This window comes from Pseudomonas sp. BCRC 81390 (assembly GCF_030341915.1).
Taxonomy (GTDB): Bacteria; Pseudomonadota; Gammaproteobacteria; order Pseudomonadales; family Pseudomonadaceae; genus Aquipseudomonas.
This window is the reverse complement of sequence record NZ_JATAAG010000013.1, coordinates 305,526-347,549: the sequence shown is the minus strand read 5'-3', so window position 1 is coordinate 347,549 and position 42,024 is coordinate 305,526. Positions and strand designations below refer to the sequence as shown.

The 42,024-nt window shown below is 63.2% G+C and carries 38 protein-coding genes, 3 tRNA genes and 1 pseudogene; 28 read left to right on the top strand and 14 right to left on the bottom strand.

Features of this window, described 5'->3' with window-relative positions:
- From QSV36_RS08200 to QSV36_RS08185, 4 genes are all read left to right on the top strand, one after another.
- The coding region (locus QSV36_RS08200; protein WP_289131128.1) for a hypothetical protein at positions 1-452 on the top strand (452 nt) is incomplete at its 5' end.
- Between the two features lie 77 nt (positions 453-529).
- On the top strand, positions 530-1,375 hold the full coding sequence (locus tag QSV36_RS08195) for a DUF6502 family protein (protein ID WP_289131127.1): 846 nt from the start codon (positions 530-532) through the stop codon (positions 1,373-1,375).
- Positions 1,372-2,937, top strand: a complete 1,566-nt coding sequence (locus QSV36_RS08190; RefSeq protein ID WP_289131126.1) for a DUF5666 domain-containing protein — start codon at positions 1,372-1,374, stop codon at positions 2,935-2,937. The genes QSV36_RS08195 and QSV36_RS08190 overlap by 4 nt, the downstream gene beginning before the upstream one ends.
- Before the next feature lie 54 nt (positions 2,938-2,991).
- Positions 2,992-3,735 (top strand): hypothetical protein, encoded by a 744-nt coding sequence (locus tag QSV36_RS08185; RefSeq protein WP_289131125.1) that lies wholly within the window; start codon positions 2,992-2,994, stop codon positions 3,733-3,735.
- A gap of 74 nt (positions 3,736-3,809) precedes the next feature.
- Here the strand turns inward: QSV36_RS08185 and rimO are convergent, their stop codons facing one another.
- Positions 3,810-5,141: a 30S ribosomal protein S12 methylthiotransferase RimO gene (gene rimO, locus QSV36_RS08180; protein ID WP_289131124.1), complete on the bottom strand. Its 1,332-nt coding sequence runs from the start codon at positions 5,139-5,141 to the stop codon at positions 3,810-3,812.
- 235 nt (positions 5,142-5,376) lie between these two features.
- On the opposite strand from rimO, the gene QSV36_RS08175 reads away from it, so the two are divergent.
- Entirely contained in the window at positions 5,377-7,287 is a 1,911-nt protein-coding gene (locus QSV36_RS08175) for a potassium transporter Kup (protein WP_289131123.1), read from the top strand.
- A 204-nt stretch (positions 7,288-7,491) separates the two neighbouring features.
- On the opposite strand, the gene QSV36_RS08170 is transcribed toward QSV36_RS08175, so the two are convergent.
- The 4 genes from QSV36_RS08170 to QSV36_RS08155 all read right to left on the bottom strand — a co-directional run bounded on the left by QSV36_RS08170 (position 7,492) and on the right by QSV36_RS08155 (position 11,975).
- The gene (locus tag QSV36_RS08170) at positions 7,492-8,784 is read right to left on the bottom strand and encodes a virulence factor family protein (protein WP_289131122.1); all 1,293 of its coding nucleotides are present in this window, start codon (positions 8,782-8,784) and stop codon (positions 7,492-7,494) included.
- Positions 8,784-11,426, bottom strand: coding sequence for a bifunctional lysylphosphatidylglycerol flippase/synthetase MprF (gene mprF, locus QSV36_RS08165; RefSeq protein ID WP_289131121.1), 2,643 nt, complete (start codon positions 11,424-11,426; stop codon positions 8,784-8,786). The genes QSV36_RS08170 and mprF overlap by 1 nt, the downstream gene beginning before the upstream one ends.
- A 261-nt stretch (positions 11,427-11,687) precedes the next feature.
- Positions 11,688-11,764, bottom strand: a tRNA-Met gene (locus tag QSV36_RS08160).
- A 134-nt stretch (positions 11,765-11,898) separates the two neighbouring features.
- A tRNA-Met gene (locus QSV36_RS08155) sits at positions 11,899-11,975 on the bottom strand.
- Positions 11,976-12,195: 220 nt separating this feature from the next.
- Between QSV36_RS08155 and dinB the strand changes: the two genes are divergently transcribed.
- Positions 12,196-13,254, top strand: a complete 1,059-nt coding sequence (gene dinB / locus QSV36_RS08150) for a DNA polymerase IV (RefSeq protein WP_289131187.1) — start codon at positions 12,196-12,198, stop codon at positions 13,252-13,254.
- Positions 13,255-13,328: 74 nt separating this feature from the next.
- On the opposite strand, the gene QSV36_RS08145 is transcribed toward dinB, so the two are convergent.
- The 3 genes from QSV36_RS08145 to QSV36_RS08135 form a co-directional block, all read right to left on the bottom strand.
- Positions 13,329-14,282 carry a hypothetical protein gene (locus QSV36_RS08145; protein ID WP_289131120.1) on the bottom strand — a complete coding sequence of 318 codons (954 nt, stop codon included), beginning with the start codon at positions 14,280-14,282 and terminating at the stop codon, positions 13,329-13,331.
- A 20-nt stretch (positions 14,283-14,302) separates the two neighbouring features.
- On the bottom strand, positions 14,303-16,018 hold the full coding sequence (locus QSV36_RS08140; RefSeq protein ID WP_225778875.1) for a proline--tRNA ligase: 1,716 nt from the start codon (positions 16,016-16,018) through the stop codon (positions 14,303-14,305).
- A gap of 160 nt (positions 16,019-16,178) precedes the next feature.
- The gene (locus QSV36_RS08135) at positions 16,179-17,444 is read right to left on the bottom strand and encodes an OprD family porin (protein WP_289131119.1); all 1,266 of its coding nucleotides are present in this window, start codon (positions 17,442-17,444) and stop codon (positions 16,179-16,181) included.
- Positions 17,445-18,132: 688 nt separating this feature from the next.
- Between QSV36_RS08135 and QSV36_RS08130 the strand changes: the two genes are divergently transcribed.
- Both QSV36_RS08130 and QSV36_RS08125 read left to right on the top strand, forming a co-directional pair.
- Complete coding sequence (locus QSV36_RS08130) at positions 18,133-18,552, top strand: HIT domain-containing protein (RefSeq protein ID WP_289131118.1); 420 nt, start codon at positions 18,133-18,135, stop codon at positions 18,550-18,552.
- A 1-nt stretch (position 18,553) separates the two neighbouring features.
- Positions 18,554-18,760 (top strand): SlyX family protein, encoded by a 207-nt coding sequence (locus QSV36_RS08125; RefSeq protein WP_225778872.1) that lies wholly within the window; start codon positions 18,554-18,556, stop codon positions 18,758-18,760.
- A 77-nt stretch (positions 18,761-18,837) separates the two neighbouring features.
- On the opposite strand, the gene QSV36_RS08120 is transcribed toward QSV36_RS08125, so the two are convergent.
- A complete protein-coding gene (locus QSV36_RS08120; RefSeq protein ID WP_289131117.1) occupies positions 18,838-19,431 on the bottom strand; it encodes a cold-shock protein in 594 nt (197 codons plus the stop codon).
- A 274-nt stretch (positions 19,432-19,705) separates the two neighbouring features.
- On the opposite strand from QSV36_RS08120, the gene QSV36_RS08115 reads away from it, so the two are divergent.
- The 18 genes from QSV36_RS08115 (at position 19,706) to QSV36_RS08030 (ending at position 33,301) form a co-directional block, all read left to right on the top strand.
- Entirely contained in the window at positions 19,706-20,179 is a 474-nt protein-coding gene (locus QSV36_RS08115; RefSeq protein WP_170031573.1) for a Dps family protein, read from the top strand.
- 164 nt (positions 20,180-20,343) lie between these two features.
- On the top strand, positions 20,344-20,673 hold the full coding sequence (locus QSV36_RS08110; protein ID WP_289131116.1) for a ribbon-helix-helix domain-containing protein: 330 nt from the start codon (positions 20,344-20,346) through the stop codon (positions 20,671-20,673).
- Positions 20,674-20,765: 92 nt separating this feature from the next.
- Positions 20,766-20,987, top strand: a complete 222-nt coding sequence (locus QSV36_RS08105; RefSeq protein WP_289131115.1) for an FmdB family zinc ribbon protein — start codon at positions 20,766-20,768, stop codon at positions 20,985-20,987.
- Positions 20,988-21,080: 93 nt separating this feature from the next.
- On the top strand, positions 21,081-22,856 hold the full coding sequence (aspS, locus tag QSV36_RS08100) for an aspartate--tRNA ligase (RefSeq protein ID WP_061304906.1): 1,776 nt from the start codon (positions 21,081-21,083) through the stop codon (positions 22,854-22,856).
- 114 nt (positions 22,857-22,970) lie between these two features.
- Positions 22,971-23,717: a YebC/PmpR family DNA-binding transcriptional regulator gene (locus QSV36_RS08095; protein WP_289131114.1), complete on the top strand. Its 747-nt coding sequence runs from the start codon at positions 22,971-22,973 to the stop codon at positions 23,715-23,717.
- 138 nt (positions 23,718-23,855) lie between these two features.
- On the top strand, positions 23,856-24,380 hold the full coding sequence (gene ruvC, locus QSV36_RS08090) for a crossover junction endodeoxyribonuclease RuvC (RefSeq protein WP_004375291.1): 525 nt from the start codon (positions 23,856-23,858) through the stop codon (positions 24,378-24,380).
- A gap of 109 nt (positions 24,381-24,489) precedes the next feature.
- Positions 24,490-25,107, top strand: a complete 618-nt coding sequence (gene ruvA / locus QSV36_RS08085; protein WP_289131113.1) for a Holliday junction branch migration protein RuvA — start codon at positions 24,490-24,492, stop codon at positions 25,105-25,107.
- Positions 25,104-26,150: a Holliday junction branch migration DNA helicase RuvB gene (gene ruvB, locus QSV36_RS08080; RefSeq protein ID WP_170031562.1), complete on the top strand. Its 1,047-nt coding sequence runs from the start codon at positions 25,104-25,106 to the stop codon at positions 26,148-26,150. Before ruvA ends, ruvB begins: the two co-directional genes overlap by 4 nt.
- A 126-nt stretch (positions 26,151-26,276) precedes the next feature.
- A complete protein-coding gene (gene ybgC / locus QSV36_RS08075; protein ID WP_289131112.1) occupies positions 26,277-26,729 on the top strand; it encodes a tol-pal system-associated acyl-CoA thioesterase in 453 nt (150 codons plus the stop codon).
- A gap of 2 nt (positions 26,730-26,731) precedes the next feature.
- Positions 26,732-27,427 (top strand): protein TolQ, encoded by a 696-nt coding sequence (tolQ, locus tag QSV36_RS08070; RefSeq protein ID WP_114169711.1) that lies wholly within the window; start codon positions 26,732-26,734, stop codon positions 27,425-27,427.
- Between the two features lie 14 nt (positions 27,428-27,441).
- Positions 27,442-27,894 carry a protein TolR gene (gene tolR, locus QSV36_RS08065; protein WP_003254760.1) on the top strand — a complete coding sequence of 151 codons (453 nt, stop codon included), beginning with the start codon at positions 27,442-27,444 and terminating at the stop codon, positions 27,892-27,894.
- Positions 27,894-29,003: a cell envelope integrity protein TolA gene (gene tolA / locus QSV36_RS08060; RefSeq protein ID WP_225778867.1), complete on the top strand. Its 1,110-nt coding sequence runs from the start codon at positions 27,894-27,896 to the stop codon at positions 29,001-29,003. The genes tolR and tolA overlap by 1 nt, the downstream gene beginning before the upstream one ends.
- Before the next feature lie 26 nt (positions 29,004-29,029).
- On the top strand, positions 29,030-30,301 hold the full coding sequence (tolB, locus tag QSV36_RS08055) for a Tol-Pal system beta propeller repeat protein TolB (protein ID WP_189665511.1): 1,272 nt from the start codon (positions 29,030-29,032) through the stop codon (positions 30,299-30,301).
- A 53-nt stretch (positions 30,302-30,354) separates the two neighbouring features.
- Positions 30,355-30,855 (top strand): peptidoglycan-associated lipoprotein Pal, encoded by a 501-nt coding sequence (pal, locus tag QSV36_RS08050; protein ID WP_015271469.1) that lies wholly within the window; start codon positions 30,355-30,357, stop codon positions 30,853-30,855.
- A 6-nt stretch (positions 30,856-30,861) separates the two neighbouring features.
- Entirely contained in the window at positions 30,862-31,668 is an 807-nt protein-coding gene (gene ybgF / locus QSV36_RS08045) for a tol-pal system protein YbgF (RefSeq protein WP_225778866.1), read from the top strand.
- A 160-nt stretch (positions 31,669-31,828) separates the two neighbouring features.
- The gene (gene queE / locus QSV36_RS08040) at positions 31,829-32,476 is read left to right on the top strand and encodes a 7-carboxy-7-deazaguanine synthase QueE (RefSeq protein ID WP_289131111.1); all 648 of its coding nucleotides are present in this window, start codon (positions 31,829-31,831) and stop codon (positions 32,474-32,476) included.
- Positions 32,477-32,489: 13 nt separating this feature from the next.
- Positions 32,490-33,164 carry a 7-cyano-7-deazaguanine synthase QueC gene (gene queC / locus QSV36_RS08035; protein WP_289131110.1) on the top strand — a complete coding sequence of 225 codons (675 nt, stop codon included), beginning with the start codon at positions 32,490-32,492 and terminating at the stop codon, positions 33,162-33,164.
- 61 nt (positions 33,165-33,225) lie between these two features.
- A tRNA-Lys gene (locus QSV36_RS08030) sits at positions 33,226-33,301 on the top strand.
- Positions 33,302-33,442: 141 nt separating this feature from the next.
- On the opposite strand, the gene QSV36_RS08025 is transcribed toward QSV36_RS08030, so the two are convergent.
- The 5 genes and pseudogenes from QSV36_RS08025 to QSV36_RS08010 all read right to left on the bottom strand — a co-directional run bounded on the left by QSV36_RS08025 (position 33,443) and on the right by QSV36_RS08010 (position 38,821).
- Entirely contained in the window at positions 33,443-34,147 is a 705-nt protein-coding gene (locus tag QSV36_RS08025) for a CatB-related O-acetyltransferase (protein ID WP_289131109.1), read from the bottom strand.
- Between the two features lie 77 nt (positions 34,148-34,224).
- A complete protein-coding gene (locus tag QSV36_RS08020; protein WP_289131108.1) occupies positions 34,225-35,184 on the bottom strand; it encodes a cation diffusion facilitator family transporter in 960 nt (319 codons plus the stop codon).
- A 154-nt stretch (positions 35,185-35,338) separates the two neighbouring features.
- On the bottom strand, positions 35,339-36,094 hold the full coding sequence (locus QSV36_RS26025; protein WP_440808668.1) for a methyl-accepting chemotaxis protein: 756 nt from the start codon (positions 36,092-36,094) through the stop codon (positions 35,339-35,341).
- Positions 36,095-36,196: 102 nt separating this feature from the next.
- Positions 36,197-37,183, bottom strand: a pseudogene (locus tag QSV36_RS26020) (methyl-accepting chemotaxis protein); the annotation flags it as partial.
- 285 nt (positions 37,184-37,468) lie between these two features.
- The gene (locus tag QSV36_RS08010) at positions 37,469-38,821 is read right to left on the bottom strand and encodes an APC family permease (protein ID WP_289131106.1); all 1,353 of its coding nucleotides are present in this window, start codon (positions 38,819-38,821) and stop codon (positions 37,469-37,471) included.
- 442 nt (positions 38,822-39,263) lie between these two features.
- Between QSV36_RS08010 and QSV36_RS08005 the strand changes: the two genes are divergently transcribed.
- Both QSV36_RS08005 and nadA read left to right on the top strand, forming a co-directional pair.
- Complete coding sequence (locus tag QSV36_RS08005; RefSeq protein WP_289131105.1) at positions 39,264-40,772, top strand: YdgA family protein; 1,509 nt, start codon at positions 39,264-39,266, stop codon at positions 40,770-40,772.
- 214 nt (positions 40,773-40,986) lie between these two features.
- A partial coding sequence (nadA, locus tag QSV36_RS08000; RefSeq protein ID WP_289131104.1) for a quinolinate synthase NadA occupies positions 40,987-42,024 on the top strand: 1,038 nt, incomplete at its 3' end.

Genomic DNA, 42,024 nt, shown 5'->3' with positions numbered 1-42,024 from the left:
GTGGTGGCGGTGGCGGTGGCGGCCACGGCGGCGGTGGCGGAAGTGGTGGCGGCGGCGGCCACGGCGGCGGCGGTGGAAGCGGCGGCGGTAGTGGCAGCGGCGGTGGCCACGGCAGCGGCGGCGATGGCGGCGGGCATGCCGGCCACAGTGGCAGCGGCCACGGCGATGCCGGCCAGTCGAACTCGGGCCGCAGTGGCGACCATGCTGAGGCGGGTGACGATCATGGCAATCATGTTGGTGGTGAGCCCGGGGACGATCATGGCAATCACGTCGGCGGTGAGCCCGGTGATGATCATGGCAATCATGTCGGCGGGGAGCCTGGCGATGATGACGGTGATCACGTTGGCGGCGAACCTGGTGATGATCGCGGCGATCACGTGGGTGGCGAACCGGGCGATGACCGTGGCGTTGATGTCGGCGACCATGACGCAGATGACGACAGCAGGGGCTGAATGGCACTGATCTGAAGTGGCCCATACAAAACCCAGCGGACGGGTTTTGTATGTTCATCCGTCAAGGAATGCACGCAATGCAACCGACCACGTTACCCCCGTCGATGTTAAGCGCACTGCAGCGTGTGATGCGCCCGCTGGTGCGCCTGATGCTGCGCAAGGGGGTTACCTACAGCGTGTTCGCCGACCTGCTCAAGGAGGTGTTCGTCGACGTGGCCCATCGCGAATTCCGCCTGCACGGCACAGCACCCACCGACAGCCGCATCAGCCTGCTCACTGGCGTGCATCGCAAGGATGTACGGCGCTTGCGCAGCGAAGGCGACACGACGATGGCGAAGCTGCCGGAGAACATCACCTTCGGCGCCCAACTGGTCAATATGTGGGCCAACAGCAAGCCGTTCTGCTCGGCGCCTGGCCATGCGTTGCCACTGCCGCGCCTGGCAAGTGCCGGCGGCGAGCGTTCCTTCGATGCCCTGGTGGCAAAGATCAGCACCGACATCCGCGGGCGGGTGGTGCTGGACGAGTGGTTGCGCCTGGGCATCGTCCGCCTGGACGAGCATGACTGTGTCCACCTCGAGGCCCAGGCGTTCGTGCCGCAAAAGGGCTTTGAGGAAAAGACTGCGTATTTTGGCCACAACCTGCATGACCACGCTTGTGCAGCGGTGCACAACCTGAGTGGCGAAGGCCCGCCATTCTTTGAACGCAGTGTGCACTATGACGCCCTGAGCCCGGCCAGTGTCGAGCAACTGCGTGAAGTGGTGGCCCGCGATGGCATGCAGACGCTACTTGCCTTCAGTCGTCTCGCATCTGAGCTGGAAGGTGTCGACGTGCCGACTGTCGAGCAACGTCAGCGCATCACGGTCGGGCTTTATTTCTACACTGAAGCGACCGACCCCGAATTATCGAAGACCCCGGAACCATGACCTATTTCACGCGCTGCCTCAGTGTCGTCACGCTGGTCCTGGGTTGCGGGCTGAGCCTGCTGGCGCCTGCCGAGGTGGCTGCGGCACCGGTTTGTGTCAGCCATGACGAAGCAGGCATGGCGGGTGCGGCGGGCTTGCAGGCGCCGGGCGGTACTGGCGGTACCGGGGCCAGGACCGGCGGTGCCGGCGGTACGGGGGCGCGCAGCGAAAACGGTGGGGTGGGCGGTACCGGTGCGCCGATCCTGCGCCCGGGCGGTACCGGGGGGACCGGCATCGTCGGCACCATCACCGGGTTTGCCTCGATCTGCGTCAATGGCCTGGAGGTGCACTACGGTAAGGACGTACCCGTAAGTGAAAACGGTACGCCTGCCAGCAGTGCCCAACTGGCAATCGGGCAGGTGGTCGCGGTGGAGGCATTTGCCAGCAAGGGCCGCCTGCAAGCAGGACGCATCGCGATCCTGAATGTCTACGAAGGGCCGCTGACGGCGCTGCCCAGTGCTTCGGCCCCGCTGCGGGTCATGGGCCAGCCAGTGCGCCTTGCCAGCGGGGCGCGGGTGGCGGAAGGGTTGCGCCCGGGTGAGCCGGTCAGGGTCAGCGGGCTGCGCGATGCCAGGGGCGAAGTGCTGGCCAGCCGTATCGAACGGGCACCGGGGCTCAGGCAGGCCAGTGCCATTGGTGCGGTCGACCGTAGCGGCAGCCTGCAGGGCTTGAAGCTGGGAACGCGTGTGGCACCTGCGCGGGAAGTGTTGGTGCGCGGGCAGTGGACCGGGCGCCAGCTGGAGGTGGCGCAAAGCCGTCCGGAGCCGAGCCTGCCTTTTGCTGGCCGTGTGCAGAGGGTGGTGATCGAGGGGCTGGTGCAGCGTCAGCAGGCACAACAACTGGTGGTGGCAGGCATCCCGGTGACGCTGGGCCAGGACACTGTGCTCGTCGGCAAGCAGCCAGGAGCCTTCGCGCTCGACCAGCGCGTTCGGGTGAGTGGAGTATTCAACGGGCCGCATGAACTGCGGGCAAGCCGTGTCGAGCTGCAGGACGCGCGTGCCGACAACCCGGACAGGGGGCATGCGCAACCGCCTGGCGAGCACGGCAGCAGAGATTCGGGAGGCTCCGGCAACAGCGGCCATGGCAGTGGCGATGCGGACCGTGTCCGCGATGCCGGTGACGATCACGGTGGTCCGGGCGCGGTGGAGGGTTCCAGCGGGCATGACAGCAGCGTGGGCGTGGACAGGTCCGGCAGCTCAGCCCCGGTCGAGACCGTGCCGCGGCCCGAAAGCGGCAGTGGCCGATCTGGCCATGTAGAGAAGGTCGAGCTGGAAAGGGTCGAGAGGCTCGAGAAGGTAGAAAAGGCCGCGAAGCCGGAAAAAGTCGAGAAGGTGGAGCGGATCGAAAACGCCGGAAAAGCAGAAAGGCCCGAGAAAGTAGAAAAGGTCGAGAAGCCTGAAACGCTGGAGAAAGTGGAAAAAGTCGAAAAGGTGGAGAAGGTAGAGGTACTGGAAAAAGTCGAGAGGCCCGAAACACTGGAAACCAGCGGAAAAGTCGAGCATCCGGAGCGGTCCGGCCATTAGCCAACTAGGCTAGGTAGGTCCGACCACACATTCCGACGGGATGCCGAGGTGAAGATGAGGCCCGCACTTGCTCTTTTTGCCTGCATGCTCTCCACTGCGCCGGCCTTGGCCGATACCTTCAGCGCCGCGATCGGCATGGATTATTCCAGCGGCGACTATGGCACCGGGACCACCTCGGAAATCTGGTACGTGCCGGTTGTCGGCAAGTATGAAACCGGCCCCATGACCTACAAGGTCAGCGTACCCTGGTTGCGCATCACCAACCCCGAAGTAGGGCCGAATGGCGACCCCTTGCCCGGTGGCTGCCACGCTGTAGAAAGCGGGTTGGGCGATACGGTCGCCAGCGCCGGTTACGCCTTGCTCGACGGGGCTGACGGCGGCCTGCTGCTGGACCTGATCGGCAAGGTCAAGTTTCCCACGGCTGATGAAGACCAGTGCCTGGGCACGGGTGAGTACGACTACACGGGCCAGGTAGACGTTGCCAGGGCGTTCGGGCCGGTGACCGGCTTCGCGACCCTGGGCTGGAAGAAGTTCGGCGACCCGCCCGACAGCGATTTCGATGATCCTTTTTTTGCCAGCCTCGGCTTCGCCCTGCCTGTGGCCTTGCGCACTTCGGCGGGCGCCTCCTACGACTGGCGGCAGAAAGTCGTGTCGACGGGGGCGCAGATCCGGGAACTGACCCTGTTCCTGACCCACAAGCTCAACCAGGAGTGGAAGGTGCAACTCTACGCGGTCAAAGGTTTCTCTGATGCCAGCCCCGACGCAGAGGGCGGCCTGATGCTGTTTCACACGTTCTGACGAACAAGCCCCTGCGCCGGTAGTTTCCTTGTCAGGAAATGCCGGCGCAGGGGCCTTTCATGCTTCAGCCGGGGTCAGACGGGTTCAGCCCACATGTCGTACTCGTCGGCATCCACCACCCGGCAACGCACCTTGTCACCGGGCTTGAAGCCATGGTCGCCGTCGATGAACACGCTGCCGTCGATTTCCGGTGCATCGAAGAAGCTGCGACCCACAGAGCCCTGCTCTTCGACTTCGTCGATCAGCACGTCGATTTCCTTGCCGATACGCAGTTGCAAGCGGGCGGCACTGATGGCCTGCTGGTGCGCCATGAAACGGTCCCAACGCGCCTGCTTGACGTCGTCTGGCACTTCTTCCAGGCCCAGGTCGTTGGCCGGGGCGCCTTCCACCGGCGAGTACTGGAAGCAGCCGACGCGGTCCAGCTGGGCTTCGGTCAGCCAGTCAAGCAGGTATTGGAAGTCTTCCTCGGTCTCGCCCGGGAAGCCGACGATGAAGGTGGAACGGATCACCAGCTCCGGGCATTGCTCGCGCCAGTGCTTGATACGTGCCAGGGTGCGGTCCTCGAACGCCGGGCGCTTCATGGCCTTGAGCACTTTCGGGCTGGCATGCTGGAACGGGATGTCCAGGTACGGCAGGATCTTGCCGGCGGCCATCAGCGGGATCACGTCGTCGACGTTCGGGTACGGGTAGACATAATGCAGGCGTACCCAGGCGCCCAGGCTGCTCAGGGCTTCGCACAGCTCGAGCATGCGGGTCTTGACCGGGCGACCATTCCAGAAGTCGGTCTTGTACTTGACGTCGACGCCGTAGGCGCTGGTGTCCTGGGAAATCACCAGGATTTCCTTGACCCCGGCCTTGACCAGGCGCTCGGCCTCGCTCAGCACTTCGCCTACCGGGCGGCTGACCAGCTTGCCGCGCATCGACGGAATGATGCAGAAGCTGCAGCTGTGGTTGCAGCCTTCGGATATTTTCAGGTACGCATAGTGACGCGGGGTCAGTTTGACGCCTTGTGGCGGTACCAGGTCGATCAGCGGATTGTGGTCCTGGCGCGGCGGTACCACTTCGTGCACGGCATTGACCACCTGCTCGTACTGCTGCGGGCCGGTGACCGACAGCACGCTCGGGTGCACGTCACGGATGCTGCCTTCCTCGACGCCCATGCAGCCGGTGACGATGACCTTGCCATTTTCCTTGATCGCTTCGCCGATCACTTCCAGCGACTCGGCCTTGGCGCTGTCGATGAAGCCGCAGGTGTTGACCACCACCACGTCGGCGTCCTCATAGGTGGGCACGACTTCATAGCCTTCCATGCGCAGCTGAGTCAGGATGCGCTCGGAATCGACCAGGGCTTTCGGGCAACCCAGGCTTACGAAACCTACCTTGGGGGTGGCGGGCGTGGTGGACATGACTAACCTCGGTATTGAAATGCAGGTCGCCCGGCCGGAATCGGGGGCGATCTTGACGGGCGCTTTTGGCGCCTCTGATCAAAAAGTGCGCAATTCTAGCGAGCACTGCGTCGCTTGACCAGCAGAAATACGACGAACGCTGCGCTATGCTTCGCGCCATTGCGCCAGGTTGCAGGTCAGCCTGGGCAGGAATTGAGAATACCAAGGTCTACAAGGCCGTCTGCGGGAGTGGTCGATGGTTCAGGCAAGCAGTCACGCCGAAGGCGGGCACGAGGGGAAGCAGGGGGCGACGCGGTCGCTGAGCCTGCTGGTGGCAGCGGTCGGGGTGGTTTATGGCGATATCGGTACCAGCCCGTTATATACCCTCAAGGAAGTCTTCACCGGCGGTTACGGGGTACCGGTCAACCACGACGGCGTGCTCGGGATTCTGTCGCTGATCCTCTGGTCGTTGTTATGGGTGGTGTCGTTCAAGTACGTGATGTTCGTCCTGCGTGCCGACAACCAGGGCGAAGGCGGCACCATGGCGCTGACCGCACTGGCACGGCGAGCCACGGCGGCCTATCCGCGTTTGCAGACGCTGATGGTAGTGTGCGGGTTGATAGGCGCCTCGCTGTTCTACGGCGACAGCATGATCACCCCGGCGGTGTCGGTCCTGTCGGCAGTGGAGGGCATGGGCCTGGCATTCGAAGGCATCGACCACTGGGTGGTGCCGATTTCGCTGGTGATACTGGTAGCGCTGTTCCTGGTGCAGAAGCACGGCACCGACAAGATCGGCAAGCTGTTCGGCCCGATCATGGTCACCTGGTTCGTGGTGCTGGGCGCGCTGGGGGTGTATGGCATCTCGCAGAGCCCGGAAGTGCTCAAGGCATTCAACCCGATCTGGGCGGTGAACTTCTTCGTGGTACACCCTGGCATGGGCGTCGCCATTCTTGGTGCAGTGGTGCTGGCGCTGACCGGTGCCGAGGCGCTGTACGCCGACATGGGCCACTTTGGCCGCAAGCCGATTGCCCGCGCCTGGTTCGCCCTGGTGCTGCCAGCGCTGGTGCTCAACTACTTTGGCCAGGGCGCATTGCTGCTGCAGGACCCGGAGGCGGCACGCAACCCGTTCTACCTGCTGGCGCCTGGCTGGGCGCTGCTGCCGATGGTCGGCCTGGCGACCATGGCCACGGTGATCGCTTCGCAGGCGGTGATCTCGGGGGCGTTCTCGCTGACCCGCCAGGCCATCCAGCTGGGCTATATCCCGCGCATGCAGATCCAGCACACCTCCAGTGACGAACAGGGGCAGATCTACATCGGCGCGATCAACTGGACGCTGATGGTCGGCGTGGTTCTGCTGGTGCTCGGTTTCGAGTCATCCGGTGCCCTGGCGGCGGCCTACGGCGTGGCAGTGACCGGTACCATGCTGATGACCACCATCCTGGTTTCGGCGGTGATGCTGCTGCTATGGAAATGGCCGCCCGTGCTGGCGGTGCCGATTTTGGTGGGTTTCCTGCTGGTCGATGGGCTGTACTTTGCTGCCAACGTGCCGAAGATCGTTCAGGGTGGTGCCTTCCCGGTTCTGGCGGGGGGCGTGCTGTACCTGTTGATGAGCACCTGGAAGCGCGGCAAGCAGATCCTGGTGGAGCGTATCGACGAAGGTGCGCTGCCGCTGCAGCTGTTCATCAGCAGTATCCGTATCCAGCCGCCGCACCGGGTCGAAGGCACGGCGGTATTCCTCACGGCGCGCTCCGATGCCGTACCCCATGCGCTGTTGCACAACATGCTGCATAACCAGGTGCTGCACAGCCAGGTGGTGCTGTTGACGGTGGTCAACGAGGACCGGCCGCGGGTGCCGGAGCAGGAGCGCTTCGAGGTGGAGGCCTATGGTGAAGGGTTCTTCCGCGTGCTGCTGCACTTCGGCTTCATGGACGAACCGGATGTGCCGGCGGCGTTGCGCCTGTGCCACCTGGACGAACTGGACTTCACCCCGATGCGTACCACCTACTTCCTCAGCCGCGAGACGGTGATCGCATCGCGGCTGGAAGGCATGTCGCGTTGGCGCGGCAACCTGTTCGCGTTCCTGCTGAAGAATGCCAACGGTAACCTGCGCTTCTTCAACCTGCCGTTGAACCGGGTGATCGAGTTAGGGACCCAGGTCGAGATCTGATTTCCAGGGCAGGCGCGGGCACTCACACCTACCTGTAGGAGCGGATTTATCCGTGAAGCAGGCGACGCGTTGGCGGGCACCGGCTGTGCCGGTGATCGCGGCTGAAGCCGCTCCTACAGGAATAGCGTCAGCGGTAGGAGCGGATTTATCCGCGAAGCAGACGGCGCGGTGGCCGGCACCGGCTGTGCCGGTGGTCGGGGGCTATCAGTTCTGTGCCGCCACGCTCGACTTGCCCTGGCGCGTCTCGATCTCGTCGATCAGGCGCTTGGCCAGCGCCGGGTAGTTCTCGTCGAAGTGGTGCCCACCCGGCAGTTTCAGGCGCTCGCCGACCGCTGTCTTGTCGGTGCAGCCGCTCTCGTCGGTTTCCTCTACGCCATACACGCACACCACCTTGGACGCCGGCAACCTGGCCATTTCCGGCCCGGTCGGTGCTTCCTGGCCTTCCTTGCCAAGCCAGCCCTCGACTTCGATCTCGAAGCTGCCGCTGCGGGCAAAGGCCAGCAGCATCACCGCGTCGATGCGCTGCTGGTCTTCGACCGGCAGGCGGTTGTAGATCGCCGGCAACACGTCGGCGCCGAACGAATAGCCGGTCAGCACGAAGCGCTTGGTGCCCCATTTCTGCCGATAGTGCTGCATCAGCTCGGACAGGTCGGCGGCGCTTTGCTCCGGGGTCTTGTGCTGCCAGTAGTAGCGCAGCGTGTCGATGCCCACCACCGGGTAGCCCAGCTTGGCCATTTCCCCCGCCACGTCACGGTCCAGGTCACGCCAGCCGCCGTCACCCGAGAGGAACAGGGTGACCGTGTCGGTGGTCTGCCCGGCAGGCACCTCGACCACCGGGATGGCCAGGGCGTTGCCGTCGTGGCCGACCAGGGCCTGGGTCAGTTGTGCCTTGAGCACCTGCGGCAGGTGTATGTCGTAGTCGCTGATGCTGGTTTCGGCGTTGGCCTGGTCACGCACGAAGGCGGCGCTGGCGTCATCCGGGTTATCGTTCCAGGCGACATTCCAGTGGCCGTGGGCGGCCGATTTTGGCAGCGGGGCCTGGCAACCGGGTTGTTCGAGATTGAAGTCCACCGAAATCGCCCGGGCCTTGTCGTCGTTCTGGCTGGCCAGCCAGCGCCAGGCCTGGGCCGCGCCCGGACCGATACCGGCGACCAGGGTCGGCTGCTGGGGCAACTGGGCAAGGGCCTGGTTCATGGCCTGCTGTTGCTTGCTGCAATCATTGGCCGGCAGCAACACCTGCACCAGTTGCGCTTCGCCGGCCTTGGCCAGGTCCAGCAACTGCTTGTCGGTCAGTGCCTGGTCCTGCGGCACACCGATAACCACCCGGGCCTTGGGGTGTACGCCTGGTGTCACACGGGTGATCGCGGTGTCATTGATGCTCAGTTGCTCCAGGCGCGCCTCGGGGGCCGGGCGCGTCCACAGCCAGAATGCCAGCGCCCCTCCCAGGGCGGCCAGCAGCAGGGGAATCAGCAGGTACAGCCAAAAGCGTCGGGTCATCAACGTTTCACCAATCCAGTCAAGCCGCCTGCGATCAGGGCGGCGGTGTCGGCCAGTGCCACCAGCGGGTCGAGCCCGGCCGGCACGGCCATGTAGCGGGGTTCCCAGTCCGGTTGGAATTTGTCCTTGAAGCGTCGCAGCCCCTGGAAGTTGTACAACTGCTCACCTCGGCGGAACACCATCGAGCCCAGGCGCTGGGTCAGCGGCGCGCCGCGCCGCGGCTGCAGGCCGGAAAGCGGTACCATGCCCAGGCTGAAGCGGGCGTAGCCGTGGCTTTTGTAATGCAGGATCAGGCCGATCATCATGAATTCCATGGTCAGCTTCGGGGCCTCGGGGTGCGCGCGCATCAGGTCGAGGCTGGCCAGTTCCTTGCTGTGGGTTTCCAGCAGGTTGGCAAAGGCCACCGGGCGGCCCTGGAAGCGGATCAGGGCGATGCGGAAGTGCCGCAGGTACTCAGGGCTGAAGCGCCCCAGCGAGAAGCCTTTCTCGCGCACGTTCTTGCCGCCGAGCCAGGCATCGGAAATTTCCTTCAGCTCTGCCAGTGGGGCATGGCCGGGTTCGTGGATTTCCAGGCTCAAACCGTCACGGCCACCGCGGTTCCAGGTGTAGCGCAGGTCCTTCATCTCCTTGCCCTTGGCTTCCAGGTCGAAACGCTGCAGGTCGACCCTGGCTTCTTCGCCCAGTTTCAGCGCGGTCAGGCCGATGTCCATGTAGAACGGCAGGTTTTCGGCACGCACCTGGTAGAACACCGGTCGGGCGTGGTGCAGGTCGCACAGGTCACGGAATTGCCAGATCATCTCGGCGCGTTCCTGGGCCGGGCCGATCGGGTCATACAGCGCCACCAGGCTGCGGCCGCGACGTGCATACATGAGGAAGGCATTGTCGCCCGGGTGGAACAGCAGCGCCTTGTCGCCGGTCAGGGCCAGGCCGCCATCGGGCTGGTCAGAGGCCTGCAGAATGCGGTTGGCCCGTTGCAGTTCCTGTTCATCAGGCAGGTGAATCACAGGCGGTGCCGTGCGCAGCAGCCAGGTCAGCGCCACGGCCGCCAGCAGCAAGGCGCTGCCCATGGCGGCGCGCAGGCCACGCGGGGCGTCGGCATCAAGGGTGAACTGCCACCACAGCTGATGGCTGTAGGGCACATCCTGGTAGGCAAACAGCAGCAGCCATACCGATGCCCCGACCACACAGGCGCTGGCCACCAGGAACACTGGCGAGAACGGCAGCTCCAGCAAGCGGCTGGGGCGGTAGAAGGAGCGGCGGAACAGGGCGAGCAGGGCGGCGGTGAAGGTCAGCAGGCAGGCCTCTTCCCAGTCGAATCCCTTCAGTAGCGACAGCAGGGCGCCCACCAGCAACAGCACGGTGGTCAGCAGCCAGGCGGCGGACAGGCGCCGGCGCAGGCCCTGGGCCAAAAGCAGGCACAATACCCCGATCAGGCTGGCGCCAAAGTGCGAGGCATCGATCAGACGGTGCGGCACCAGGAAACCCATGTGCTCCAGACGCGTGTCGATCTCGGGCGTGGCCCCGGAGAACAACAGCACGACCCCGGACAGGAACACCAGAACCGACAGGATCGGTGCCGCCAACCCGGAAGCCGCCTTGATGGCCTGTTGTGCGAACAGCAGGCGCCTGGCTTCGTTGGCCAGCAGCAACACGCAGGCCAGCAGCAGCGGCAGCACGACGTAGATCAGCCGATACAGCAGCAGGGCCGCCGCCAACGGGGCCGCGCCAAGCTGGTCGGCAAAGGCGGCCAGCAGGATCGCTTCGAACACCCCGACGCCGCCCGGCACATGGCTGAGCACGCCTGCCGCCAGGGCCAGCAGGTACACCAGGACAAAGGCGCCGAACGGTGGTGCTGCGGGCAGCAGCAGATACAGCACGGTAGCCGCAGCGGCGACATCCAGTGCGGTAATCAGCAATTGCAGGGCGGCCAGGCGAGCGCCCGGCAGGCGCAGTGTGCGGCGGCCCAGTTGTACCAGCAGGTTGTCGGCAAGCGGCTGCTCGGCCAGGCGACGGCGGTACAGGCCAACCACCATCAGCCCACACAGCACCAGCACAGCTGCGGCGATGGCCGCCAGCAAGCCAGGCGCCAGGCCCAGGGCGGCCGAGGCCGCCGGCAGGTCACTCAGGGTCGCCAGGGCAGCCAGGGGCGGCAGCGCGCAGCCCAATGACAGGCTGGCGAACACGGTCATCCGTGCCACTTCGCCTGCGCCTACCCCTTGGCGCGCATACAGGCGGTAGCGCACCGAGCCGCCGGACAGCATCGACAGGCCGATGGCGTTGCCGATGGCAAAGGCACTGAAGCCGCCCAGCACCAGGCTGGGCGCTGGCAATTGCACACCGGCATAGCGGCTGGCCGACCATTCGTAACCCAGCAGGATCACGAAACCGAGCACGGTTGCCAGCAAGGCGCCCAGCAATGACTGGGCCGGTACGCTGAGCATGGCATCGTGCAAGGCATAGATGTCCAGCTCGCTCAGCAGGTGGCGGCAGGCAATCAGGGCCATGGTGAACAATACCAGGGTCACGATCAGGCCGATCGGCTGGCGATAGCGGCTCAGGCGTTCGAGCAAGGGCAGGCGTTGCACGGCACCGGGCAGTGCCGAGGCGAGTGCTGCCGGGTTGTCTGGGTTGTGCGAAGTCATGGATTGCCCCGGGCATGCCGCGCGAGGTGAGGGGAAGGTGTGGCCAAGTGAAAGTCCCTTAGATAAACGTATCCAATGTTACTCCGGCCTCAGCCGCTTGCAGCGGCCTGGCCGGGTTAAAGATAGTTCATCCACGGGACGAGCTCTCAAGCGCGCGGGTTGAGTGCAAGGCGGGTAAATACGGGGCGACGAAAAGCAGGGAAGGGAAAAGCAACAAACCCCGCGCTGCTGTTACACAGGCGGGGTTTGTTCTGACGAATATGGTTGCGGGAGCCGGATTTGAACCGACGACCTTCGGGTTATGAGCCCGACGAGCTACCAGGCTGCTCCATCCCGCGTCAGTGGGGCGCATTCTACAGTTTCCAGAATGACTGTCAAGCGCTAGTCGTTGATTTTTTTGATATTTCTTCGAGCGCTTTATTTGAGACAAAAGAAAAAGGCCACTGTGTAAACAGTGGCCTTCTCTCGAATCTGGTTGCGGGAGCCGGATTTGAACCGACGACCTTCGGGTTATGAGCCCGACGAGCTACCAGGCTGCTCCATCCCGCGCCTGTGAGACCGAATTCTACGGATTTAACTGTGGCTGTCAAGCATCTTTATAAAAAAACCTTTCCCGTTCAAACTCTTAGCGTTCGGATAATGCGGTTCAGCTCAGGCGCGGCGGGGCTTTCAGCCCGATCATCGCGCATGGCGGGCTGCCGGCTGCACACCGCGAGTCGCATGCGATACTATCTGTATGAATTTACAGTGCTGGCGAGCATCCATGTCCTTGCGCAAGATCATTCACGTTGACTGCGATTGCTTTTACGCTGCGATCGAGATGCGTGACGACCCGCGCCTGGCCGGGCGGCCCATGGCAGTAGGGGGCTCACCTGACCAGCGTGGGGTGATTGCCACTTGCAACTATGAGGCGCGTGCCTACGGGGTGCGCTCGGCCATGTCCTCGCGGCATGCACTGAAGCTGTGCCCCGACCTGTTGATCGTCAAGCCGCGCTTCGAGGCCTACCGAGAGGCCTCGCGGGAAATCCACACGATATTTCGTGACTACACCGAGCTGATCGAGCCGCTGTCGCTGGATGAGGCGTACCTGGATGTGACCGACAGCCAGTGGTATTCGGGCAGCGCCACGCGCATTGCCGAGGATATCCGCCGGCGTGTCGCCCGCACCCTGCATATCACCGTCTCGGCTGGCGTGGCACCGAACAAGTTCCTGGCCAAGGTCGCCAGTGACTGGCGCAAGCCCAATGGCCTGTTCGTGATAACCCCGGGCGAAGTGGAGGCGTTCGTTGCCGCCTTGCCGGTGGCCAGGCTGCACGGGGTGGGCAAGGTAACCGCAGACAAATTGGCACGGCTGGGTATCGAGACCTGCCTTGAGCTGCGCGACTGGTCGCGTCTGGCCCTGGTGCGCGAGTTCGGCAGCTTTGGCGAACGTTTGTGGGGGCTGGCGCGCGGTATCGATGAGCGTGCGGTACACAATGACAGCCGGCGCCAGTCGGTCAGCGTGGAAAACACCTACGACACCGACTTGCCGGACCTGGACAGTTGCCTGGCGCGGCTGCCCGAGCTGCTGGAAAGCCTGAACGAGCGCATTGCCCGTATGGACAGCAGTTACCGGCCGGAAAAACCCTTCGTCAAGGTCAAGTTCCATGACTTCAGCCAGACCACCCTGGAGCAGGCGGGGGCCGGTCGGGACCTGGACAGTTATCGGCAGTTGCTGGGGCAGGCCTTTGCCCGTGGCGGCAAGCCGGTGCGCTTGCTGGGGGTGGGGGTGAGGTTGCGCGATTTGCGTGGGGCACATGAGCAGCTGGAGCTGTTCCCGCCTCAATAAATGGCCCGCCAATTCAACGCGGCCCCTGTAGGAGCGACACAAGGCCGCTCCTGCAAGGTATTGCGTGATGCGGGTTACTGCGCGCCCGGGTCGGCCACCAGCCGGCCAGTGGCCTTGGTCAGCGACTGCAGAAACTCTTGCTGCAGCTCCGGATCGTTGCGGGTCAGTTCGATCAGGCTCTGTTCCATCTCACTGGCTTCCTCTTCCAGGCCCAGTTCGGACAAGCGCTTGACCCGGTGCACCCACTGGCTGACGTCGTCGTCCTCAAGGTCATCGAAGATCAGTTCGTGGGCTTCGAGCAGCTTGTTGCGCAGGCTGGCGCTGACCAGCAGGCTGGCATCGCCACGAACGGCGTTGTCCTCGTCCACCACCCGCAGGTGCAGGGTGCCGATGTGGTTGAGATTCTGCTCGGAGAACGGGCTGTCGAGCAGGTTCAGGCGCAGCACGCCGTTCCTGTCGGTCGTCAGCTCGTGGGTAGTCTTGCCAGCCTTGACCTCGACCAGCCGCTCGCTCCAGGGCACGCTGGTGGACTCTTCGCGCTTGCCCTTCTGCACCTCGCTGATCCCGGCCAGGTTCTGCTGGGCACGGCCGTTGGACGGCACGTTCATGAACGGGTTGAGCCCGTCCACACCGTAGCTGAGCCAGTCGTGGGTAACGCTTTCCGGCAGGTTGCCCAGGGCGAAGACGTTGACCACGTTGGCACCGACGCCTGCCACCACGGCCACAGCCCCCAGCGGGATCTCGTAGATCTCCCGCCAGGGCTGGTAGGGCGTGTAGCGGTCATAGCGCCGGGTAACTTCGAACTCGGTGACTTCGAAGCGTTGCTGCTCATGCACGCGCACACGTCGTTGCGGAAGCTCCATCACCTTCGGCTCGCCGACATCGATCTGCAGGGTGTGTTCGAGCAGTTTGCGCTCGACGCGCTCCTCATGGTCACTGCGCTGGGACATCTGGTTGGCGCAGCCGCTGACGAGCAGGGCGCCGCACAGTGCGGCGCCCCCCAGGGTAAAGGTACTTCGCTTGTACATGATCACTCGTGCATTGGTTATCAGCGGCGAACGCGTGCCTGCAGGAAGGTCAGCACCTCGGCCAGCGGCAATGCCTGGGCGTCCTGCTCGGTGCGGTGCTTGTATTCCAGGTTGCCTTCGGCCAGGCCGCGATCGCTGACGACGATGCGGTGCGGGATGCCGATCAGCTCCATGTCGGCAAACTTGATGCCGGGGCTGGTCTTCTTGTCGCGGTCGTCCAGCAGCACCTCGTAACCGGCGGCCGTCAATTCGGCGTACAGCTTGTCGGTCGCCTCGCGGACCACGTCGGTTTCGTAGCGCAGCGGTACCAGGGCGATCTGGAACGGGGCCAGGGCGTCATTCCAGATGATGCCCTTGTCGTCATGGTTCTGCTCGATGGCAGCGGCGACCACGCGGGACACGCCGATACCGTAGCAGCCCATGGCCAGGGTGACCGGCTTGCCGTTCTCACCCAGTACCTGGCACTTCAGCGCCTCGCTGTACTTGGTGCCCAGCTGGAAGATGTGGCCCACCTCGATACCGCGCTTGATCACCAGGGTGCCCTGGCCGTCCGGGCTCGGGTCGCCTTCGACCACGTTACGCAGGTCGGCCACCTGTGGCACCGGCAGGTCGCGCTCCCAGTTCACGCCGAAGTAGTGCTTGTCGTCGATGTTGGCGCCAATGCCGAAGTCGCTCATCAGGGCAACCGAGCGGTCGATGATGATTTCCAGCGGCAGGTTCAACGGGCCGAGCGAACCGGCGCCGGCACCGATGGCCTCGCGCAGTTCGGCGTCGCTGGCCATGACCAGCGGGTCGGCTACCTGTTCCAGCTTGGCGGCCTTGATTTCGTTGAGTTCGTGGTCGCCGCGCACGATCAGCGCAACCAGCTTGCCTGGTTCTGCGCCGTGCACGATCAGGGTCTTGACGGTTTTCTCGATCGGCAGGCCGAAGTTTTCCACCAGCTGGGCGATGGTCTTGGCGTTCGGCGTGTCGACCAGGCGCAGCTCCTCGGTAGGCGCAGGGCGCACGGTTTCCCGTGGGATGGCCTCGGCCTTCTCGATGTTGGCGGCATAGTCGGAGCTGTCGCTGAAGATCACGTCGTCTTCGCCGGACTCGGCCAGCACGTGGAATTCATGCGAGTAGCTGCCACCGATGGAGCCGGTGTCGGCCTGCACCGGGCGGAAGTCCAGGCCCAGGCGGGTGAAGATATTGGTATACGCCTGGTGCATGCGGTCGTAGGTTTCCTGCAGGGAAGCCTGGTCGGCATGGAACGAGTACGCGTCCTTCATGATGAACTCGCGGCCGCGCATCAGGCCGAAGCGCGGGCGGATCTCGTCACGGAACTTGGTCTGGATCTGGTACATGTTGAGCGGCAGCTGTTTATAGCTGGACAGCTCGTTGCGGGCCAGGTCGGTAATCACTTCTTCGTGGGTCGGGCCGACGCAGAAGTCGCGCTGATGGCGGTCCTTCAGGCGCAGCAGCTCGGGGCCGTACTGTTCCCAGCGGCCGGATTCCTGCCACAGTTCGGCGGGCTGGATGCTGGGCATCAGCACTTCCAGGGCGCCGGCGGCGTTCATTTCCTCACGCACCACGGCCTCGACCTTGCGCATTACCCGCAAGCCCATCGGCAGCCAGGTGTACAGGCCGGAGGCCAGTTTGCGGATCATGCCGGCACGCAGCATGAGCTGATGGCTGATGACCACTGCGTCGGCAGGGGTTTCTTTCTGGGTGGCGAGCAAATATTGACTGGTGCGCATGGTGAGCCGTGTCGATTGCCTAAGACATTGAAATGACCCCGCATTGTACGGGGGTGAAACGCAGGCGTACAGGATGCCCCAGGGCGTGGCGCTTGTCAGCCAAGAAAAAGCCCGGCGTGATTGCCGGGCTTTTTCAGGTGCGGGGCACTGCAAGCCAGGCTTACAGGATGCTCAGCGGGTACTCCACGATCAGGCGCAGTTCGTCGATCGATGGGGAATCGTAGTAGACGCCATCGGAAGAGCGGTAGGTAGCCTGACGCACGCGGAAGCTCAGGTCTTTCGCCGGGCCTTCCTGCAGTACGTACTTGATGTCGACGTCGCGTTCCCATTCCTTGCCGTTGCTGGTGCCGGCGACGTTGGCGTCGGTACCGCGTACATAACGGGTCATGAAGGTCAGGCCTGGAATGCCGTATTCGGCAAAGTTCAGGTCGTAGCGAGCCTGCCAGGACTTCTCGTCTTCGGCGTTGAAGTCGGAGCGAGCCACGGAGTTGGCCAGGAAGATGGTGCCGCCACCGTCGACGCCGTAGCCATAGTCGCCGTCGCCGGTGACTTTCTGGTAGGCCAGGGTGAAGGTGTGGGCGCCGATGTTGTAGGCGCCCGACAGGCTGAACGCGCGGTTGTCCAGCTTGTCGCCATCGAAGGCGCGGTACTCGGCCGAGCCTTCGCTCTTGGTGTCATAGATGTTGAAGTCGAACACCAGGCCTTGCTTGTCGGAAATCGGCAGCGCCCAGTTGACGTTGGCGTAGTACTTGCGCCAGTAGTCTTCGACCTTCGAGTAGTACAGGCTGGTGCTGAGGGTATCGGTGAAGGCGTAGGTACCGCCGACCACGTTGGCTTCCTTCAGGCGGAAGCTGTCACGGTTGGTCTGCTCCTGGGCGGTCAGGCTGGTGAAGTGACCAGCGTGCAGGGTCAGGCCCTTGATCTCGTTGCTGGTGATCAGGGTGCCCTGGGCGATTTCTGGCAGCAGGCGGCTGTCGTCGGTGGCGAAGACCGGCAGTGCGGTGAACTGGTCACCCACTTTCAGCACGGTGTCGGAGACACGGAACTTGACCGCGCCGCCGCCCTTGGAATACTCGTCTTCCGAACGGCCGTCGGAGCCGGTCGGGAACAGGCCGGTACCAGCGCGGCCCTTGCCGCTGTCCAGCTTCAGGCCGAGCATGCCGATGGCGTCGACACCCACACCTACGGTGCCTTGGGTAAAGCCGGACTCGAAGGTGCCGAGGAAGCCCAGGCCGGTTTCTTCGCGACGGCTCTGGCCGCCTTCGTTGTTACGGAAATCACGGCTGAAATACAGCATGCGGGTCTTGACGTTCAGCTTGCTGTCTTCGATGAAACCTTTGGACTCGTCCTGCGACGAGGCCAAAGCCAACTGCGAGGTCCCTGCCGCAACGGCCAGGGCGATCATGCTCCACTTCATCACGCGCATCGTGATTTGCTCCTTTGGTTTTTAGGAAGAGTACCGCTGCAACCATCTGTTCTAGTTATATGGCGCAGCTCTTTCTTGTTATGTCGGCGAAAATGTATAGCACGCTGACTGATGTTGGCGATATGGCTATAAGCATCCTTTACGGAACTTTTTTGTCATGTCGCTTTCAGGTGTCTCCATGTCGCAAATCACGCCCCGGTTATGGGCCGTACAACGCCAGCGTTGTTTCCGTAGTCGTCTCACATCGGTCGATGCAATTCGGCGCGGGAAACTCCCTGGTAACCAATGCCGCTGTTGTCATTTGTCGCGTTCACCTGCAATAGCAGATGTCGTGCCGACTTGGCGTGAAGGGAATGCAACAAGCGTGCTCAAAATACGCAACACTTCATGAAATTTTCACAAAACTCGCTACCGAGGGTCGGAAAGCGCCGTAAACACGGGGCGGGGCAGGTTCGGCTCATGTTGCAGTCGAGAATCATTAAAAACAAAAAAGCTGCCATGAAAGTCAATGTGTTACCGCAACTAGTTCAACCAGAGTCATTTGTGGGGTGGTCAGTGTGGTGGGCGGGGCACGGTAGGCCTCATTTTGGTGCGAAAAGTAGCGCTGTGTTACCGGGAACGTGCAAGGTATCCTTGCACGCCTGTATTCCGCGTATGGCGGGTGGGTTTTGCCTGAAGGAGATTTGCCGTGTTCGTCCTCGATTCGCGTTTGCAGCAGGATGCCCTGGTGCTGGGTGAGTTTGCGCTGTGCCAGTTGCTGCTGAGCAAGGACGCCAACTACCCATGGTTCATCCTGGTGCCCAAGTGCGCCGGTATCAGCGAGCTGTTCGAACTGGATGCGGCGCAGCAGCAGCAGTTGTGGCAGGAAACCACCTGTCTGGCCGAGGCGCTGAAGGCGAGCTACCAGGCCGACAAGATGAACGTTGCCACCCTCGGCAATGTGGTCAGCCAGTTGCACATGCACGTAATCGTGCGCCAGCGCGACGACGCCGCCTGGCCTGCGCCGGTGTGGGGCAAGTGCCCGGCACTGGCCTATACCGACGAGCAAGTGCAAGCCGTACGCCAGCGCCTGCGTGATTTGAAACTCGATGGGTATGTAGAGGCCTGATATGTCGTTGGAAATGCGAATGGTCGAGCTGGAAACCCGTCAGGCGTTCCAGGATGACACCATCCAGGCGCTGAATGATGTGGTGGTCGAGCAGGCGCGGGTGATCGAGCGGCTGCAATTGCAGATGGCCGAGCTGATCAAGCGTTACGAAGAGATGGTTGGCCAGTACGGCAATGACGGGGAGGAGGCGCCGCCGCCTCACTATTGAAGCCGATAGCGCTGGATGAACAGCAAGCCTGTGGGGCGGGCGAGCCCGCCCGCACAGGCAGTGGCCGTCGCAGATGATCAGCGGCGGGTGACAGCGACCACGTCTTCGGCCTGCAGGCCCTTGTCGCGGTGCATCACCGAGAACTCCACGCGCTGGCCCTCGACCAGGATGCGGTGGCCTTCACCGCGAATGGCGCGAAAGTGCACGAAGATGTCATCACCCGAATCGCGGGAGATGAAGCCGAAGCCTTTGGACGTGTTGAACCACTTGACGGTACCGGTATCACGGTTGCCGGATTCCTGCGTTGCCGGCTGGTTGGTGCGTGCCTTGCGTGGGCTGCGGGCAAGGCCAGCGGCCAGGTGTGCCGCCACGGCCAGGGCTGCGCAGACCAGCGCGGCCAGGTTGCCCATTTCCGGACGTGCCAGCACCGTCAGGGTCTGCAGCACCACGGCCACCACCAGCAAGGCGCAAGCCAGGTATTGCAGCTGCTGGCGGGCGCCGCGGTAGTACAGTGGCACCACCGGGGCGATAATCAGGTTAAGCAGGCCGAACAGGGCCAGGTAGACCGCGTCAGGTTGTTCCAGGAAAGGACTTGCATCGGTTTTCAGGCTGGGTATGAGCGATAGCAGCAAGGCTGCCACGCCCGTCACCAGATGGACGATCTTGAACATGGGTTGGCTCACAGTTGATAAGGCTGGTCACAGGAAGAGCCGGCGGCACGGGGCGCATTGAGGTATGGCGCGCGAACACGTGACAGCCGGCCTATGCACCCGGCAATGAGTCCGCACGGGTGGCACGCTGCCTATTTAACAGTAAAGCCGCAGGCTACTCAAACCACAGGGCGCCGGGCGCTGTGCTGCGCCATGTCGCATGCGCCCGGCGTCAAGTGTTGCTAAAGTGGTCGGCACCCGCTTGAGTCTCAAGCCTTATGGAAAGGGGAACTTCATGGCAATTGATATCGGTATCAGTGAAGAAGATCGCAAGTCCATCGTCGATGGGCTGTCCCGCCTGTTGTCGGATACCTATGTGCTGTATCTGAAAACCCATAACTTCCATTGGAACGTCACCGGCCCGTCGTTCCGCACCCTGCACCTGATGTTCGAGGAGCAGTACAACGAGCTGGCGCTGGCGGTCGACTCGATCGCCGAGCGCATCCGCGCCCTGGGCTTCCCGGCGCCGGGCTCCTATGCATTCTATGCGCGGCACTCCTCGATCAAGGAGGAGGAAGGGGTACCGCCTGCAGACGAGATGATCCGCCAGTTGGTGCAGGGGCAGGAGGCTGTGGTGCGTACCGCGCGCAGCATCTTCCCGGTGGTGGACAAGGTGAGTGATGAACCTACCGCCGACCTGCTTACCCAGCGCATGCAGGTGCATGAAAAGACTGCCTGGATGCTGCGGGTGCTGCTCGACGGCCAGTAACTGTCCAGTCTGTCTGAGGGGGCGGCCCAGTGCGCGATGGGCCGCTCCGGCACGCCCTCGTGCCTGTGTCGTGGCTCCTGAACAGGAAAACTTTGCCGCTGCTCTAACCGCGCTCGTCAGCGCTTCATAGGCCACCTGCTACCTGTGACGAGGAGGAGTGGCGCATGATGCAACCGAGCAAACGTATGGCTGGCCAGGGGTGCTGGCCCGGTAAACAGTGTATCGACCCGTTCAAGGCGAATTTTGACATGCGGCAGACCCAGCCGGTGTCACGTTCAGTAAGGCTCAACGGTTTTTCCACTTGCCTGCGCCTGGAAGCGGTCTACTGGGGCATCCTCGAGCACATCGCGGCGGCCAACCGCTGTTCGGTCAGTGCGGTGTTGTCCTACGTCGACCGCGAAGTGCACCTGCGCCAGGGTGGGGTACGCAACTTCAGCGGGCTGATCCGGGTGATCTGTGTCGCCTGGCTGCAGGACCCGCCAAGTGCGCGCTGATCGCCTGGCGGGCTGCGCAGTGCTTGCTAACCATATATAATCCCGCTTTTTGCTGCCCCGGCAGCCAGCGTTATGGTTGACGAGAGACACCCATGCCCCTTTATGACTATCAATGTGCATCCTGCGAGCACCGCATGGAAGTGCTGCAGAAGTTCAGCGCCGCGCCGCTGACCGATTGCCCGGCCTGCCAGGCGCCGGCGCTGAAGAAGCTGCTGTCGGTGCCAGGCTTCCGCCTGAGCGGTAATGGTTGGTACGAAACCGACTTCAAGACCGGGGCGAAAAAGAATCTGGCAGGCGGCGACAAGGCCGACTGAGTTGAATGCTGTGACCGGGTCTTGCAGTATTAGCCCTCCGGGCGGCCAAGGCCTCCACCGAATACACGAATCACGAGAAGCGAAACCACCATCATGATGCGCAGCCATTATTGCGGCCAACTGAACGAGAGCCTGGACGGCCAGGAAGTCACCCTTTGCGGCTGGGTCCATCGTCGCCGCGACCACGGCGGGGTGATCTTCCTCGACATCCGTGACCGCGAAGGCATGGCCCAGGTCGTGTTCGACCCGGATCGCGCCGAAACCTTCGCCGCTGCCGACCGCGTGCGCAGCGAGTACGTCGTGCAGATCACCGGCAAGGTGCGCAAGCGCCCTGAAGGTGCGGTGAATGCCAACATGGCCTCCGGTGCCATCGAAATTCTCGGCTACCAGCTGAACGTGCTCAACGAAGCGGAAACCCCACCGTTCCCGCTCAACGAATACTCCGACGTCGGCGAGGAAACCCGCCTGCGTTACCGCTTCATCGACCTGCGTCGCCCGGAAATGGCCGACAAGCTGCGCCTGCGTTCGCGCATCACCAGCAGCATCCGTCGCTTCCTCGACGAAAACGGCTTCCTCGATGTCGAGACGCCGATCCTGACCCGCGCCACCCCGGAAGGCGCGCGTGACTACCTGGTGCCAAGCCGTACCCACGCCGGCAGCTTCTTCGCCCTGCCGCAGTCGCCGCAGCTGTTCAAGCAGCTACTGATGGTCGCTGGCTTCGACCGCTACTACCAGATCGCCAAATGCTTCCGTGACGAAGACCTGCGGGCCGACCGCCAGCCGGAATTCACCCAGATCGACATCGAGACCAGCTTCCTCGATGAAAGCGAGATCATGGGCCTGACCGAAAGCATGATCCGCAAGCTGTTCAAGGAAGTGCTGGACCTGGAATTCGGTGAATTCCCGCACATGACCTTCGAAGAAGCCATGCGTCGTTACGGTTCCGACAAGCCGGACCTGCGCATCCCGCTGGAACTGGTCGACGTCGCCGACCAGCTGAAGGACGTGGACTTCAAGGTGTTCGCCGGCCCGGCCAACGATCCGAAGTGCCGCGTTACCGCCCTGCGCCTGCCAGGCGGTGCCAGCATGCCGCGCAGCAAGATCGACGAGTACACCAAGTTCGTCGGCATCTACGGTGCCAAGGGCCTGGCCTACATCAAGGTCAACGAGCGCGCCAAGGGCGTCGAAGGCCTGCAGTCGCCGATCGTCAAGAACATCCCCGAGGCCAACCTCAATACTATCCTCGACCGCGTGGGTGCCGTTGACGGCGACATCGTGTTCTTCGGTGCCGACAAGTTCAAGGTGGTCAGCGAAGCCCTGGGCGCGCTGCGTATCCGTCTGGGCCACGACTTCGAGCTGCTGACCTGCGAGTGGGCGCCGATGTGGGTGGTCGACTTCCCGATGTTCGAAGAGAACGAAGACGGCAGCTTCACTGCGCTGCACCACCCGTTCACCGCGCCGAAGTGCACCCCCGAAGAGCTCGAGGCCAACCCGGCCGCAGCCCTGTCGCGTGCCTATGACATGGTCCTGAACGGTACCGAACTGGGTGGCGGTTCGATCCGTATCCACCGTAAGGAGATGCAACAGGCCGTGTTCCGCCTGCTGGGCATCGAAGCGGCAGAACAGGAAGAGAAGTTCGGCTTCCTGCTCGACGCCCTGAAGTTCGGTGCGCCGCCTCACGGTGGCCTGGCCTTCGGCCTGGACCGCCTGGTCATGCTGATGACCGGCGCCCAGTCGATCCGTGAAGTGATCGCCTTCCCGAAAACCCAGAGCGCCGCGTGCGTCATGACCCAGGCCCCTGGCCTGGTCGACGCCAAGGCCCTGCGCGAGCTGCACATCCGACTGCGCGAACAGACCAAGGTCGAGTAAGCGGTCCTCGGGCGCATCCACAGGGATGCGCCTTTGCGTTTCGGCGCAGGCAATTTCCCGTCCCGCCCCGTACAGGGGCGGGGCTGTTTGTGATTCAAAGGATTCGGAGTCGTTATGGCTGGTCATTCCAAGTGGGCGAACATCAAGCACCGCAAAGAGCGCCAGGATGCCAAGAGAGGCAAGATCTTCACCAAGTGGATCCGCGAACTGACGGTCGCTGCCAAGCAGGGCGGCCCTGACCCGGCCTCCAACCCGCGCCTGCGCCTAGCGCTGGACAAGGCCCTGGGCGCCAACATGAGCCGCGACATCATCGATCGCGCCGTGGCCCGTGGTGCTGGTACCAACGAAAGCGACAACGTCGAAGAACTCAGCTACGAAGGCTATGGCCCGGGCGGCGTGGCGATCATGGTCGAAGCCATGACCGACAACCGCAACCGCACCGCGGCCGCCGTGCGTCATGCGTTCACCAAGTGTGGCGGCAACCTCGGCACCGACGGTTCGGTGGCCTACCTGTTCGAGCGCAAGGGGCAGATCAGCTTCGCGCCGGGCGTGGAGGAAGACGCCCTGATGGAAGCGGCGATGGAAGCCGATGCCGATGACGTCGTGGCCAACGACGATGGCTCGTTCGACGTGTTCACCTCGTTCAACAGCTTCTACGCCGTGCGCAACGCCCTGGAAGAGGCGGGGTTCAAGGCCGCTGACGCAGAAATCGTCATGCAGCCCACCACCAGTGCCGAACTTGACCAGGACGGCGCCGAGAAGGTGCTCAAGCTGATCGACATGCTCGAAGACCTGGATGACGTGCAGAACGTCTATTCCAATGCCCAGATCTCCGACGAGGTCATGGAAAAACTCGGCTAAGATTTTTGCTTGGCCTTTCGGGCCTATTCGCGGGCAAGCCCGCTCCCACAGCGAGCGCACCAGGTTCAGGCCTGGTGTGTCCCCTGTGGGAGCGGGCTTGCCCGCGAATAGGCCGGTACATTTGAACACGCAGGCGCTATGACTCTGATTCTTGGTATCGACCCCGGCTCGCGCATCACCGGTTATGGCGTGGTGCGCCAGACCGCCCGCGGTTGCGAGTACGTGGCGTCGGGCTGCATTCGTACCGGCAGCGGCGAGCTGCACGAGCGGTTGCAGATCGTTTTCCGTGGCGTGGGCGAAATCATCGCCCAGCACGGGCCGGTGACCATGGGCATCGAGCGGGTGTTCATGGCGCGTAACGCCGATTCGGCGCTGAAGCTCGGCCAGGCCCGTGGCGCGGCCATCGTCGCTGCCGCCGAAGCCGGCCTGGAAATCGCCGAATACAGTGCCACCCAGGTCAAGCAGGCGGTAGCCGGCACCGGCGGGGCCAACAAGGAACAGGTGATGATGATGGTCATGCACCTGCTGAAACTGACGCAAAAACCGCAGATCGACGCCTCCGACGCCCTGGCCATCGCCCTGTGCCACGCGCATACCCGCTCCAGCCTGGTGCCGCATGGCCTGGCCACGGCGCGGCGACGCGGCGGGCGCTTGCGTCTGTAGGCGCTTCATGCCCTGATACACATTTTGTGCGGGTGATGCATGCACCCGCTGCATTTGCTGATAGGGTTGAGCGGTCTTTGACCGGCTCCCCGAGAGGAAGGATCGGAACGTGATTGGACGTTTGCGCGGCACCCTGGCGGAGAAACAGCCGCCGCACCTGATTATCGACGTCAACGGCGTGGGTTACGAGCTGGAGGTGCCCATGACCACGCTGTACCGTCTGCCCAAGGTGGGCGAAACCGTCACCGTGCACACCCACCTGGTGGTGCGCGAAGACGCCCACCTGCTCTACGGTTTTGCCGAAAAGCGCGAGCGCGAGCTGTTCCGTGAGCTCATCCGCCTCAATGGCGTGGGCCCGAAGCTGGCGCTGGCGCTGATGTCCGGCCTGGAAGTCGACGAGCTGGTGCGTTGTGTGCAGGCTCAGGACACGTCGGCGTTGGTGCGCGTGCCGGGGGTCGGCAAGAAGACCGCCGAACGCCTGCTGGTCGAACTCAAGGACCGCTTCAAGGCCTGGGAAACCTCACCGGCCATGTTCACCCTGGTCTCCGATGGGCCGCTGCCGGTCAGCAGCACCTCCACGGCCGAAGCTGATGCCGTCAGCGCCCTGGTTTCGCTGGGCTACAAGCCGCAGGAAGCCAGCAAGGCGATTGCCGCGATCAAGGACAAGGCCGGCCTGAGCAGTGAAGAACTGATCCGCCGCAGCCTGAAAGGGATGATTGCCAAGTGATCGAAGCCGACCGCCTGATCGCCGCCAGTGGCCGCGACCGTGAAGAAGTCCAGGACCGTGCGATCCGCCCGCTGCGGCTGGACGAGTACATCGGCCAGCCGGTGGTACGCGAGCAGATGGCGCTGTTCATCCAGGCCGCCCGTGGCCGCAGCGAGTCGCTTGACCATACCCTGATCTTCGGCCCGCCGGGTCTCGGCAAGACCACCCTGGCCAACATCATCGCCCAGGAAATGGGCGTGTCGGTCAAGAGCACTTCGGGGCCTATCCTCGAGCGTCCGGGCGACCTGGCGGCCATGCTGACCAACCTCGAGCCGCACGACGTGCTGTTCATCGACGAGATCCACCGGCTGTCACCGGTCGTCGAAGAAGTGCTGTACCCGGCAATGGAAGACTTCCAGCTGGACATCATGATCGGCGAAGGGCCAGCGGCCCGCTCGATCAAGCTCGACCTGCCACCGTTCACCCTGGTCGGGGCCACCACCCGTGCCGGCATGCTGACCAACCCGCTGCGTGACCGCTTCGGTATCGTCCAGCGCCTGGAGTTCTACAGCGACAGGGACCTGGCCACCATTGTCAGTCGCTCGGCCGGCATCCTCGGCCTGGCCATCGAGGACCAGGGTGCCTACGAGATCGCCCGCCGGGCCCGTGGCACGCCGCGTATTGCCAACCGCCTGCTGCGCCGCGTGCGCGACTACGCCGAGGTGCGCGGCAAGGGGCAGATCACCAAGGCCGTGGCCGACATGGCGCTCAACCTGCTGGATGTCGACGAGCGCGGTTTCGACCACTCCGACCGTCGCCTGCTGCTGACCATGATCGAGAAGTTCGACGGGGGGCCGGTGGGGGTGGACAACCTGGCCGCCGCCATCAGCGAAGAGCGCCACACCATCGAGGATGTGCTCGAACCGTACCTGATCCAGCAAGGCTACATCATGCGTACCCCGCGTGGCCGTGTGGTCACCCGGCATGCCTACCTGCACTTTGGCCTGAATGTGCCCGGGCGCCTGGGGGAGGGTGGGGATTTTTCCGAAACGGGCGATGACTGACAGATCGAAAACGGCTTTTCGTGGTCTCTAGCGCTGGCACGCCGAGGGCGCGCTGGCAATAAGACATTAATGAAGAAAAAACAGTTGCCACAGCGGATTGGCAAGCTGAGGAGTAAGCACTAGAGTATGCGCGCGCAAAATGGCCTGGAACCGTTCGCACACCGTTGTCGCGTCTATTACGAAGATACCGATGCCGGTGGCGTGGTGTATTACGTCAACTACCTGAAATTCATGGAGCGTGCGCGCACCGAGCGTCTGCGCCACCTGGGCTTTTCCCAGGCGCAGCTGGCCGGGGAAAACCTGTTGTTCGTGGTCCATTCCAGCGAAGCGCGTTACCACGCGCCGGCGCGCCTGGACGACGAGCTGCGGGTCACCGCGCAGGTTACTGAACTCAATCGCGCCAGCCTGCGCTTCGTGCAGCAGGTCTGGCGGGAAAAGGATGAAACGCTGCTCTGCGAAGGGCAGTTCCTGGTGGCCGCCGTGCGCGCCGACACTTTCAAACCCCGAGCCATACCCCCGGAGCTGCGCGACGCCTTTGCGGCGGACGGCTCGGGTAATCAATCGAACGCAGGAGAATAAGCGTGGAAGCTAACGTCGTCGACCATACCTCCATGTGGAGTCTGGTCAGCAATGCCAGCGTGGTAGTACAGCTGGTAATGCTGACCCTGGTGGCCGCCTCGGTCACATCATGGATCATGATCTTCCAGCGCAGCACCATGCTGCGCGCCGGTCGTCGTGCGCTGGATGCCTTCGAGGAACGCTTCTGGTCGGGCATCGACCTGTCCAAGCTGTATCGCCAGGCAGGCAGCAACCCGGACCCGGATTCCGGTGTCGAGCAAGTGTTCCGTGCCGGTTTCAAGGAATTCTCGCGCCTGCGCCAGCAGCCGGGCGTTGACCCGGACGCGGTCATGGAGGGCGTTGCCCGGGCCATGCGCGTGGCCATCTCGCGCGAGGAAGAAAAACTCGAGCAGAGCCTGCCGTTCCTCGCCACCGTCGGTTCGACCAGCCCGTATATCGGCCTGTTCGGTACCGTGTGGGGCATCATGAACTCCTTCCGCGGCCTGGCCAGCGCCCAGCAGGCCACCCTGGCCACGGTCGCCCCGGGTATCGCCGAAGCGCTGATCGCCACTGCCATCGGCCTGTTCGCGGCAATCCCGGCGGTCATCGCCTACAACCGCTTCTCGGCCCGCAGTGAAGTGCTGATCGGTCGTTACTACACCTTCGCCGACGAGTTCCAGGCGATCCTGCACCGCAAAGTGCACACCAGCGAAGAGTAATCAGGTAGAAGCCCATGGCCCGAGTTCGCCACAAACGCAAGCCCGTCGCCGAGATGAACGTGGTGCCCTACATCGACGTGATGCTGGTGCTGCTGGTCATCTTCATGGTGACGGCGCCCATGCTCAACCAGGGCGTCAAGGTCGACCTGCCCAAGGTTTCCAGCGAAGCCTTGCCGCAGGACAACAACGTCCAGATCCTCACCATCTCCATCAAGGCCGACAAGACCTATTACTGGAACCTCGGCAGCGAAGTCGATACCGACAAGCAGATGGACAAGGCCATGACCTTGCCTGCAATGACCGACGCCGTGACCAAGATCATTGCCGCCGGCCGTGACCAGGGCAAGCAGACCCAGGTGTTCATTCGTGGCGACAAGGCTGTCGACTATGGCGCGGTCATGGGTGCCATGGGCGGGTTGCAGAAGGCCGGTGTCGGTAACGTTGGCCTGATTACCGAGGCGCCCTGATGCAACAGCGAGAGCCATCCGCCTCGGAAAGCTACTTCTGGCCCAGTGTCTGGGCCATCGGCCTGCATGTGCTGGTGTTTGCCCTGCTGTTCGTCAGTTTTGCCATGACGCCCGAGCTGCCGCCCTCCAAGCCGATCGTCCAGGCTACCCTGTACCAGCTCAAGTCCAAGAGCCAGGCGACCACCCAGACCAATCAGAAGATTGCCGGGGAAGCGAAGAAGACCGCTTCGCGCCAGACCGAGGTCGAGCAGCTGGAACAGAAGAAGATCGAGCAGGAGGCCGTGAAGGCCGCGGAACAAAAGAAAGCCGACGCCGCTCAAAAGGCCGAAGAGGCCCGCGAGGCTGCCGAAGCCAAGAAGGCCGAGGCCGCTGCCGAAGCCGCCAAGGCTGCCGAGGCCAAGAAAGCCGCCGAAGCCAAGAAGGCCGAAGAGGCGAAGAAAGCCGCCGAGAAGCAGCAGGCCGACATCGCCAAGAAGAAGGCCGAGGAAGAAGCCAAGAAAAAAGCCGAAGAAGAGGCCAAGAAAGAGGCCGCTGAAGAGGCGAAGAAACAAGCCGCTGAGGACGCCAAGAAAAAGGCGGCCGAAGAGGCCAAGAAGAAAGCAGCCGAGGACGCCAAGAAGAAAGCGGCAGCCGAGGAAGCGAAGAAAAAGGCAGCTGAAGAGGCCAAGAAGAAGGCCGCTGCAGACGCCCAGAAGAAAAAGGCACAGGAAGCGGCCCGCAAGGCGGCGGAAGACAAGAAAGCCCAGGCCCTGGCCGAGCTGTTGTCCGACACCACCGAACGGCAGCAGGCGCTGGCCGACGAACAGGGTGACCAGGTGGCCGGCGACTTCGACGATCTGATCCGCCTGCGCGCGGCCGAGGGTTGGGCACGTCCGCCTTCCGCGCGCAAGGGCATGACGGTGGTCCTGCAGATCAACATGTTGCCGGACGGTACCATCACCAACGTCAGCGTGGCCCGGTCCAGTGGTGACGGCCCGTACGACAGTTCGGCGGTGGCTGCGGTGAAGAACATCGGTCGCCTGACCGAAATGCAGGGTATGAAGCCGAGCGATTTCAACCAATATCGTTCGTTCAAGATGACATTTACACCTGAGGATCTAGCGTTGTGATTAAACGTCTGAGAGGGCTGCTGGTCATGCTGTGCTGCGTGGCAGGCATGGCCGTGGCAGAGGAAAAGAACATCCTGGTCACCAGCGGCAGCGACCGGGCCACCCCCATCGCGGTAGTGCCGTTCGGGCTGCAGGGCGGCAGCGTGCTGCCGGAAGACATGGCCGACATCATCGGCAATGACCTGCGCAACTCTGGCTATTACTCGCCGATTCCGCGGCAGAACATGATCAGCCAGCCGTCGCAGGCCAGCGAAGTGATCTTCCGTGACTGGAAAGCACTGGGCGCACAGTATGTGATGGTCGGCAGCATCGTGCCGTCGGGCGGTCGCCTGCAGGTGCAGTACGCGCTGTTCAACGTCGCCACCGAGCAGCAAGTACTGACCGGCAGCGTGGCGGGCAGTGTCGACCAACTGCGCGACATGGCCCACTACATTTCCGACCAGTCGTTCGAGAAACTCACCGGCATCAAGGGTGCGTTCTCCACCCGCATGCTGTACGTGACGGCCGAGCGTTTCTCAACCAACAACACCCGCTACACCCTGCAGCGTTCGGACTACGACGGTGCACGTGCAGTCACCCTGCTGCAATCGCGTGAACCGATCCTGTCGCCACGCTTTGCGCCGGATGGCAAGCGTATCGCCTATGTCTCGTTCGAGCAGAAGCGCCCACGTATCTTCATCCAGCACATCGATACCGGCCGCCGCGAGCAGGTCACCAACTTCGAAGGCCTGAACGGTGCACCAGCCTGGTCGCCGGACGGTACCCGCCTGGCGTTCGTGCTGTCGAAGGACGGCAACCCGGACATCTACGTGATGAACGTGGCGTCGCGCCAGATCAGCCGCGTCACTGCAGGCCCGGGCATCAACACCGAACCGTTCTGGGGCAAGGACGGCAACACCCTGTACTTCACCTCCGACCGTGGCGGCAAGCCGCAGATCTACAAGCAGTCGGTCGGTGGCGGTGGCGCCGAGCGTGTAACCTTCGTCGGTAACTACAACGCCAACCCGAAACTGTCGGCGGACGAAAAGACCCTGGTGATGATCCATCGCCAGCAGGGCTTCACCAACTTCAAGGTGGCGGCCCAGGATTTGCAGCGCGGAAGTGTAAAGATTCTCTCCGAGACAAGTCTTGATGAGTCTCCCACTGTTGCGCCAAACGGCACCATGCTAATCTACGCCACCCGCCAGCAGGGCCGGGGAGTCTTGATGCTCGTGTCGCTGAATGGACGCGTGAGGCTCCCACTTCCTACCGCTCAAGGCGAAGTCAGAGAACCGTCCTGGTCCCCTTACCTGAACTGATTGCGGCGTAATACTTTTGCTTAACACACTGGGGTTTCATTAGGAGTTTCACGATGGAAATGCTGAAGTTTGGTAAATTTGCTGCGCTGGCTCTGGCCATGGCCGTAGCTGTAGGTTGCTCCTCGAAGGGCGGTGACAACGCAGGCGAAGGCGCTGCTGTAGACCCGAACGCTGGCTACGGTGCCAACGCTGGTGCTGTTGACGGCTCCCTGAGCGAAGAAGCTGCTCTGCGCGCAATCACCACCTTCTACTTCGAATACGACAGCTCGGACCTGAAGCCAGAAGCCATGCGCGCTCTGGACGTTCACGCCAAGGACCTGAAAGCCAACGGCAACCGCGTTGTTCTGGAAGGCAACACCGACGAGCGCGGCACCCGCGAGTACAACATGGCTCTGGGTGAGCGTCGTGCCAAGGCCGTCCAGCGCTACCTGGTTCTGCAGGGCGTTTCCCCTGCTCAGCTGGAACTGGTTTCCTACGGTGAAGAGCGTCCGGTTGCCACCGGCAACGACGAGCAGTCCTGGGCTCAGAACCGTCGCGTAGAACTGCGTAAGTAAGTTCTCATGCGTATGGGCCGCCGTGTAGTAACCGTCCTCGCACTCAGCCTGCCGCTCGCGGCCTGGGCTGAGGTTCCTGTAGTTGATGACAACGCAGGCAGTTATCCGCCTGCGGGTTATGGCACGAGCGGCGCCTATGCCGGGTCAGGGGCTTCGGCCCCTGCCTCTGCACAGGGCCAGCTGTTCATGCAGTTGCAACAGATGCAGGATCAGCTTTCCCGCCAGCAAGGCATCATCGAAGAGCTGCAGAACGATGTGTCGCGCATGAAGCAGGAAAACCTGGAGCGTTACCAGGACCTGGACCGTCGCATCAACAGTGGCGCCGCGCCTGCCGCGACCCCTGACAATTCCTCCGGTGGTGGTGTCTCGAATGCCGCCCCCGATGCAGCAGCGGGGGCTGCTGCGCAACAACCGGCCGCCAGTAGCGAGCCCGGTGATCCGGCGAAAGAAAAGCTCTACTACGATGCCGCTTTCGACCTGATCAAGCAGAAAGACTTCGACAAGGCCAGCCAGGCCTTCGGCGCCTTCTTGCGCAAATATCCCAACAGCCAGTACGCCGGCAATGCCCAGTACTGGCTGGGTGAGGTCAACCTGGCCAAGGGCGACCTGCCCGCCGCCAGCCAGGCCTTCGCCCAGGTCAGCCAGAAGTATCCGAAGCACAGCAAGGTGCCGGATTCGCTGTACAAGCTGGCTGACGTCGAACGCCGCATGGGGCACACCGACAAGGTCAAGGGCATTCTGCAGCAGGTCATCAGCCAGTACCCCGGCACTTCCGCCGCGCAGCTGGCCCAACGTGACCTGCAGAAGCTCTGAACTGTCCCGTTTGAAATAAACCCGCGCCTGTCGCGGGTTTTTTCGTTAGAATCATTGCCCTTTTTTCGTAAACACGCTGTTGCGGATAACGCTATGTCGAGTCCGCGACAGTGCCTGACGGAGGCGGACAGCCTGTTTAGCTGTCACGCCCGTGGCGAGCATGCAAGACACATTACGCATCACCGAAGTCTTTTACTCTTTGCAGGGTGAAACGCGAACGGCTGGGTTGCCCACGGTATTCGTGCGGCTCACCGGTTGCCCCCTGCGCTGCCAGTACTGCGACAGTGCCTATGCCTTCAGTGGCGGTACCCTGCGCAGCCTCGATTCCATCCTCGAGCAGGTCGCCAGCTTCAAGCCGCGCTACGTCTGCGTGACCGGTGGCGAGCCCTTGGCCCAGCCCAACGCCTTGCCGCTGCTGCAACGCCTGTGTGACGCCGGTTACGAGGTTTCGCTGGAAACCAGCGGTGCGCTGGACATTTCCGGCACCGATACCCGGGTCAGCCGTGTGCTCGACCTGAAGACCCCCGGCTCCGAGGAGTCGCACCGTAACCGCTACGAGAACATCGAGCAGCTGACCCGCAATGACCAGGTCAAGTTCGTCATCTGTTCCCGCGAGGATTACGACTGGGCGGTTTCCAAACTCATTCAGTACAACCTGGCCGAGCGTGCCGGTGAGGTGCTGTTTTCGCCCAGCTACCAGCAGCTGAACGCCAGCGAGCTGGCCGACTGGATTGTCGCCGACAACCTGCCTGTGCGCTTTCAGCTGCAGCTGCACAAGCTGCTGTGGAACGACGAACCCGGACGTTGAGGAGCAACTACACATGAGCGAGAAACGCGCAGTAATCCTGTTGTCCGGTGGCCTGGACTCGGCCACGGTGGTCGCCATGGCCAAGGCCGAAGGCTACAGCTGCTACACCATGAGCTTCGACTATGGCCAGCGTCACCGCGCCGAGCTGAACGCCGCAGCCCGGGTCGCCCGCGACCTGGGTGTGGTCGAGCACAAGGTGATTGGCCTGAACCTGAACGGCATAGGCGGCTCGGCATTGACCGATAGCAGCATCGACGTACCAGAAGCCCCGAGTGAAGGCATCCCGGTCACCTACGTGCCGGCGCGCAACACCGTGTTTCTGTCCCTGGCCCTGGGCTGGGCAGAAGTGCTGGAAGCCCGTGACATCTTCATTGGTGTCAATGCCGTGGATTATTCCGGCTACCCGGACTGCCGCCCCGAGTTCGTCGAAGCCTTCGAGCGCATGGCCAACCTGGCGACCAAGGCCGGTGTTGAAGGGCAGGGCTTCCGTATCCAGGCACCGCTGCAGAACATGAGCAAGGCGCAGATCGTGCAGGCTGGTATCGCGCGCGGTGTGGACTACAGCCTGACCGTTTCCTGCTACCAGGCCGACGATGACGGCCGTGCCTGCGGCAAATGTGACAGCTGCCGCCTGCGTGCTGACGGCTTCAAGGCCGCCGGTGTTGCCGACCCGACGCGATATCTTTAAAAAAAGTTGTGGTGGGGTGTTGATTTCCCGTTAGAAATCAGTATTATACGCGCCATCCAACGGGTCGTTAGCTCAGTTGGTAGAGCAGTTGGCTTTTAACCAATTGGTCGTAGGTTCGAATCCTACACGACCCACCATATGCAGTACGTCAAAGCCCGCTACCGGCAACGGTGGCGGGCTTTTTCGTTTCCGGTTGGCGGGATTCGGTCAGTCGCCTGCCGCGCCCAGCGGCAGGGGCGGGCTGGTGTTGCGATAGGGCTGCAACGCAGCCCTCCGACCTACAGTTGGGTCGCGCTGCGTTTATTCAGCTTCAATGTCTTGTAACTGGCCGCCGCTTTCGGCCCGAGGGCTTCGAGGGCCTCCAGAAAGTGCGAAGGATGGTCGAGCGGCAGTGCTTTGAGTGTGTCGAGTTCCAGCTCCCACCATTTGCTCGCCAGCAGCCGTTCGATCAGGTCATCGGGGTGACGAAAGCGGATGATCCTGGCTGGATTGCCGCCTACGATCGCATAAGGTGGCACGTCTCGTGTAACCAGCGCCCGCGTGGCGATGATCGCGCCTGTACCCACCGTCACGCCTTCAAGCACGGTGGCCTCAGCACCTATCCATACGTCATGGCCAATGTTGGCGTAGGAAATCTGCGGATCGTAGCGAAGTCGATTGTTTTCATACTGGAACGGGTGGGTGCTCACCCAGGCCGAGGGGTGCGTGTTCTTTTCCTGGCCGATGGTGCAGCCAGACCCGATCGAGCAGAACCGACCGATCGAGGCTACCAACGACAGCGTGCAGTCACTGCGTATGTAGGTGTGTGCGCCGATGCTCAGGTTGCTCGCCTCGATACGAATATGTCCGAGCTGGACCGGGGCCTCGATGTGGGCTTGCGCGCCCTTGCTGAAGGTGTCGGTGCCGCCTGCAAGCTTTCCGCCTGATGCCCTGACCAACCTTTTGTAGCGATTTTCCTTGATGATTTTCAGGGGGTTAAGCATGCGTCCGGCTCCGCCAAGTTTTGCGCGATCATAGCAAATGGCCCGGGTTCATGACGGGCCTTTGGCAGCACGGCAGTTCATTCGGCCCACTCCGGGTCGCCGGTAAACACCACCGTCAGCCAGCGGTCCGGCCCTTCGCCGCCCACCGCATCCCCGATCTCGTTGCGCCACGCATCCCACTCATCGATGCTTTTCGCTGCCATGCTCTTGGGCACGATGAAGTACAGCTCGATTTCCCGCGAGCGCCCGACCTTGGCTACATAGGCGCGGTACGACTGCAGCCCGTGGCGGGCGACGAAGGCCTTGGCCACTTCATCCACATGCAGCTTGAGGTCGCCCGGTGTCACCAGGAAGATTTCCGAAAGCGCCTGGCGCACTACCGCCATCGGCAGCGGCACGATCACCAGGCACACCAGCGCCAGCACCGCCGGGTCGATGTACGGCGACACCCACTCCCATTGTGTGCCTTGCACGGCGTAGCCAAAGCAGAAGGCGATCAGCAGGGCGGCGGTGATGCTGGCCGACATCACCCAGCCTTTGACGTCCATGCGCACGAAATCCGAGCCCAGCTCGCGGTTGGCGCGGGCCTCGACCACGGCGATGGTCACGCAGGCGATGACGGTCAGCAGCGCGTAGACCATGGCGATGCCGAACTCCAGGTGGCGCCCGCCTTGCAGCAGGCTGCTGACGGCGTTGATCAGTGCATAGATGGCCACGCTGCTCAGGAGGATGCCATTGAGCGCCAGCACCATCGGCTCCAGGTGCCAGAAACCCATGGTGAAGCGTTCGCGCAGCTTGCGCGACATCTGCACGCTGGTGGTATGTGCGGTGATCAGCCTGACCACCACCAGTGACAGCCCGCTCATGCTGGCGTCGACCAGCGAGTAGACGCCATCGAAGACGATGGAGAACGAGCCAGAGGCCAGGCCGAAGGCGATGCCGATAAGGGCGATGAACAGGGTCACGGCGATCGAGGTGCGCAGCAGGCCCTGTTCGCTGGTGAGGTCGAAGAAGGTGGAGCGGGTTGCGGTTTGCATAAGATGTGCTCGGTAAAAAACATTGATTCTGTATCGCCTGTCAGGGCCTCTTCGCGGGCTCGCCCGCTCCCACAGGTCCGGTGCCGCCTTCGGTGTCGGTACAAAACCTGTGGGAGCGGGCAAGCCCGCGAAAAGGCGCAGTGGCCCTGACAGGTTAGACGCGGAACTGCTCCATCAGCGCCTGCTGCTGGTTGGCCAGCCGGTTCAGGGCCTGGCTGATCCGCGCCGATTCGTCGGCCTGGCCGGCCAGCGATTCGGTAACGTCGCGAATGCCCGCCACGTTGCGGTTCACTTCCTCGGCCACTGCGCTCTGCTCTTCGGCCGCCGAGGCAATCTGCAGGTTCATGTCGCTGATCACTGCCACCGCTTCGCCGATGCGCTGCAGGGCCGGCAGTGCCTGCTCCATTCCCAGGGCGCTGGCCTGGGCCTGGCGTTGGCCCTGGTGCATGGCGTCCACCACATCCTGGGTGCCTTGCTGCAAGCCTTCGATGACCTGGCGAATTTCTTCCACCGATGTCTGCGTGCGCTGGGCCAGGCCGCGCACTTCATCGGCGACCACGGCAAAGCCACGCCCGGCTTCGCCGGCGCGGGCGGCCTCGATGGCGGCATTGAGGGCCAGCAGGTTGGTCTGTTCGGCAATGCTGCGGATCACTTCCAGTACCGAGCCGATCTGCCCGCTGCGATCTTCCAGCGCTCGCGCCTCGCCCATGGCGGTGTCCATGCCGGCGGCTAGGCGGTCGATGCCCTGACGCGTGCTGTCGATCAATTGCAGGCCTTCGCGGCTGGCCTGGTCGGCAGCGCGTGCGGCCTGCGCCGCCTGCGCGGCGTTATGGGCGACATCCAGGGCGGTGGCGCTCATTTCGTTGGCGGCGGTGGCCACCTGTTCGATCTCGCGGTGCTGTTGCTGCATGCCGTTGCTGGTCTGGCTGGCAATGGCCGCCGACTGGTCGGCGGTGTCGCGGGCTTGCTGCAGTGAACCCTTGACCTGGGCAATCACCGGTTGCAGCTTGTCGAGGAAGCGGTTGAACCAGCCGCTGAGCTGGCCCAGTTCGTCCTGGCGGGCGTAGTCCAGGCGCCGGGTGAGGTCGCCTTCGCCACTGGCGATGTCTTTCAGGCGTGCGGCCACCGCCAGGATCGGCCGGGAGACGCCGCGTGCGGTCAACCCTATCAGCAGCAAGCCGGCTACCGCAGCGCCCAGGCCGACCAGCAGGCTGATGAGGTTGGCGCTCTGGTTATGCTGGTCCAGGCGCTGGTTGAGGGCGACCGCGGGAGCCTGCAGCACGCTTTCGGGTACTTCCAGCAGCACCTGCCAGTTGGCGGTGCCGGGGATCGGCGTGAAGGGGTGAGCCACGCGCAGCAGGCCGTCGGCTACCGCCTTGTCCATGGGCTTGCCAAGTATGCTGGCGTCACGGCTGTTGCCGGCCAGCAGGCCGCTGGCGCTGGCGATACTGACCTGGCCCTGGCCGTCGAACAGCTCCCGGCGGCCATCCAGGCTCAGTTGCTGCAGGTTGCTCAGGCCGATATCCAGGCCGACCACGCCGACCACCTTGCCGTGCTCCAGCAGCGGCAGGGCAATGCTGGTCATCAGCACCTGGCGGCCATTCACGTCGTCGAGGTAGGGCTCCAGCACGCAGGCGCTGGCAGTATCCTGCGGGCAGGTCAGCCAGCGGTTCTTCGCCACGCCATTGCTACCGATGCCGGCGTCGCCGAGCATCGATTCCGGCATGGCTTCAAGTTCAAGGGCGCCGGGGCTGGGCTGCGACCAGTACAGCGAGAAGCGCCCGCTGTCATTGCTGCCCGTCGCCTCCTGGCCGACATACTGGCTGTCCTGGCCGAGGGCGTCGGGCTGGAACACCAGGTACAGGCCGATCACAGCCGGGTTGTCGGCCAGGCTGGCACGGGCCTGGCGTGTCAGTTCGCTACGCAGGTCGCTGCCACCGCGGGCCTTGAGCACCTGCACCAGGCGGGCAAAGCCATTGGCGTACTGATAGGCGTCCATGAAATAGCGCTGGGTACGCAGCGCCTGGGTTTCGGCAAGGGCTTGCAGGCGCTGGCGCGCGCTGTTGTCGAGCATTTCGGTGTTGGCCAGGTTGACCAGCTCCGCGCTGCGCCGGGCCTGGGCCAGCGAGGTTGTCACCAGCAGGGCGACGATGGCCAGCAGGCACAAGCCGGCAAGCAGGGTGATTTTCCACTGGATGGAGAGGCGACGCAGCGGCATCAGGGCTTTCCTTTTCGATCAAATGCAACGCCCGCGAACAGGCGCGGGCGTTGGGGGCAGCGTGGGTCATTCAGCAATGTAGTTGGGCGGCGAATCCCTGAAGGCTTTGGTCAGCCAGGCGAGGTACAGCACGCCGAGCACGGCCCAGACCCCGCCGAACAGCAACGAGTTGGCATTCAGGTCCAGCCACAGCGAGACGATGATGCAGAAGCCGATGGTCGGTGCGACCAGGTACGTCAGCTGGTTGGCCAGGCCCTGGCGCTTGCCTTCGCGCAGGTAGCAGTGGTTGATCACCGACAGGTTGACGAAGCTGAATGCGACCAGGGCGCCGAAGTTGATGATCGACGTGGCGGTCACCAGGTCGAAGAAGATCGCCGACAGCGAAATCAGCCCGACCACGGCAATGTTCAGCACCGGCGTCTTGTAGCGCGAGTGCAGGCGGGCGAACAGGCTGGCCGGGATCACGTTGTCACGGCCCATCACGTACAGCAGGCGCGACACGCTGGTCTGCGAGGCCAGGCCCGAGGCGATGGTATTGATCACCGTGCAGGCGATGAAAATCGACTGGAACAGCTTGCCGCCCACATACAGGGCAATTTCCGGCAGTGCCGCTTCATGGTCGTGGAAGCGTGCCATGGTCGGGAAGTAGGCCTGAATGAAGTACGACACGGTGATGAACACCGCGCCACCGATCAGGGCGGTGAGGAAGATTGCCCGCGGGATGGTCTTGCTTGGGTCGCGGGTTTCTTCGGACAGGCAGGTGACCGCATCGAAGCCGAGGAACGAGAAACACAGGATGGTCGCGCCGGCGGCCAGGGCGCTGAGCTGGGTCTGGTCGTCGGCGAACGGCAGCAGGCTCCACGCGGTACCCAGCCCTTCACCCGCGCCCAGGCCGCGCACGCACAGGTAGATGAACACGGCGATGATCGCCACTTGCACCGCCACGAACAGCAGGTTGAAGTGCGCCACCAGGTTCACGCTGCGCATGTTGATCAGGCTGATCAGGGTGACGAAACCGGCCACCCACATCCACTCCGGTACTTCCGGGAACATGGCCGAAAGGTACAGCTTCGCCAGCAGTGCGTTGACCATCGGCAACAGCAGGTAGTCGAGCAACGACGACCAGCCGACCAGAAAGCCCACGTGTGGGTTGATCGCGCGTTGGGTGTAGGTGTAGGCCGAACCTGATTGCGGGAAACGTCTGACCAGGGTGCCGTAGCTGATGGCAGTGAACAGGATCCCCGCCAGCGCCAGGATGTAGGCGCTGGGTACGTGGCCGGCGGTAATCCCGGAGACGATGCCAAAGGTGTCGAACACGGTCATTGGCGTCAGGTAGGCCAGGCCGATGATGATCACGTGCCAGAGGCGCAGGGTTTTGCGCAGTTGCGGGTTGCCGGAAGCGCTGAAGTCAGGCTGCATGCTGGCATGGCTCCTGCGACTGGGCGTAAACGGCGGGCACGGGGTATTGCGCATGCGGCAAGGGCGAGCGGGTGGGCTCCATGTTGTTCACCTTTTTTGTCGGAGCGGCGGGAGGCGCGGGGGAACGCGCAAAGTGGTGAAAATAAAAAACGATGCGTAGGTTGGTGTCAAGTTAAACATGACAAGATGTTACATAACTGAAATAACTATCGATGAATCCTAGGCCTTGTTCGGTTTACGCGCGTTTTTTTGCGATTTTGATCAATCTGCGTGTTCGAAAAAATTTACAACTCGCGGACTGCCTTGCAGGGCCTGTCAGGCGTTTCCCAAAACCCGGATTTATCGCGTCGGGCCAGCGCCAGGCCCGGGTTGCGGTGGTACTCTTGGCGTCCAGCGGCACTGGGCCGCCTACGAACCCCTTACGGACAAATCGGTTCCATTCATGAAGAAATCAGTTGGCATCCTTTCCGGCCTGGCTATCGCCATCGCCGTCGCAATTCCCGCTGGCGCCTGGTACACCGGCAAGCAGCTTCCCACAGAGCTCGACAACGCCCTGTCGCGCAGCAATGCCGAACTCAAGAAGGCCCTGGTGAGCACCGGCGGCAGCATGAGCATCGAGCGGGTGTCGCTGGAGCAGCATTGGTTCAGCAGTACTGCCCAGTACCGGCTCAAGGCCCGGGATATCCGCCTGGGTGATGGAGAGGTGCTGAACTTCGACGTAGGCGTGACCGACCAGATCGAGCACGGCCCGTTCCCCTGGTCGCGGGTCAAGGCGTTGCAGCTGATGCCGGTGCTGGCGGTCAGCAGCAGCACGCTGCAGAAGGACGACACCACCGCGCCGTGGTTCGCGGCAGCGGGCGAGCAGGCTCCGGTCACTGCACAGACCAGCCTGGGTTACGACGGCAATGTCACCAGCCTGGTCCAGCTGGCGCCGGTCAAGCTTGATGAAGCGGACGGCAGCCGCCTCGACTTCTCGGGCATGCAGCTGCAGGTCAGTGGTGACCAGCAAGGCAAGGCCTCGACCTTCAGCGGCCAGGCCGACCGTTTGCTGATGAAGCTGGTAAGCGATGACCAGCCGCCAGCCACGGTCGAGCTCACGGGCCTGAAGGTCGATGGCCAGTTGTCGGCTACCGGGCACGAGGCCATCTATGTGGGCAATGTCGACCTGGCGCTGGCCGAAACCAAGGTCACCCTGGGGCCCAAGCAGCAGGTGCTGCTGGTCAAGGGCCTGCAGCAGAATGTCCGGCAAACCCTGGAGGGCGCGGACACTGTCGGTGGCCGCGTGGAGTACAAGGTCGAGGACATCCGCTGGGATGACCGGGCGGTGGGCAAGGCGCAGATGGCGGTAAGCGTCTCTTCGCTCAATGCGCCGGCGCTGCAGGCGCTGTCGGCGTGGTACCAGTCGCACCTGCCGGAGTTCGAGGCCGCTGCGGCTGCCGGCGAGCCGATGCCGGAAATCCAGATGGACGAGGCAGAAAAAGCCCGGTTCCAGGCCGACCTGCAGAAGCTGCTGGCCGCCAAGCCGCGGGTGGCGGTTGAAAACCTGTCGTTCAAGACGGCCAATGGCGAAAGCCGCTTCGACCTGTCGATGGGCTTTGCCGCCCCGGCCAGCTTCGACCTGCCACCCGATCAGCTCGGCAAGCAGCTGATCACCGAGGTGAAGAGCAAGCTGTCGCTGTCCAAGCCCATGATCGGTGACCTGGCGACCTTGCAGGCGCTGCTGGACGGCCAGACCGACGCCCAGGCCATCGCCCTGCAATCGAGCCAGGCCGGGGAAATGGTCGGCATGATGGCGTTGCAGAGCGGCATGGCGACGGTGCAGGGCACCGATGTGGTGAGCAGCCTGCACTATGCCGACGGCATGGTCGACTTCAACGGCCAGAAGATGACCGTGGAAGAGTTCGCCATGCTCATGGCCTCGCACCTGGGCGCCCTGTCGCCGCAGGGTTGATCGCTGCCCCTGTGCCGGCCCGGTGGCCGGCACAGGCAACACAAAAACCGCTTTAGAAATCGCTGGATTATCTGTAGCCTTCGGCCTCCGATAATAATCCGCGCCCGCAGAGGGCCGTGGCGGCCTGCGTGCCGTCCGGCACCCTTAGCCGATCTGTCAGGGCCGGGTGATACACTCGATTTGACGCGCGCACGCGCCTGCAGGTCCAGCGATCATGACCCAGATTTCCGAACGCCTGTTGGTTCAGGCCCACCTCGACGCCAAGCAGCCCAACCCGCTGACAGCCGAGCAGGAGGCCGAATACCGTGCGGCCATCGCTGCCGAGCTCAAGGCGCAGAACGCCGTACTGGTCGCCCATTACTACTGCGACCCGGTCATCCAGGCGCTGGCCGAAGAAACCGGCGGCTGCGTGTCCGACTCGCTGGAAATGGCCCGCTTCGGCAAGAACCACCCGGCACAAACCGTCGTCGTTGCCGGTGTACGTTTCATGGGCGAGACCGCCAAGATCCTCACCCCGGAAAAGCGTGTGCTGATGCCGACCCTAGAGGCTACCTGCTCGCTCGACCTAGGCTGCCCGGTGGAAGAGTTCTCAGCCTTCTGCGACCAGCACCCCGAGCGCACCGTGGTGGTCTACGCCAACACCTCTGCGGCGGTGAAAGCCCGTGCCGACTGGGTGGTGACTTCAAGCTGCGCGCTGGAAATCGTCGAAAGCCTGATGGACAACGGCGAAACCATCATCTGGGGCCCCGACCAACATCTGGGCCGCTACATCCAGAAGCAAACCGGCGCCGACATGCTGCTGTGGGACGGTGCCTGTATCGTTCACGAAGAGTTCAAGTCGCGCCAGCTGGCCGACATGAAAGCGCTGTATCCGGATGCGGCGATTCTGGTACACCCCGAATCGCCGGAAGCGGTAATCGAACTGGCCGACGCGGTCGGCTCCACCAGCCAGCTGATCAAGGCTGCGCAGACCCTGCCGAACAAGACCTTCATCGTCGCCACCGACCGCGGCATCTTCTACAAGATGCAGCAGTTGTGCCCGGACAAAGAGTTCGTCGAAGCCCCGACCGCCGGTAACGGCGCGGCCTGCCGCAGTTGCGCGCACTGCCCATGGATGGCGATGAATACCCTGGAACGGGTGCTGGATTGCCTGCAAAAGGGCACTAACGAGATCTTCGTCGACCCAGCACTGGTACCGAAGGCGATCAAGCCGCTGAACCGCATGCTGGACTTTACCCAGGCCGCGCGCCTG

Bases quoted from the DNA above. Each gene is read 5' to 3' on its own strand.
- QSV36_RS08140 (WP_225778875.1), bottom strand. From the start codon at position 16,018: ATGCGCACCAGTCAATATTTGCTCGCCACCCAGAAAGAAACCCCTGCC.
- pal (WP_015271469.1), top strand. From the start codon at position 30,355: ATGGAAATGCTGAAGTTTGGTAAATTTGCTGCGCTGGCTCTGGCCATG.
- QSV36_RS08195 (WP_289131127.1), top strand. From the start codon at position 530: ATGCAACCGACCACGTTACCCCCGTCGATGTTAAGCGCACTGCAGCGT.
- aspS (WP_061304906.1), top strand. From the start codon at position 21,081: ATGATGCGCAGCCATTATTGCGGCCAACTGAACGAGAGCCTGGACGGC.
- QSV36_RS08025 (WP_289131109.1), bottom strand. From the start codon at position 34,147: ATGCTTAACCCCCTGAAAATCATCAAGGAAAATCGCTACAAAAGGTTG.
- ruvC (WP_004375291.1), top strand. From the start codon at position 23,856: ATGACTCTGATTCTTGGTATCGACCCCGGCTCGCGCATCACCGGTTAT.
- QSV36_RS08020 (WP_289131108.1), bottom strand. From the start codon at position 35,184: ATGCAAACCGCAACCCGCTCCACCTTCTTCGACCTCACCAGCGAACAG.
- rimO (WP_289131124.1), bottom strand. From the start codon at position 5,141: ATGTCCACCACGCCCGCCACCCCCAAGGTAGGTTTCGTAAGCCTGGGT.
- mprF (WP_289131121.1), bottom strand. From the start codon at position 11,426: ATGACTTCGCACAACCCAGACAACCCGGCAGCACTCGCCTCGGCACTG.
- tolA (WP_225778867.1), top strand. From the start codon at position 27,894: ATGCAACAGCGAGAGCCATCCGCCTCGGAAAGCTACTTCTGGCCCAGT.
- ybgF (WP_225778866.1), top strand. From the start codon at position 30,862: ATGCGTATGGGCCGCCGTGTAGTAACCGTCCTCGCACTCAGCCTGCCG.
- QSV36_RS08120 (WP_289131117.1), bottom strand. From the start codon at position 19,431: ATGTTCAAGATCGTCCATCTGGTGACGGGCGTGGCAGCCTTGCTGCTA.
- QSV36_RS08185 (WP_289131125.1), top strand. From the start codon at position 2,992: ATGAGGCCCGCACTTGCTCTTTTTGCCTGCATGCTCTCCACTGCGCCG.
- ybgC (WP_289131112.1), top strand. From the start codon at position 26,277: ATGCGCGCGCAAAATGGCCTGGAACCGTTCGCACACCGTTGTCGCGTC.
- tolB (WP_189665511.1), top strand. From the start codon at position 29,030: ATGCTGTGCTGCGTGGCAGGCATGGCCGTGGCAGAGGAAAAGAACATC.
- queC (WP_289131110.1), top strand. From the start codon at position 32,490: ATGAGCGAGAAACGCGCAGTAATCCTGTTGTCCGGTGGCCTGGACTCG.
- QSV36_RS08175 (WP_289131123.1), top strand. From the start codon at position 5,377: ATGGTTCAGGCAAGCAGTCACGCCGAAGGCGGGCACGAGGGGAAGCAG.
- QSV36_RS08170 (WP_289131122.1), bottom strand. From the start codon at position 8,784: ATGACCCGACGCTTTTGGCTGTACCTGCTGATTCCCCTGCTGCTGGCC.
- QSV36_RS08115 (WP_170031573.1), top strand. From the start codon at position 19,706: ATGGCAATTGATATCGGTATCAGTGAAGAAGATCGCAAGTCCATCGTC.
- QSV36_RS08125 (WP_225778872.1), top strand. From the start codon at position 18,554: ATGTCGTTGGAAATGCGAATGGTCGAGCTGGAAACCCGTCAGGCGTTC.
- tolR (WP_003254760.1), top strand. From the start codon at position 27,442: ATGGCCCGAGTTCGCCACAAACGCAAGCCCGTCGCCGAGATGAACGTG.
- QSV36_RS08190 (WP_289131126.1), top strand. From the start codon at position 1,372: ATGACCTATTTCACGCGCTGCCTCAGTGTCGTCACGCTGGTCCTGGGT.
- QSV36_RS26025 (WP_440808668.1), bottom strand. From the start codon at position 36,094: ATGCAGCAACAGCACCGCGAGATCGAACAGGTGGCCACCGCCGCCAAC.
- QSV36_RS08095 (WP_289131114.1), top strand. From the start codon at position 22,971: ATGGCTGGTCATTCCAAGTGGGCGAACATCAAGCACCGCAAAGAGCGC.
- QSV36_RS08105 (WP_289131115.1), top strand. From the start codon at position 20,766: ATGCCCCTTTATGACTATCAATGTGCATCCTGCGAGCACCGCATGGAA.
- QSV36_RS08110 (WP_289131116.1), top strand. From the start codon at position 20,344: ATGATGCAACCGAGCAAACGTATGGCTGGCCAGGGGTGCTGGCCCGGT.
- QSV36_RS08010 (WP_289131106.1), bottom strand. From the start codon at position 38,821: ATGCAGCCTGACTTCAGCGCTTCCGGCAACCCGCAACTGCGCAAAACC.
- QSV36_RS08145 (WP_289131120.1), bottom strand. From the start codon at position 14,282: ATGTACAAGCGAAGTACCTTTACCCTGGGGGGCGCCGCACTGTGCGGC.
- queE (WP_289131111.1), top strand. From the start codon at position 31,829: ATGCAAGACACATTACGCATCACCGAAGTCTTTTACTCTTTGCAGGGT.
- QSV36_RS08135 (WP_289131119.1), bottom strand. From the start codon at position 17,444: ATGCGCGTGATGAAGTGGAGCATGATCGCCCTGGCCGTTGCGGCAGGG.
- QSV36_RS08005 (WP_289131105.1), top strand. From the start codon at position 39,264: ATGAAGAAATCAGTTGGCATCCTTTCCGGCCTGGCTATCGCCATCGCC.